Annotated in this window: 50 protein-coding genes (2 of these 50 only partly in view); 22 read left to right on the top strand and 28 right to left on the bottom strand. The window is 67.4% G+C overall.

Features of this window, described 5'->3' with window-relative positions; all coding sequences use genetic code 11:
• The 3 genes in view from C7443_RS00215 to C7443_RS00225 are tightly spaced (at most 10 nt apart) and all read right to left on the bottom strand, a layout consistent with a single transcriptional unit that may run on beyond the window.
• Positions 1–272: the start of an efflux transporter outer membrane subunit gene (locus tag C7443_RS00215; RefSeq protein WP_110016565.1), read on the bottom strand. Its footprint begins 1,207 nt before the window's first position; the window shows 272 of its 1,479 coding nt (coding positions 1–272); the start codon lies at positions 270–272; its stop codon lies off the left edge, out of view.
• Positions 265–3,399 (bottom strand): efflux RND transporter permease subunit, encoded by a 3,135-nt coding sequence (locus C7443_RS00220; protein ID WP_110016566.1) that lies wholly within the window; start codon positions 3,397–3,399, stop codon positions 265–267. The genes C7443_RS00215 and C7443_RS00220 overlap by 8 nt, the downstream gene beginning before the upstream one ends.
• Positions 3,400–3,409: 10 nt before the next feature.
• Positions 3,410–4,603 (bottom strand): efflux RND transporter periplasmic adaptor subunit, encoded by a 1,194-nt coding sequence (locus C7443_RS00225; protein WP_110016567.1) that lies wholly within the window; start codon positions 4,601–4,603, stop codon positions 3,410–3,412.
• A gap of 142 nt (positions 4,604–4,745) precedes the next feature.
• On the opposite strand from C7443_RS00225, the gene C7443_RS00230 reads away from it, so the two are divergent.
• A complete protein-coding gene (locus C7443_RS00230) occupies positions 4,746–5,372 on the top strand; it encodes a TetR family transcriptional regulator (RefSeq protein ID WP_110016568.1) in 627 nt (208 codons plus the stop codon).
• A 17-nt stretch (positions 5,373–5,389) separates the two neighbouring features.
• Here C7443_RS00230 and C7443_RS00235 read toward each other — a convergent pair whose 3' ends face one another.
• Positions 5,390–6,136, bottom strand: a complete 747-nt coding sequence (locus C7443_RS00235; protein WP_110016569.1) for an MlaA family lipoprotein — start codon at positions 6,134–6,136, stop codon at positions 5,390–5,392.
• A complete protein-coding gene (locus C7443_RS00240) occupies positions 6,123–7,427 on the bottom strand; it encodes an alpha/beta fold hydrolase family protein (protein ID WP_110016570.1) in 1,305 nt (434 codons plus the stop codon). The genes C7443_RS00235 and C7443_RS00240 overlap by 14 nt, the downstream gene beginning before the upstream one ends.
• A gap of 238 nt (positions 7,428–7,665) precedes the next feature.
• On the opposite strand from C7443_RS00240, the gene phoU reads away from it, so the two are divergent.
• Positions 7,666–8,433, top strand: a complete 768-nt coding sequence (gene phoU, locus C7443_RS00245; protein WP_110016571.1) for a phosphate signaling complex protein PhoU — start codon at positions 7,666–7,668, stop codon at positions 8,431–8,433.
• Here phoU and C7443_RS00250 read toward each other — a convergent pair.
• Positions 8,430–9,305 carry a LysR substrate-binding domain-containing protein gene (locus tag C7443_RS00250; protein WP_110016572.1) on the bottom strand — a complete coding sequence of 292 codons (876 nt, stop codon included), beginning with the start codon at positions 9,303–9,305 and terminating at the stop codon, positions 8,430–8,432. The genes phoU and C7443_RS00250 overlap by 4 nt on opposite strands.
• A 132-nt stretch (positions 9,306–9,437) precedes the next feature.
• Here C7443_RS00250 and C7443_RS00255 point away from each other — a divergent pair, with 132 nt between their 5' ends.
• The 7 genes from C7443_RS00255 to C7443_RS00285 all read left to right on the top strand — a co-directional run bounded on the left by C7443_RS00255 (position 9,438) and on the right by C7443_RS00285 (position 18,210).
• Positions 9,438–10,598 carry a 2-aminoethylphosphonate--pyruvate transaminase gene (locus tag C7443_RS00255; RefSeq protein WP_110016573.1) on the top strand — a complete coding sequence of 387 codons (1,161 nt, stop codon included), beginning with the start codon at positions 9,438–9,440 and terminating at the stop codon, positions 10,596–10,598.
• A 35-nt stretch (positions 10,599–10,633) separates the two neighbouring features.
• On the top strand, positions 10,634–11,461 hold the full coding sequence (phnX, locus tag C7443_RS00260) for a phosphonoacetaldehyde hydrolase (protein ID WP_110016574.1): 828 nt from the start codon (positions 10,634–10,636) through the stop codon (positions 11,459–11,461).
• Complete coding sequence (gene pbfA / locus C7443_RS00265; RefSeq protein WP_110016575.1) at positions 11,458–12,849, top strand: (R)-1-hydroxy-2-aminoethylphosphonate ammonia-lyase; 1,392 nt, start codon at positions 11,458–11,460, stop codon at positions 12,847–12,849. The genes phnX and pbfA overlap by 4 nt, the downstream gene beginning before the upstream one ends.
• Positions 12,846–14,072, top strand: a complete 1,227-nt coding sequence (locus tag C7443_RS00270; protein ID WP_110016576.1) for an NAD(P)/FAD-dependent oxidoreductase — start codon at positions 12,846–12,848, stop codon at positions 14,070–14,072. Before pbfA ends, C7443_RS00270 begins: the two co-directional genes overlap by 4 nt.
• A gap of 174 nt (positions 14,073–14,246) precedes the next feature.
• Positions 14,247–15,266 carry a putative 2-aminoethylphosphonate ABC transporter substrate-binding protein gene (locus C7443_RS00275; RefSeq protein ID WP_110016577.1) on the top strand — a complete coding sequence of 340 codons (1,020 nt, stop codon included), beginning with the start codon at positions 14,247–14,249 and terminating at the stop codon, positions 15,264–15,266.
• Between the two features lie 83 nt (positions 15,267–15,349).
• Entirely contained in the window at positions 15,350–16,522 is a 1,173-nt protein-coding gene (locus C7443_RS00280) for a putative 2-aminoethylphosphonate ABC transporter ATP-binding protein (RefSeq protein WP_246004480.1), read from the top strand.
• Positions 16,519–18,210, top strand: coding sequence for a putative 2-aminoethylphosphonate ABC transporter permease subunit (locus tag C7443_RS00285; RefSeq protein WP_110016578.1), 1,692 nt, complete (start codon positions 16,519–16,521; stop codon positions 18,208–18,210). Before C7443_RS00280 ends, C7443_RS00285 begins: the two co-directional genes overlap by 4 nt.
• A 2-nt stretch (positions 18,211–18,212) precedes the next feature.
• Here C7443_RS00285 and C7443_RS00290 read toward each other — a convergent pair whose 3' ends face one another.
• The 5 genes from C7443_RS00290 to C7443_RS00310 form a co-directional block, all read right to left on the bottom strand.
• Entirely contained in the window at positions 18,213–18,458 is a 246-nt protein-coding gene (locus C7443_RS00290; protein ID WP_110016579.1) for a hypothetical protein, read from the bottom strand.
• Positions 18,459–18,560: 102 nt separating this feature from the next.
• On the bottom strand, positions 18,561–20,903 hold the full coding sequence (locus tag C7443_RS00295; RefSeq protein ID WP_170123422.1) for a DUF3141 domain-containing protein: 2,343 nt from the start codon (positions 20,901–20,903) through the stop codon (positions 18,561–18,563).
• A gap of 241 nt (positions 20,904–21,144) precedes the next feature.
• The gene (locus C7443_RS00300; RefSeq protein WP_246004481.1) at positions 21,145–22,158 is read right to left on the bottom strand and encodes a dihydroorotate dehydrogenase-like protein; all 1,014 of its coding nucleotides are present in this window, start codon (positions 22,156–22,158) and stop codon (positions 21,145–21,147) included.
• Between the two features lie 5 nt (positions 22,159–22,163).
• Positions 22,164–25,796: a pyruvate:ferredoxin (flavodoxin) oxidoreductase gene (nifJ, locus tag C7443_RS00305; protein WP_110016582.1), complete on the bottom strand. Its 3,633-nt coding sequence runs from the start codon at positions 25,794–25,796 to the stop codon at positions 22,164–22,166.
• A gap of 103 nt (positions 25,797–25,899) precedes the next feature.
• Entirely contained in the window at positions 25,900–26,268 is a 369-nt protein-coding gene (locus C7443_RS00310; RefSeq protein WP_110016583.1) for a winged helix-turn-helix transcriptional regulator, read from the bottom strand.
• Between the two features lie 144 nt (positions 26,269–26,412).
• On the opposite strand from C7443_RS00310, the gene C7443_RS00315 reads away from it, so the two are divergent.
• The gene (locus C7443_RS00315) at positions 26,413–27,507 is read left to right on the top strand and encodes an alkene reductase (protein ID WP_110016584.1); all 1,095 of its coding nucleotides are present in this window, start codon (positions 26,413–26,415) and stop codon (positions 27,505–27,507) included.
• Between the two features lie 32 nt (positions 27,508–27,539).
• Here C7443_RS00315 and C7443_RS00320 read toward each other — a convergent pair whose 3' ends face one another.
• Complete coding sequence (locus C7443_RS00320; protein WP_110016585.1) at positions 27,540–27,845, bottom strand: DUF6156 family protein; 306 nt, start codon at positions 27,843–27,845, stop codon at positions 27,540–27,542.
• Positions 27,846–27,937: 92 nt separating this feature from the next.
• Positions 27,938–28,672: a uracil-DNA glycosylase family protein gene (locus C7443_RS00325; RefSeq protein ID WP_110016586.1), complete on the bottom strand. Its 735-nt coding sequence runs from the start codon at positions 28,670–28,672 to the stop codon at positions 27,938–27,940.
• Between the two features lie 92 nt (positions 28,673–28,764).
• On the opposite strand from C7443_RS00325, the gene C7443_RS00330 reads away from it, so the two are divergent.
• Both C7443_RS00330 and C7443_RS00335 read left to right on the top strand, forming a co-directional pair.
• Entirely contained in the window at positions 28,765–29,379 is a 615-nt protein-coding gene (locus C7443_RS00330; RefSeq protein ID WP_110016587.1) for a class I SAM-dependent methyltransferase, read from the top strand.
• A 103-nt stretch (positions 29,380–29,482) separates the two neighbouring features.
• On the top strand, positions 29,483–29,920 hold the full coding sequence (locus tag C7443_RS00335; RefSeq protein WP_170123423.1) for a YybH family protein: 438 nt from the start codon (positions 29,483–29,485) through the stop codon (positions 29,918–29,920).
• Between the two features lie 5 nt (positions 29,921–29,925).
• Here C7443_RS00335 and C7443_RS00340 read toward each other — a convergent pair whose 3' ends face one another.
• Positions 29,926–30,399, bottom strand: coding sequence for a MaoC family dehydratase (locus tag C7443_RS00340; RefSeq protein WP_110016589.1), 474 nt, complete (start codon positions 30,397–30,399; stop codon positions 29,926–29,928).
• Positions 30,400–30,434: 35 nt separating this feature from the next.
• The gene (locus tag C7443_RS00345) at positions 30,435–31,715 is read right to left on the bottom strand and encodes an MFS transporter (RefSeq protein WP_110016590.1); all 1,281 of its coding nucleotides are present in this window, start codon (positions 31,713–31,715) and stop codon (positions 30,435–30,437) included.
• 134 nt (positions 31,716–31,849) lie between these two features.
• On the opposite strand from C7443_RS00345, the gene C7443_RS00350 reads away from it, so the two are divergent.
• From C7443_RS00350 to C7443_RS00370, 5 genes are all read left to right on the top strand, one after another.
• Positions 31,850–32,470: a TetR/AcrR family transcriptional regulator gene (locus C7443_RS00350; protein WP_110016591.1), complete on the top strand. Its 621-nt coding sequence runs from the start codon at positions 31,850–31,852 to the stop codon at positions 32,468–32,470.
• 500 nt (positions 32,471–32,970) lie between these two features.
• A complete protein-coding gene (locus tag C7443_RS00355; protein ID WP_110016592.1) occupies positions 32,971–33,906 on the top strand; it encodes a ZIP family metal transporter in 936 nt (311 codons plus the stop codon).
• Between the two features lie 135 nt (positions 33,907–34,041).
• Complete coding sequence (locus C7443_RS00360) at positions 34,042–34,431, top strand: thioredoxin family protein (protein ID WP_110016593.1); 390 nt, start codon at positions 34,042–34,044, stop codon at positions 34,429–34,431.
• A gap of 10 nt (positions 34,432–34,441) precedes the next feature.
• Positions 34,442–35,161 carry a cytochrome c biogenesis CcdA family protein gene (locus C7443_RS00365; RefSeq protein ID WP_110016594.1) on the top strand — a complete coding sequence of 240 codons (720 nt, stop codon included), beginning with the start codon at positions 34,442–34,444 and terminating at the stop codon, positions 35,159–35,161.
• Between the two features lie 223 nt (positions 35,162–35,384).
• Complete coding sequence (locus C7443_RS00370; protein WP_146213199.1) at positions 35,385–35,825, top strand: hypothetical protein; 441 nt, start codon at positions 35,385–35,387, stop codon at positions 35,823–35,825.
• A gap of 25 nt (positions 35,826–35,850) precedes the next feature.
• Here the strand turns inward: C7443_RS00370 and C7443_RS00375 are convergent, their stop codons facing one another.
• The 4 genes from C7443_RS00375 to C7443_RS00390 are packed head-to-tail and all read right to left on the bottom strand — an operon-like array spanning position 35,851 to position 38,704.
• Positions 35,851–36,582, bottom strand: coding sequence for an amino acid ABC transporter ATP-binding protein (locus tag C7443_RS00375; protein WP_110016596.1), 732 nt, complete (start codon positions 36,580–36,582; stop codon positions 35,851–35,853).
• Positions 36,563–37,219 carry an amino acid ABC transporter permease gene (locus C7443_RS00380; protein ID WP_110016597.1) on the bottom strand — a complete coding sequence of 219 codons (657 nt, stop codon included), beginning with the start codon at positions 37,217–37,219 and terminating at the stop codon, positions 36,563–36,565. Before C7443_RS00380 ends, C7443_RS00375 begins: the two co-directional genes overlap by 20 nt.
• A gap of 12 nt (positions 37,220–37,231) precedes the next feature.
• The gene (locus C7443_RS00385) at positions 37,232–37,894 is read right to left on the bottom strand and encodes an amino acid ABC transporter permease (RefSeq protein WP_110016598.1); all 663 of its coding nucleotides are present in this window, start codon (positions 37,892–37,894) and stop codon (positions 37,232–37,234) included.
• A 27-nt stretch (positions 37,895–37,921) separates the two neighbouring features.
• On the bottom strand, positions 37,922–38,704 hold the full coding sequence (locus tag C7443_RS00390) for a transporter substrate-binding domain-containing protein (RefSeq protein WP_110016599.1): 783 nt from the start codon (positions 38,702–38,704) through the stop codon (positions 37,922–37,924).
• 312 nt (positions 38,705–39,016) lie between these two features.
• Here C7443_RS00390 and C7443_RS00395 point away from each other — a divergent pair, with 312 nt between their 5' ends.
• Positions 39,017–39,718, top strand: coding sequence for a FadR/GntR family transcriptional regulator (locus tag C7443_RS00395; RefSeq protein WP_110016600.1), 702 nt, complete (start codon positions 39,017–39,019; stop codon positions 39,716–39,718).
• Between the two features lie 5 nt (positions 39,719–39,723).
• Here the strand turns inward: C7443_RS00395 and C7443_RS00400 are convergent, their stop codons facing one another.
• The 6 genes from C7443_RS00400 to C7443_RS00425 all read right to left on the bottom strand — a co-directional run bounded on the left by C7443_RS00400 (position 39,724) and on the right by C7443_RS00425 (position 47,079).
• Positions 39,724–40,353: a class I SAM-dependent methyltransferase gene (locus C7443_RS00400; RefSeq protein ID WP_110016601.1), complete on the bottom strand. Its 630-nt coding sequence runs from the start codon at positions 40,351–40,353 to the stop codon at positions 39,724–39,726.
• 29 nt (positions 40,354–40,382) lie between these two features.
• Positions 40,383–41,654, bottom strand: a complete 1,272-nt coding sequence (locus C7443_RS00405; RefSeq protein ID WP_110016602.1) for an anaerobic sulfatase maturase — start codon at positions 41,652–41,654, stop codon at positions 40,383–40,385.
• A gap of 172 nt (positions 41,655–41,826) precedes the next feature.
• On the bottom strand, positions 41,827–43,113 hold the full coding sequence (locus tag C7443_RS00410) for an OmpP1/FadL family transporter (protein ID WP_110017005.1): 1,287 nt from the start codon (positions 43,111–43,113) through the stop codon (positions 41,827–41,829).
• Between the two features lie 265 nt (positions 43,114–43,378).
• Positions 43,379–44,959: an arylsulfatase gene (locus C7443_RS00415; RefSeq protein ID WP_246004509.1), complete on the bottom strand. Its 1,581-nt coding sequence runs from the start codon at positions 44,957–44,959 to the stop codon at positions 43,379–43,381.
• Between the two features lie 159 nt (positions 44,960–45,118).
• Positions 45,119–46,117: an HAD family hydrolase gene (locus C7443_RS00420; protein WP_110016604.1), complete on the bottom strand. Its 999-nt coding sequence runs from the start codon at positions 46,115–46,117 to the stop codon at positions 45,119–45,121.
• A gap of 212 nt (positions 46,118–46,329) precedes the next feature.
• Positions 46,330–47,079, bottom strand: coding sequence for a hypothetical protein (locus tag C7443_RS00425; RefSeq protein ID WP_110016605.1), 750 nt, complete (start codon positions 47,077–47,079; stop codon positions 46,330–46,332).
• 412 nt (positions 47,080–47,491) lie between these two features.
• Here C7443_RS00425 and C7443_RS00430 point away from each other — a divergent pair, with 412 nt between their 5' ends.
• A complete protein-coding gene (locus C7443_RS00430; protein ID WP_110016606.1) occupies positions 47,492–48,526 on the top strand; it encodes an AraC family transcriptional regulator in 1,035 nt (344 codons plus the stop codon).
• 262 nt (positions 48,527–48,788) lie between these two features.
• Here C7443_RS00430 and C7443_RS00435 read toward each other — a convergent pair whose 3' ends face one another.
• Positions 48,789–49,601 carry a transglutaminase-like domain-containing protein gene (locus tag C7443_RS00435; protein ID WP_110016607.1) on the bottom strand — a complete coding sequence of 271 codons (813 nt, stop codon included), beginning with the start codon at positions 49,599–49,601 and terminating at the stop codon, positions 48,789–48,791.
• Between the two features lie 215 nt (positions 49,602–49,816).
• Between C7443_RS00435 and C7443_RS00440 the strand changes: the two genes are divergently transcribed.
• Positions 49,817–50,674: a transglutaminase family protein gene (locus C7443_RS00440; RefSeq protein WP_110016608.1), complete on the top strand. Its 858-nt coding sequence runs from the start codon at positions 49,817–49,819 to the stop codon at positions 50,672–50,674.
• Positions 50,675–50,681: 7 nt separating this feature from the next.
• Here C7443_RS00440 and C7443_RS00445 read toward each other — a convergent pair whose 3' ends face one another.
• Both C7443_RS00445 and C7443_RS00450 read right to left on the bottom strand, forming a co-directional pair.
• Positions 50,682–51,362, bottom strand: a complete 681-nt coding sequence (locus C7443_RS00445; protein WP_110016609.1) for an SDR family oxidoreductase — start codon at positions 51,360–51,362, stop codon at positions 50,682–50,684.
• 45 nt (positions 51,363–51,407) lie between these two features.
• A complete protein-coding gene (locus C7443_RS00450; protein ID WP_110016610.1) occupies positions 51,408–52,382 on the bottom strand; it encodes a calcium/sodium antiporter in 975 nt (324 codons plus the stop codon).
• Positions 52,383–52,776: 394 nt separating this feature from the next.
• Between C7443_RS00450 and C7443_RS00455 the strand changes: the two genes are divergently transcribed.
• Positions 52,777–54,894 (top strand): hydantoinase/oxoprolinase family protein, encoded by a 2,118-nt coding sequence (locus tag C7443_RS00455; RefSeq protein WP_211346123.1) that lies wholly within the window; start codon positions 52,777–52,779, stop codon positions 54,892–54,894.
• 13 nt (positions 54,895–54,907) lie between these two features.
• Positions 54,908–56,881 carry the 5' portion of a hydantoinase B/oxoprolinase family protein gene (locus C7443_RS00460; RefSeq protein WP_110016612.1) on the top strand. It continues 351 nt past the right edge of the window, so the window shows 1,974 of its 2,325 coding nt (coding positions 1–1,974); the start codon lies at positions 54,908–54,910; its stop codon lies beyond the right edge, outside the window.

Raw genomic sequence — 56,881 nt, forward strand, 5'->3', positions numbered from 1 at the left:
GGCAGCTGATCGGCGCGTGCCGAGCCGACCAGCGCCCGGTATTCGGCGACCCGCGCCGCGGCCTGCACCAGATCGAGGTTGTGGGCGAAGGCCTCCTCGATCAGGTTGTTGAGCACGGCGTCGTTGAAGCCCTGCCACCACTGCGCGCTGACCGGCTGCGCGCCGCTGTTGAGCACCGGCAGGTCGGACTGCGGACGCTGGTAGTCCGGGCCGACGGCACAGCCGGCGAGCGCCACGGCCAGCGCCAGCGCAATGAGACTGCGTTCAGACATTGCTCACCTCCGTACCGGGAGCCGCATGTGGCTTACCGGCTGCCATGTGGCGCACCAGCAGGCGGAAGAACAGGGGAATGAAGAAGGTCGCGACGAAGGTCGCCACCAGCATGCCGCCGATGACGCCGGTGCCGATCGAGTGCCGGCTGGCTGCGCCGGCGCCGGTGGAGATCGCCAGTGGCACCACGCCGAGCACGAAGGCGAGCGAGGTCATGATGATCGGGCGCAGACGCAGCTTCGCACCGGCCACCGCCGCCTCGACGATCGGCATGCCGGCCTGCACTTCGAGGATCGCGAACTCGACGATGAGGATGGCGTTCTTCGCCGCCAGGCCGATCAGCGTGACCAGACCGATCTGGAAGTAGACGTCGTTGGCCAGCCCGCGCACCCACACCGCCAGCAGCGCGCCGAACAGCGCGAACGGCACCGCGAGCACGACGGCGATCGGCAGCGTCCAGCGCTCGTAGAGCGCGGCGAGGATCAGGAACACCATGACCAAGCCGAAGCCGAACACCATCACCGAGGTGCCGCCGGTGCTCTTTTCCTGGTAGGCCGAGCCGGTCCAGGCCAGCGAGAAGTCGTCACCGAGCTCCTTGGCCGCGACCTCCTCCATCGCCGTCAGCGCCTGGCCGGAGCTGTAGCCCGGTGCCGGGCCGCCGACGATCTTCGCCGCCGGGAACACGTTGTAGCGATCGACGATCTCCGGGCCGGTGCTGCGCTCGACCTCGACCAGCGCCGTCAGCGGAATCATCTGGCCGTCGGTGGAACGCACGTAGACGTTCTTCAGATCATCGGGCTTGCTGCGGAACTCCGCCTCCGACTGCAGCTGCACCTTGAACGGCCGGCCCAGCTTGTTGAAGTCGTTGACGTAGAGCGCACCGAAGGTCGCCTGCATCGCATCGAACACCGAATTGACCGGCACGCCGTAGGCGCGGGCCTTCTCGCGGTCGAGGCGGATGTTGATCTGCGGCACGTTGGCGCTGAACACGCTGTTGAGGCCGGTCAGCTCGGGCCGCGCGCGCGCGGCGGTGAGGAACTTGTCGACCTCGGCGGCCAGCGCCTTGGAGCCACCACTGCCGCGGTTCTGCAGGTAGGCCTCGAAACCGCCGGTGGTCGACATGCCGCTGATCGGCGGCGGGTTGAAGGCCAGCACGATGGCGTCACGGATCTGCGCGCCCTGCATGAAGAACTGCTTGACCAGCGACTGCGCGTCCTGCCCCGGCCCCTTGCGCTCGTCCCAGTGCTTGAGCGGGACGAAGGCCGCGCCGTAGAACGGCACCTGCGAGAACGACAGCAGGTCGAGGCCGGACAGCGCGATGACGTTGTCGACCGCCGGGTTGGCCAGCGCGAACTCGGTGATGCGGTCGTTGACGGCGATGGTGCGCTCCAGCGAAGCCGCCGGCGGCAGGATCGCCATCGTCATGATGTAGCCCTGGTCCTCGTCCGGCACCAGCGAGGCCGGTACGCGCTGGAACAGGCCCCAGATCAGCACCAGCATGCCGCCGAACAGCAGCAGGCCGAGCGCGGCGCGCTTGATGAAGAAGCGCACGCCGGTGGTGTAGTGCTCGGTCAGCCAGTCGAAGCCGCGGTTGAAAGCGCGGAAGAAGGCATTCGGCTCGTGGTGCACCGGCTTGAGGATCGTCGCGCACAGCGCCGGCGTCAGCGTCAGCGCGACGAAGCCCGAGAGCACCACCGACACGGCGATGGTGATGGCGAATTGCTTGTACATCTGCCCGGCGAGGCCGCCGGCGAAGCCGACCGGTACGAACACCGCGCACAGCACCAGCACGATGGCGACCACCGGACCGCTGACCTCGCTCATCGCCTTGATCGTTGCTTCGCGTGGCGGCAGTTTTTCGGTGCGCATGATGCGCTCGACGTTTTCCAGCACGACGATGGCGTCGTCGACGACGATACCGATCGCCAGCACCATGCCGAACAGCGTCAGCGTGTTGATCGAGAAGCCGAGCAGGTACATGCCGGCGAAGGTACCGATCAGCGACACCGGCACGGCGAGGAAGGGAATGATCGTCGCCCGCGCGTTCTGCAGGAACACATACACGACGAGGAACACCAGCAGCATGGCCTCGGCCAGCGTCTTCACCACTTCCTGGATCGAGATGCGCACGAACTTGGTGGTGTCATACGGCGCACGCCATTCCAGCCCTTCCGGGAAGCGCTTGGCGAGCTCCTTCATGCGCGTGTCGACCGAGCTGACCACCTGCAGTGCGTTGGCGCCGGGCGCGAGGAAGATACCGATCGCCACCGCCGGATGACCGCTGCGCTTGGCAACCATGTCGTAGCTGGCGGCACCGAGTTCGATACGGGCGACGTCGCGCAGGCGCAGCAGCGTACCGTCGGCATTGGCGCGCAGGATGATCGCGCCGAACTCCTCGGGGTCGGCCAGACGGCCCTTGGTGGTCACCGTGTAGGTGAATTCCTGCGGGTCTTTCATCGGCGCCTGACCGAACTTGCCGGCGGCGAACTGCGAGTTCTGCTCGCGGATCGCGGTGGCGATGTCGGTCGGTGTCAGGCCGAGGGTGGCGAGGCGGTCCGGGCGGATCCACACGCGCATCGAGTAATCACGCGCGCTGAAGATCATCGCGTTGCCGACGCCGGGCAGGCGCTTGAGCTCGTCGACGACGTTGACCAGCGCGTAGTTGCTCATGAACACCGTGTCGAAGCGCTTCGACGGCGAGTCGATCATGATCACCTGCAGCAGGTTGGAGCTGCGCTTGGCGACGTTGACGCCCTGCCGGCGCACTTCTTCTGGCAGCTGCTGCAGGGCCGACTGCACGCGGTTGTTGACGTTGATGGTCGCCTGGTCTGGGTCGGTGCCGATGGCGAAGCTCACCGAGATCGTCAGCGAATTGGCGGCGGCGCTGGAGCGCATGTAGAGCATGTTGTCGACGCCGTTGATCGCCTGCTCCAGCGGCGCGGCGACGGTCTGCGCCACCACCTCGGCGCTGGCGCCGGGATAGGTCGCGGTGACCTGCACTTCCGGCGGGATGATGTCCGGGTACTGCGCGATCGGCAGCGCGCGCATCGCCGCCAGACCGGCGAGCACGATGATGATCGACAGCACGCTGGCGAAGATCGGTCGTTCGATGAAGAAGCGTGAGTTCATCGTGCGCTCCTCAGCCCTGCTTGGCCGGCGCCGCCGCCTGCTGTGCCGGTGGCGGCTCGACCACCTGCACGCCGGGGCGCAGCTTCAGCAGATTGTCGAGGGCGATGCGTTCGCCGCCCTTGAGACCGTCCTCGACGATCCATTCATTACCGATCGCCCGGCCGGTGACGATCGGCCGGAACTCGATCTTGTCGCCTTCGCCGATGACCCAGACGAACTGTCCGTTCGGGCCCTGCATCACCGCGCGCTGCGGCACCAGCAGCGCACCGTGGCGCACCGCGCCCTTCAGGCGCACGCGCACGAACTGCCCCGGCAGCAGCGTGGCGTTCGGGTTCGGTACCGTGGCGCGCACGCCGACGGTGCCGGTGTCGGTGTTGATCAGCGTGTCGGTGAAATCGACCATGCCGAGCTGCGGATGCACGCTGCCGTCGGCGAGCACCACCTCGACGCTGAAGCCGTTGGCCGGCTGGCGCACCGTGCCGGCAGCGATCGCCTTGCGCAGTGCCAGCGCCTCGTTGTCGGCATAGGAAAAGCGCACGTAGACCGGATCGACCTGGTTGATCGTGGTCAGCCGGCCGCTGTCGTCGCCGGGGCGCACCAGACTGCCCTCGGAACGCACTTCACGACTGGTCAGACCACTGATCGGCGCGGTGACGCGGGTATAGCCGAGGTCGATTTCCGCCGTGCGCAGCGCCGCGCGCGCGGCCTTGACCGCCGCGCTCGCCTGATCGCGCTCGGACTGCGCGGCATCGCGGTCCTTCTGGCTGACCGCCTTGTCGGCGAACAGCGGCAGCACGCGCTTGAGCTCGCGCTCGGCCTGCACCAGCCGCGCCTCCTGCTCGGCGAGATCGGCCTTGGCCTTGTCGTAGGCGGCCTGGAACGGCGCCGGGTCGATGATGAACAGCGTGTCGCCGGCCTTGACCGGCTTGCCCTCGGTGTAGGTGCGTTTCTGCAGGATGCCTTCGACGCGGGCGCGCACCTCGATCTGGCGCGAGCCGCTGACCTGTGCCACGTATTCGAGCGGCAGCTCGATGTCGCGCGGCTCGATGCTGGTACGCGCCACCGGCGGTGGCGGCATCGCCGCGGCGCTCCCCGGTGCGTTGGCATTGCTGTCGCAGGCAGAAAGGAACACCGCCAGCAACGCGGCGGCCAGCGCGGGCGAGACCGCGGAACGCCGGGGAAGCGGCGCGGGAATCTGCGGCATGACGGATTACCTCGGCGGTAAACGGCAGGATTTACAATTTGGTCTGGCAATTTACATACATTCATGCATGTATGTAAGAGGTGATCCGTTAGAATCGACGCGCTGCGTTGCGTTTTGTTGACTGACCTGCCCAGGGGTAGCAATGGCCAGAAAGACCAAGGCCGAAGCCGAACAGACCCGGACTCTGATCCTCGATACCGCCGAGAAGCTGTTCCATGAACAGGGCGTCTCGCACACCTCGCTGGCCGACATCGCTCAGGCCGCCGGGCTGACGCGCGGGGCGATCTACTGGCACTTCCAGGACAAGCTCGACCTGTTCAACGCGATGCACGAACGCATCGCCATGCCCTTCAGCGAAACGCTGGAAAAACTCGCCACGCTCGAAGATCCGCTCGGCGCCCTGCGCATCCGCTGCATCGAGGATCTCGAAAATCTGGTCGACGACGAGCACCTGTGCCGCGTGCTCAGCGTCATCCTGCACAAATGCGAGTACGTCGCCGAAATGGGCCAGCTCTGCGAGCGCTTCGACTCGCACGTCTGCAAGGTCATGGAGGCGAAGGAAAAAGTCATGTATCACGCGCATCAGCTCGGCCAGCTGCGGCGCGGCCTCGATCCGCACCTGGCCGCCGTCGCACTGCACAACTTCATGCTCGGCACGATCAGCGACTGGCTGTTCGCCCCCGAGCGCCACTGCTCGCTGCGCCGCGACGCGCGCGTGCTGGTCGACATCTTCTTCCGCGGCATCGCCGCCGCCCCGCTGCCGGACTGAAGTGCGCACGCCGGCGCTCAGCGCCCGATGTCGATCTCGCGCTTTTTCGTGTACAGCAGGCGCAGCAGCTCATATTCGAACGGCGAACCGCTCTGGTAGTAGCGAAAGGCGATCGTGCTGCGCAGGTCGACGGCCTCGAAGCTCGCCATGACCACCGCCTGCCCCCAGTTGCCGAACAGCAGGTCCGGCTGCCAGGCGCTGCGCGCCGCGAAGTCCACACCGCGGCCGACACCGTCACGCAGGGATGACGGGCCGAGCAGCGGCAACACCAGATACGGCCCGCTGCCGACGCCCCAGTAGCCGAGCGTCTGGCCGAAATCCTCCTGCGGCTGCGGCAGGCCGAGACCGTCGGCGACATCGAACGCGCCGAGCAGACCGAAGGTCGAGTTCAGCGTCACCCGCGCCAGCGCATCGAGCGTCTTGCGGCCCTGCAGCTGCAGCGCGGCATTGATCATCGTGTCGATGTCAGCAACGTTGTTAAAGAAATCGTGCACGCGGTTGCGGGCAAATTCCGGCGTCACGGCACGGTAGCCGCGCACCACCGGCAGGAACACCGCCTCGTCGAACCAGGCGTTGAAGCGGTACATGCGCCGGTTGAAGCCCTCCCAGGGATCCTCGATCAGATCGAGCTTGGCCAGCCCGACGCGCTCGGTGCTGGCCTGTGCCGGTGCGGCGATCGGCGGGGCGACCGCGGCGCAGCCGCCGGCCAGACTCAACAGTGCAGCGAGCAGCGCTGCGACCGCGGTGCGTTCAATGCGACGCATGTGCCACCTCCGTGCGCGGAGCGCCGAGCAGCGCGATCACATCGGCGAGGAATTCCGGTCGCGCCAGGTTGCCGCCGTGGCCACCGTGGGCGTGGATGCGGGCGCGGCGGCCGAAGGTCGTGCGCAGCCAGTCCACTTCATCCCGACCGAGGATGATGTCGTCGGCATTGGTGACCACACCGATGTCCGGGCTGCGGCGCAGGAAGCCGCCGACCTGCATCAGGCTGCTCTCGTCGATCAGCCGGTCGAGCGTCAGCGCCGGGCGTTCGCGCTGCACCTGCGGCAACAGGAAGCGGCGCACGTAATCGCGAAAGCTCACGCCGGCGCTGACGCGCAGGTAACCGCTCAGGGAATCGCTGGTCTGCAGCGGGTAGCCGGCCGGCTTGAGGAACCCCGCATCACGCATGACATCGGCGACGAACAGCATGCTCGCCTCCGACAGACGAAACGCCGCGCCGATCAGCGCACCGATCGCATCGCTGGCCTGACGGCCGCGGCCGAGCGTGTGGAAGACGAATTCGGCATCGAAGGTCATGTCCTCACTGCTCGAATACACCGCGGCGAAGCGCTCGAAGATGTCATCGACGAACACGTCGAAGTGCGCGAGCCCGCCGGGGATGTTGTCTTCGAGCAGTGCATCGAGCCGGCTCACCGAATTCCACAGGCTGACCGCCGGGTTGACCAGCACCACGCGGCGCAGCCCGAGCCGGTGCTCCTGCGCATCGCGCGCCGCCAGCAGCCCGGCCTGCGTGCCGCCGAGGCTGAAGCCGACCAGATCGACGGCGCTGATCTGCAGCTGTCCGGCCAGCCGCTCGCGCAGATCCTGCAGCACTGCGTACAGGTCATCGACGTCGCCGAACAGGTAACCGGGCAGCGAGCGCTGCGAGGCGGCGACGATGAAGCTCGCATGCGTCGGCGACGGCACCGTGACTACATGCCAGCCGGCCTGGTACAGCGCCCGGCGCAGCGTGCGCATGCTCGATGAATCGGCATCGGCGCCGGTACCGGCAATGACGAAGGCGAGCGGCGCGGCGCCGGGCTGTGCCGCCACCGTGTAGCGCATCGTGCCGGCGAACCACAGCACGTCCGGCACCGGGCGCCACGGGTAGCGCACGTATTCGTATTCGACGGTCGGCACGTCGTCGGCCGGCAGCAGGCCACCCTCGGCCGCGACGCCGCTGATCGTCGCCAGCAACGGGTCTTCCGGTACCGGTCGGGTGGGCGGCGCGGCGTGGGCAAGCGGCAGCAGCAGGAGCAGACAACAGGCGAGCAGGCGCGGCAATGGCGTCATGGATCGACCTCGGGGATGGGGCGAAAGCGGTAGCGGACACGACAGAGGGCCAGACGCAAAGGACTGACGAAGAACGGATGATGCCCGCATGTCCGTGAACATGGACAGCCTGTGGCGCGTACGGTTTCCGCCGACACGCAACTGTCACTGAACTGTCATGCCCCTGCGCCACGCTGCGCGGCGGCCGCTCCGCCGCACGGCCCGTCGGCGGAGCACGCGCCCCTGACGAGGAATTCCCATGACTTTCGATACCGGCGAGCACATCGTCAGCAGTTATGACGAGAAGATCAGCGAGCTGCGCCGAACGGTGCTGGAAATGGGCACGCTGGCACGTGAGCAGCTCGATGCCGTCAGCATGATCCTCGGTGAATACGAGCGCGCTGCGGCGCTGGCCATGGCGGGTCGCGTGTTTGCCCGTGAGGAGCGCATCGACCAGTGTGACAACGACGCCGAACGGGCGATCGAGCTGCTGCTGGCGCTGCGCGCACCGCTGGCCGGCGATCTGCGCCACGTACTGTCGCTGACCAACGCCGCGCGCGAACTCGAACGCATCGGCGACGAGTGCCGCAAGATCGCCGCCCTCGGCAGCGAGCTCGGTCACCGTGGCACCACGCGCCGTTCGCTGCTCGAAGACAGCGTGCTGCCGCTGCTGCCGCTGGCGACCGCACTGCTCGATGACGCGCTCACCGCGCTGCGCGACCACGACGTCGACTTCGCACAAACGCTGCTGAATCGCGACGACGCACTCGATACGGCGTTTCGCAAAGCGCTCAATCGCCTGTCCACGGTGATGAGCGAGAACCCGGCGATGATCCAGAGCGGCATCGATCTGGTGCAGGTGGCCAAGGCGCTGGAGCGCATCGGTGATCACTGCGAGAACATCGCCGAGCACATCGTGTTCTGCGTGCGCGGCAAAGAAGCGCGCTACGCCGCCTACTACGCCGCCCTGCAGGCGCAGATGACGGGCGCTGCCGCCGCGTCACACAACAGCGGCGACGCCGCCTAATCCGCCGCCAGCGCCGGCAGCAGGCTGAAGAACGCCCGCACCGGACGCATCTCGCGCCGCCGCTCCAGGCAGGCCAGATACTGCGTGTGGTGGATGTCGGCATCCGCAAACCCCAGCGCATGGAAGCGCTCGTCCCGACCGAGCTCCGCCGCGCTGATCACCCCGATCCCGAGTCCGGCAGCGACGGCTTCCTTCATCGCCTCGCGACTGGCGATTTCCAGCATCCGCAGCGGACGCACGCCACGCTCGCGGCAGACCGCCTCGACACTGCGGCGGGTCACCGACTGCGGCTCGCGCATCACCATCGGCACCCCATCGAGCTCGGCGAACGCCAGGCTCGCGCGCCCGGCCAGCGCCCACGGGTGGCTGCGGGCGACGATGGCGACGATCGGATGGCGCTGAAACGCCACCGCATGCAGCGCCGGATCGGCGGCGAGCTCGGCGAGCACCGCCAGATCGCAGCGCTCGGCGAGCAGATGCGCCAGCGTGTCGCGGGCATTGCCCATGGTCAGCGCCAGGCTCACGCCGGGGTAACGCGTGCGAAACGCCGCGAGCAGCGGCATCAGCAGGTGCGGACCGTCGGCAGCGATCTCCAGACGCCCTTCGTGCAGCTCGCGGGTGGCTTCGAGCAGGTCGGCCGCCTCGTCGGCGGCGGCGAACAGGCGACGGCTGATCGTCGCCAGCTGCCGGCCGAGTTCGGTCGGCTCGATGCCGCGGCCGCGCCGCTGGAACAGCGTCACGCCGTAGTAGTTTTCCAGCGCCTTGACGTGCGCCGTCACCGCCGGCTGGCTGACGCTGAGCCGCTCGGCGGCACGGGTGAAGCTGCCGTCACGGGCGACGGCATCGAAGGCGCGCAACTGGATCAGATTCACCGGTTCCCTCCCCTGCGATGAGCAGGTCCAATCCATAATGCAGACTTATTTCAGACATCCAGAATAACGATTGGATGAATGAAATATACGACGCGCAGGCTATCGGCATCGTTGCAGCACGGACTCACCGAGATGACCCAGAGCGCCCTCCCCGCCGACCCCTGGCTGCTCACGCCCGGCCCGCTCAGCACCGCCCGCGCCACCCGCGAGGCGATGTTGCACGACTGGGGTTCATGGGATGCCGAATTCCGCACGTTGACCGCCGGGGTGCGCGGCGCGCTGCTGGCCATCGCTCACGGCGAGGCCAGCCACGTCTGTGTGCCGGTGCAGGGCAGCGGCAGCTTCGCCGTCGAGGCCACGCTCGGCACGCTGATTCCGCGCAGCGCGAAGACGCTGGTGCTGGCCAACGGCGCCTACGGTAAGCGCATCGCCGAGCAGCTGAGCGTGATGGGGCGGGCCTGCGAGGTGCTCGACACCGGCGATTACCTGCCGCCCGAGCCGGCCGAGGTCGAACGCCGGCTGCGCGCCGACCCCGAGCTCGGCTGGGTCTGCGTCGTGCACTGCGAGACCTCCAGCGGCATCCTCAATCCGCTGGCGGCGATCGCCGAAGTGGTCGCACGCTGCGGCCGCGAGCTGATCGTCGACGCGATGAGCAGCTTCGCCGCACTGCCGCTCGACCTGCGCGAGCTGCCGGCGGCGGCGCTGATCGCCTCGGCCAACAAGTGCATCGAAGGCGTGCCCGGCTTCGGCTTCGCGCTGATCCGCCGCGAGCGGCTCGCCGCCAGCGCCGGCCAGGCGCACTCGCTGTGCCTCGACCTGCATGCCCAGTGGCGCTACTTCGAGCGCAGCGGACAGTGGCGCTACACACCACCGACCCACGTCGTCGCCGCCGCCGCCCGGGCGCTCGAACTCTATGCGCAGGAAGGCGGCCAGACCGGGCGCCTGGCCCGCTATACGCGCAACGCCGAACGCCTGGTCGCCGGCATGCAGGCGCTGGGTTTTCGGCCGCTGCTGGCGCCGCGCTGGCGCTCGCCGATCATCGTCAGCTTCCTGGTGCCGGGCTCGGCGCGCTTTGACTTCGAGCGCTTCTACCTGGCGATCAAGGCGCGTGGCTACGTCATCTACCCGGGCAAGCTGACCTCGGTCGACAGCTTCCGCATCGGCGTCATCGGCCAGCTGTTCGATGCGCAGATCGACGGCGTGCTCGCCGCCGTGCGCAGCGCGCTCGATGAACTCGACATTGCCGACGGCGCGCCGGACCCGGCCGTCGTCGCCGCCCAGCCCGCCTTCTGAGCCGGCGCCCGCCGCCAGACACCTGAGCCAAGACCATGACCTACCGTTACCAGCGCCGCTACAGCGGCCCCGTGCGTGCCGTGATCCTCGACTGGGCCGGCACCACCGTCGACTTCGGCTCGCTCGCGCCGGTCACCGCCTTTTGCGAGCTGTTCGCCCGCCACGGCGTGGCGATCAGCAGCGCCGAAGCCCGCGGGCCGATGGGCAGCGAAAAGCGTGAACACATCCGCCAGCTGCTCACCGCGCCGCGCATCGCCAGCGCCTGGCACGCGCGCAACGGCGCCATCGACGCAGCCGGCATCGACGCGCTCTACGCCGAGTTCATCCCGCTGCAGCTCGCCGTGCTCGAAGCCAGCGGCGTGCCGGTGCCCGGTGCGCTGGAAGCCATCGGCGCACTGCGCGAGCGCGGCATCGCCATCGGCGCCAACACCGGCTACAGCCGCGAGATGCTCGACATCGTCGCCCGCGTCGCCGCCCACCACGGCTACCGGCCGGACAGCAACGTCTGCGCCACCGAAGTGCCGCGCGGGCGGCCCTGGCCACACATGAGCCTGAAGAACGCCATCGAGCTCGGCGTCGACTGCGTGCAGGCCTGCGTCAAGGTCGACGACACCGTGCCGGGCATCGAGGAAGGACTCAACGCCGGCATGTGGACGGTCGCTGTCGCCGTCAGCGGCAACGAACTCGGCCTCGACCTGCCGAGCTGGGACGCGCTCGCCGAGGCCGAGCAGCAGCGCCTCGCCGCCGCCGCCCGCAACCGGCTGGCGCGCTGCGGTGCGCATTACGTCATCGATTCGATCGCCGAGCTGCCGGCGGTGGTCGCCGATATCGACGCCCGCCTCGGCCGCGGCGAGCAGCCGTGACAGCCAGGCCCGGCCCGCCGGCGCCGCGCCCCGGCGAGGGTGACACCAATACCGGCTCGCGCCGCGCGCAGTGGCAGGCGGCGCAGCTCGGTCCGCACTCGCGCGCACTGGTCAAGCGCGATGCCGCGGTGTTCCTGCGCCAGTCGGTGTCGACGCCCTGCCTGAGCGCGGTGGTGCGCGCCGAAGGCAGCTGGATCGAGGACGCCGACGGCCGGCGCTATCTGGATTTCCACGGCAACAACGTCCACCACATCGGCTACGCCCATCCGCGCCTGCTGGCGGCGATCCGCGAGCAGCTTGATGCGCTGAGCTTCGCGCCGCGCCGCTTCACCTGCGAGCCGGCGGTGGCGCTGGCCGAGAAGCTCGTCGAGCTGGCGCCGGCCGGCCTCGAACGCGTGCTGTTCGCCACCGGCGGCTCCGATGCCATCGAAATCGCGCTCAAGCTGGCCCGCGCCGCGACCGGACGCTTCAAGACAATCTCTTTCTGGGATGCCTTTCACGGCGCCGGCTTCGGTGCCGCCAGCGTCGGCGGCGAGGCGCTGTTCCGCTCCGGGCCGATCGGTCCGCTACTCAGCGGCTGCGAGCATGTGCCGCCGTTCGCCTGCTACCGCTGCCCGTACGGCCACCGCGGCCGCGACGGCGCGCCGCCCTACCCCGACTGCGGCCTGAGCTGCGCGCAGATGGTGCGCTACGTGCTCGAACGCGAGGGCGACGTCGCCGCGGTGATTGCCGAACCGGCGCGGGTGGTGCCCTATCTGCCACCACCGGGCTTCTGGCAGAGCGTGCGCGAGGCCTGCGATGCGCACGGCACGCTGCTGATCTTCGATGAAATTCCGAGCGGCCTCGGCAAGAGCGGACGGCTGTTCGCCTGCGAACACGAGGGCGTCACCCCGGACATCCTGGTGCTCGGCAAGGCGCTCGGCGGCGGCGTGCTGCCGATCGCCGCCACGCTGTGCCGCGCCGAGCTCGACGTCGGCGCCGACTGGGCCTTCGGCCATTACACGCACGAGAAAAACCCGGTCACCGCGCGCGCGGCACTGGAAACCCTGGCGATCATCGTCGACGAGGGTCTGGTCGAGCATGCGCGCGCACTCGGTGACTACGCCCTCGGCCGCCTGCGTGCCCTGCAGCAGCGCCACGCGCTGATCGGCGACGTGCGCGGCCGCGGCCTGCTGCTCGGCGTCGAGCTGGTGCGCGACCGCGTCAGCCGCGAGCCGGCGAACGCCGAGGCCGAAGCGGTGCTCTACGCTTGCCTGAGCCGTGGACTGTCGTTCAAAACCACGCTCGGCAACGTGCTGACGCTGACGCCCCCGCTGACGCTCAGTCGCATGGAAATGGACCTGGCGCTCGACATCCTCGATGACGCCCTTACCGAGACCGGCACATGAAGCCACTCCCCCCGAACGCAGACCTGATCGTCATTGGCGGCGGTGTCATCGGCCAGTCCGTGGCCTGGCACTACGCGCGCGCCGGCTACGGCCGCGTGCTGTTGCTCGAACGCGGCATGCCGGCGGCGCAAGCCTCCAGCCAGGCCGCGGCGCTGCTGACACGCTTGCGCGAATCGGCCGAACTGATGGCCTTCACCCGCCGCACCGACGCGGCGATCGACGAACTCGAAGCCGAACTCGGCGAACCGCTGGACCGCCGGCGCAGCGGCCAGCTGCACGTCGCCGCCAGCGAGACCGCCGCCGACCGCCTGCAACAGCTGGCCAGCCTCGCCGCACGCACCGGCGAGCCCTGGGAATGGCTCGGCGCCAGCGCCGCTCAGCGCCTGGCACCGTGGCTGGCGGCCGACGCCATCCGTCAGGCACTGCTGCTGCCGGCGGAAAGCTGGATCGATCCCTACCGCCTGGCGATGGCCTACGGCCGCGCCGCCCGCGGCCACGGTGCGCGCCTGCAGCCCGGTGTCGAGGTCACCGCGCTGCAGGTCGAGCGCGAGCGCGTGGTCGGGGTCGAGACCACGCGCGGCGCGGTCGCCGCCGGCTGCGTGGTCGACGCCAGCGGCGTCTGGGCCGGCCTGCTCGCCGGCCCCTACGGCGGCAGCCTGCCCTTCGCCGCCGTGCGCAGCCAGTACTGGATCACCGCCAGCGCGACGCCGAAATTCCCGCTGACGATGCCGGTGGTGCTGCTGCCGGACCTCGGCCTCTACGCCCGCCCCGAACTCGGCGCCCTGCTGTTCGGCGTGCGCGAATCGCGCTCGGCCGTGTTCGACGCCCGCACCCTGCCGCATGACATCGAGGGCTTCGACACCGGCGATGGCTGGCCGGCGCTGGCCGGCATCGCGCCGGCGCTGGCGCGACTGAGCCCGACACTGATCGAGGTCGGCATCCGCCACCACGTCAGCGGACTGTCCACCTACACGCCGGACGGACGTTACGTGCTCGGCGCACTGCCCGGACTCGACGGCCTGCTGGTCGCCAGCGGCTGCTGCGGCAGCGGCGTCGCCGCCTCCGGCGGCATCGGTCAGGCACTCGCCGAGCTGGCCGCCGGACGCACGCCGTTCGTCGACCTCGCGGCGTTTGCGCCGGCTCGCTTCGGCTCGATCGATCGCTTCAGCCCCGACTGGCTTTCACGCTGCGGCGCGGCACGCGCCGGCAAACGCGGCGGCTGAGCCGCCACAAGCCCCGGCCAAGACCACGTCCGGCAGCCGCCGGCGTGGTCCTTGCGGCTGCTCTGAAAAAACTTCAAGCTCATGAATTAAATGAATTTTCTGTCACAACTTTAACGCACCTGCAACATTCGGCGAGGACACTGCGCGGCGTCTGCCAACCCGACGAGGCTCCGCATGTTCCCCTCTCGTATCAAGCTGATCACCGCCCTGCTGCTGGCCGGCTTCGCCGCCGGCGCCCACGCCAAGACCGAGCTGCTGGTCTACACCGCCGTCGAGGCCGACGAGCTGGCGAAATTCAAGGCGGCCTTCGAAGCCGACAATCCCGACATCGAGATCAAATGGGTACGTGACTCGACCGGCATCATCACTGCCAAGCTGCTGGCCGAAAAAGCCGCGCCGCAGGCCGACGTGGTCTGGGGGCTGGCGGCGACCAGCCTGCTGGCGCTGGCCAAGGAAGGTTATTTCCAGCCCTACGCGCCGAAGGGCCTCGATGCGCTGACGCCGGCCTACCGTGACAGCGAAAACCCGCCGCGCTGGATCGGCCAGCGCGCCTGGATCGCCTCGCTGTGCTTCAACACCGCCGAGGCGGCGAAGCTCAACCTGCCCAAGCCGAGCAGCTGGGCCGACCTGACCAAGCCGGTCTACAAGGGCCATGTCGTCATGCCGAACCCGGCGTCTTCGGGCACCGGCTTCCTCGATGTTTCCAGCTGGCTGCAGATGTGGGGCGAAGCCAAGGGCTGGGCCTACATGGATGCGCTGCACGAGAACATCGCCCAGTACACGCACTCCGGCTCCAAGCCCTGCAAGATGGCCGCGGCCGGTGAAACCGTCATCGGCGTCTCCTTCGCCTATCGCGGCGCCAAGGAAAAGACCAAGGGCGCGCCGATCGAGGTGATCGCACCGAGCGAAGGCGTCGGCTGGGATCTCGAATCGTTCGGCATCGTCAAGGGCACCTCGAAGCTCGAAGCGGCCAAGGCGCTGGCTGACTGGTCGGTCAGCCGCAAGGCCAACGAGATGTACAACGAGGAATATGCCGTCGTCGCCATGCCCGGCATCGCCAAGCCGGTGCCGAACTTCCCGGCCGGCATCATCGACAAGATGATCAAGAACGACTTCGCCTGGGCCGCCGAGCATCGCGAGGCGATCCTCGGCGAGTGGTCGAAGCGCTACGACGGCAAGTCCGAAGCCAAGTAACTCCCCCTGCGCGCACGCCCGCTACGGCCGCTGCCGGGCGGGCGTCATGCATTCAGGGCCACTCCTCACGCCGGAAATCGCCGATGCCGATGAGCGCCACCGAACTGCCCCCTCATGCCCCGTCCGACACGCATGACGCGCCTCGCGGCCCGCACCCGCTGCGAGCGCCGGTCGCGGCAGCAACGCCGTATCTGCGGCTGCACAACCTCAGCAAGCGCTTCGGCAGCAGCGTGGCGGTCGATGATGTTTCACTCGACATCGAGCGCGGCGAATTCGTCTGCATCCTCGGCCCGTCCGGCTGCGGCAAGACCACGCTGCTGCGGGCGATCTGCGGCCTCGATCCGCAGAGCTTCGGCCGCATCGAGCAGGACGGCCGCGACATCTCGCAGCTGCCGCCGGCGGCGCGCGATTTCGGCATCGTGTTCCAGTCCTATGCGCTGTTTCCGAACCTGACGGTGGCGCAGAACGTCGCCTTCGGCCTGGAAAACCGCCGCCAGCCGCGCGCCGCGGTGCGCAGCCGCGTCGCCGAGCTGCTGGAGCTGGTCGGCCTGCAGGCGCTGGCCGGCCGCTTCCCCAGCGAGCTGTCGGGCGGCCAGCAGCAGCGCGTGGCGCTGGCGCGTGCGCTGGCGCTGGCACCGGGCCTGCTGCTGCTCGACGAGCCGCTGTCGGCGCTCGACGCGCGGGTGCGCGTGCACCTGCGCCACGAGATCCGCGCGCTGCAGCGGCGCCTCGGCCTGACCACCCTCATGATCACCCACGATCAGGAAGAGGCGATCACCATGGCTGATCGCATCGTGGTGATGAACCGCGGCCGCATCGAGCAGATCGGCACGCCGGAAGCGATCTACTGCGAGCCGGCGACGCCGTTCGTCGCCGGTTTCGTCGGCACGATGAATTTCATCGACGCCGAGGTCGACGCCATCGGCCGCGCGCGCATCGGCGAGGTCGCGCTCGACTGCACCGTCGAGGCCTTTCCCGGCACGCCGGTCCGCCTCGCGGTGCGCCCGGAAGATGTCCTGCTCAGCACCGACGAGGACGCCCTGCACGGCATCGCCGTCGAGGTGCGCGCGCTGGAATTCCTCGGTCCGGTGCTGCGGCTGACGCTCGGTGATGCCGCCCTCGGCGCGCGCGTGCTGTACGCCGATCTGCCGGCGGCGCAGGCGCGGCAGTGGGGGCTGTCGCTCGGCGTGCGCCTGATGGCGACCATCGAGCCGACGGCGATCCGCGTCTTCCCGCACGACGGAGCCGGCGCATGAGCGCGGTGCTCGGGCCGGTGGTGACGCGCGACGCCAACGCCTTCTGGCTGCGCGCCGGGCTGTGGCTGCTGTTGGCTTATCTCGGCGTCACGCTGCTGCTGCCGCTGTATGCGCTGCTGTCGCGCAGCGTCGAGGATGCCGCCGGGCATTTCATCGGCCTGGCCAATTTCGCCGAATACCTGTCGCGGCCGGCGCTGCGCGCCTCGCTCGGCAACAGCCTGCTGGTGGCCGGGCTGACCACGCTGATCGTCACCGCGACGGCCTTCGTCTACGCCTACGCGCTGACGCGCTCGTGCATACCGGCGCGCGGCGCCTTCCGGCTGGTCGCGCTGTCGCCGCTGCTGGCGCCATCGCTGCTGCCGGCGATCGCGCTGGTGTACCTGTTCGGCCGCCAGGGCGTGATCCGCGACTGGCTGTTCGGTGAGCCGATCTACGGGCCGATCGGCATCGTCATCGGCTCCTGTTTCTGGACCTTTCCGCATGCGCTGACCATCCTGCTGATCGCGCTGGCCGGCGCCGACGGCCGTCTCTACGAGGCGGCGACCGCGCTCGGCAGCAGCCACTGGCGCACCTTCCGCACGGTGACGCTGCCGGGCGCCAAATACGGCCTGATCAGCGCCGCGCTGGTCACCTTCACGCTGACACTGACCGACTTCGGTGTGCCCAAGGTCATCGGCGGCGACTACCCGGTGCTGGCCACCGATGTCTACAAGCAGGTGGTCGGCCAGCAGAATTTCCGCATGGGCGCGGTCGTCGCCATCGTGCTGCTGCTGCCGGCGCTGGCGGCCTTCATCCTCGAACGGCGCATCGGCCGTCATCACTCGGCGCTGTCGAGCCGTGCCCAGCCCTATCTGCCGACGCCGCGCCCGGCGCGCGACTGGCCGCTGTTCGCCTGCTGCTCGCTGCTGGCGGTGGCGCTGCTCGGCATCCTCGGCATGGCGGTCTACGCCTCGCTGGTGCGGCTGTGGCCGTATGACCTGACGCTGACGCTGGCCAACTACAACTTCGATCTGCGCGACGGCGGCAGCTGGCTGGCGTATCGCAATTCACTGTGGCTGGCGACGCTGACGGCACTGGCCGGCACCACGCTGGTGTTTCTCGGTGCCTGGCTGTGCGAGAAGGTGCCGGCGCTGCCGTGGCTGCGCGGCCTGATCCACATGCTCGCGCTGCTGCCGATGGCGGTGCCGGGGCTGGTGCTCGGCATCGCCTACATCCTGTTCTTCAACCATCCGGGCAATCCGCTGCACGGCCTTTACGGCACGCTGGCGATCCTGGTGATCGCCACGGTCGCGCACTTCTACACCGTCGGCCACCTCGGCGCGGTGACCGCGCTGCGCCAGCTCGACCCGGAATACGAAGCCGTCGGCGCCTCGCTGCGCACGCCGGCCTGGCGGCTGCTCGGCCGCGTCACGCTGCCGCTGTGCCTGCCGGCGCTGCTCGATCTGGCGATGTATTTCTTCGTCAACGCGCTGACGACGGTTTCGGCGGTGGTGTTCCTGTATTCACCGGACACCGTGCTCGCCGCGGTGGCGATCCTCAACATGGACGATGCCGGCGACGTCGCCGGTGCGGCGGCGATGGCGGTGATGATCTTCCTGACCGCCGCCATGGTGCGGACGCTCTATGCCCAACTGAGCGCCCGCCTGCTGCGCCGCCTGCAACCCTGGCGCGCCGGCAGCCGGGCCTGATCTCAGCTGCCCAGCACCAGCAGCTGCGGCTGCAGCTCGCTGCCGTTCCAGAACTTGCCGCGCAGGGCCTTGACCACGGCCTCGGCCTCGGCGGCGGAAACGTCGAGGCGGAAGCTGGCCGCCGGGGCCGAACCGTCGCCCGGCAGCAGCTGCGCGTCGTGGGCGTCGGCCAGGCCGTGCTCGGCGAGAAAGCCGGTCAGTGCTTCGAGTGTGGTGTCGGCAGGAATACCGTTGAGCAGGATGACCATCGAGTCACTCCTCAGGATCGGACATGGAAAGCGGGAAGGTGCACGTCTGTGCACCTGCAGCATACGACTGCCGCCACCGCCCTGCCCACCGCGACGGCCTCCTCAGCCGGCGGCCGGCCCTGTCGCCTCTGCCTGCGGGTGCACCAGCGGCAGCCGGGCATGCAGGTCATGGATCGCCGCGGCGACATTCGGCCGCTGCACCAGATCGAGCGGCACGATGGCATCGAGCGCCTGCAGCGTGCGCGCCCGTTCGGCCGGGTCGGCGAGCATGCGCGGCAGGGCATCGAGCGCGGCATCGTGAGCGTAGGCAAGCACCGTACTCTGCGCATGCACCAGCTGGCGCAGCGTGTCGCTGTCCATGCCCTCGAACAGGCCGGTGGCGCGGGCGCGCTCCAGCGTGCCGGAAAGCGTCTCGGCGTCGAGCTCCCCGGCGGTGCCGGCCAGCTCCACCAGCATGCGCAGCAGCGCGCCGCGCGCGCCGCCGGCATCGAGATGGGCATCGACGAACTCGGCGACGCGGTCTTCGGTGGCGCGCTGCTCCGCAGCCGCCGGGGCGTGCTGATCGAGGCCGACACCGAGCGCCGCCAGCCAACCGTAAAGACCGTAGAAGGCCAGCTCGCAGGCGTTGTCGCGCAGGTCGCGCCCCCACAGGTTCATCCACGCTTCAAGACCGTGGGCGAAGGCGCGCTCGGCGAGCACGAAGGGGTTGTCGACGGCCGCCGCTTGGCGCTGCGCGCGCGCCGCTTCGGCGAAGGGCTTGATGGCGAGCAGCCAGGGATTGAAGTCCGACAGGCCGTAATGCGCGACACGCAGCGGCAGCGCCTGGCGGCTCAGCTCGGCGCTGAACTCCGAACTGCCGGCCTTGATCAGCGGCGCGGCGAACAGCTCGTAGGCGTGGCGGTTGAACTCGGAGACCGCGCGCACCACCTCGAAGTAGCGCTCCTCGGCGCGGGTGTCGTGATCGAGCGTGAGCAGATCGCCGAGCGAGCGTTCGGCGAAGCTGACGCGGTAGCGCGGATCGCCGCTGGCGTTGCGGCCGTCCTCGCTCAGCAGCATCTCGTAAAGCCCCGGCGGCAGGCGTTCGATCTCGTCGAGCGTGCCGACGATGCGGTCGTATTCCTTACGCGCGATGCCGCCGGAGACGAAAATGCCGAGGTGACCGATGTGCAGGTGGCGCAGGTAGACGATGGTCTGCCCGGCGGCGCGGATGGCGCGGTCGTCGGGGTAGAGATCGGCGATCCAGAACAGCGCCTGCTCCGGCGGCGTGATGTTGTCGCCCTCGGAGCAGAACACCACGATCGGCGAGCGGATGTTGCGCAGGTCGAGCAGGTGACCGTCGGGGCCGCGGATCTGGCGGCTGGCGAGGTGATTGCCGACGAACAGCTCATCGACGATGGCCTCGATCTCGTCGCCGTTGAGCAGCGAATAGCCGCCCCACCATTTCTCGAAGTGCAGGAAGCGCGCCTCCTCCTGCTCGGCGTTCTCGAACAGCGTGTAGTACTTGCCGAAGTAGCTGTTGCCGGGGTTCAGCCGCTCGAAGTTGTCGACCAGCAGGGCACCGTCGAAGCGGCCGTTGCCGAGGTCCGACAGCCAGTGCGCGGCCCAGCTGCCACCGGTGAGGCCGCCGGTGTAGCGCATCGGGTTCTGCCCGCTGCTGCCGGCCCAGTACGACAGCGGCGCACCGTTGATGACGATCGGCCCGACCAGCGAGGGATCGGCCGCTGCCAGCCCCATCACCGCCCAGCCGCCCTGGCAGTTGCCGATGATGCAGGGCTTGGGCGCCGCCTCGTGACGCTGGCGCACCTCGCGCAGAAAGCGCGCCTCGGCGCGGGCGACGTCGGCCAGCCGCTGGCCGGGCACCGGCTCGGGACGGAAGATCACGAAATACACCGGATGGCCGGCGCGCAGCGCCACACCGACCTGGGAGTCGTTCTTGAAACCGCCGATGCCGGCACCGTGGCCGGCACGCGGATCGACGATGACGTAAGGCCGCTTGAGCGGATCGACGCTGATGCCGGCCGGCGGCACGATGCGCACCAGCGCGTAATTGCAGGGGTGCTCCGCGAAGGTGCCGGCATCGAGCAGAACTTCGTAGTCGAAGCTCAGCATCGGCGGGCGCCCGGCCAGCGAATGCTCGATGTATTCGTTGCCGCGCTTGCGCATCACGTCCCAGAAGATCAGCCCGCGCTGCGCGGCATCGCCCAGGTACTCGGCCAAGGCCTGCGCCAGCTGCAGCGGCGAGCCGACGGCACCGAGCGTGGCGTACAGCGCCGCGCTCTGCTCGGCGCCGGCCTTTTGCAGACCCAGCTGCGTATCGCGCAGGCGCCCGGCCTGATCCTGGCCGACGGCGGCGAGGCGCTCCTGCCATTGCGTGAGACGCTCGGCGATCTGCACGAGATGTTCGGCCTTGTCGTCGGCGTCGTTTTGCAAGCGCTCTGTAAACATGGATATTTCCTCCTCAGTGCGAATCGCTCCGTGATTCCCCGCCGGCATCATCGGTCTCACGCGGCAACACGTCGATGCGCCACGGCCGCCAAATCTGTGCGCCGCAGCACGCATCGGCAGTCTGCGAGCCGCAGATGACAGCGGCATGCGTCACCCCCAGACAAACAGCGACCCCCGTCGCCATCTCGGCCACGGGGGTCGTCGGTCTGCAGCGGCACTGTTCAGGAGGCGGCCGGCGGCCTCAGCGCCACACGCCCGGGGCGCTCTCCCAGCTGTGCAGCGTCTCGCGGTAATGCACGCGCTCGTAGCCGCCCGGATCGGAGATGCGCGCCTCGCTCAGGCTGCCGCGCAGCTGCGCCACCGAGTCGTACTCACGCTCTTCCAGCCACTGCTGCATCGCGCTCAGCGTCTCGCGCAGGCGGCTGGCGCCGTGCTGCAGCAGGGTGCTGCACATCTGCACGGCATCGGCACCGACCAGCAGCATGCGCAGCGCCTCGTCGGCACTGTGCACGCCGCCGCTGGCGGCGATCGAGCAGTGCACGCGACCGCGCAGGATGGCGATCCAGTGCAGCGCCAGACGTACGTCCTCGGGGCGCGACAGCGAGGGCTCGTGCACCAGCTTCAGCGTGTCGAGGTCGATGTCGGGCTGGTAGAAGCGGTTGAACAGCACCACGCCGTTGGCGCCCTCGCCTTCGAGCCGGCGCACGAAGTGCGGCAGTGCGCTGAACTGCGGCGAGAGCTTCATCGCGATCGGCAGGTTGACTTCGGCACGCAGCGTCGCCAGCAGGTCGAGGTAGCGCTGCTCGACATCGACGGCTGACTCCGCCGGCGTGCCGGCCAGGTAGTAGACGTTGAGTTCGAGCGCATCGGCGCCGGCTTCTTCGAGCTTGCGGGCGTGGTGCAGCCAGCCCTCGCGGGAGACGCCGTTGAGGCTGGCAATCACCGGGATCGACAGACGCTGCTTGAGCTTGCTCAGCTGTTCGACGTAGCGGTCGAGCGTCGAGCGGTAAGCCGGCGGCTCCGGCAGGAAGCTGTCGGCCTCGCCGTGGCCGAGCGCCGCCTGATCGACGAAGCGCAGCCAGTTCTCTTCCTGCTCGATGATGTCCTCCTCGAACAGCGAGAACATCACCAGCGCCGCGGCGCCGGCATCTTCCAGCTTCAGTGCATGGTCGACGCTGCGCGACAGCGGTGAGGCGCCTGCGATCAGCGGGTTGGCCAGACGCAGTCCGAGATAAGTGGTGCTCAGGTCGCTCATGCGGCTCATTCCTCTGCTTCGTTCTTAGACATGTCCTGGGGAGCCGGCAGTTCGTCCTGAGCGAGTCCGGCCAGTTGTTCGTAGTGGTGGTAACGCGCCAGCACTTCGCGCTGAGCCTCCGCCGTCAGCCGCCCTGCGGTCAACGGGTCGGCGATGCGCAACATCTCGAAGCGGCCTTCGGTACGCGTGAAGTTCGCATACGGGATGCTCGGGCGCGCGCTGTCAAGCTTGAGCGGATTGCTGCCCGCCGCCGCCCGCCGCGGATCGAAGCGGAACAGCGGCCAGTGACCGCTGGCCACCGCCAGCTCCTGCTGGCGCAGATTGTGCGCGAGATCGACACCGTGAGCGATGCAGGGCGAGTACGCAATGATCAGCGACGGTCCGTGCCAGGCTTCCGCTTCGAGGAAGGCCGACAGCGTCTGCTGGTCCTTGGCGCCATAGGCGACGCGGGCGACGTAGACATGGCCGTAGTCCATCGCCAGCAGCGCCAGGTCCTTCTTGGCGACGCGCTTGCCGCCGGCGGAGAACTTGGCGACCGCGCCGCGCGGCGTGGCCTTGGAGGTCTGGCCGCCGGTGTTGGAGTAGACCTCGGTATCGAGCACCAGGATGTTGACGTCGCGACCGCTGGCCAGCACGTGGTCGAGGCCACCGTAGCCGATGTCATAAGCCCAGCCGTCACCGCCGACGATCCACACACTCTTGCGCTGCAGCGCCTCGGCCAGCGTCGCCAGCTCGCGGGCACGCGGATCGTCGATGCCGGCCAGTGCCGTCCGCAGCGCCGCGACGCGCTCGCGCTGGGCACGCAGCGCGGCCTCGTCGTCCTGCTTGGATTCGAGCAGCGCGGCGACCAGTGCCGGATCGAGCCGATCGCGCAGCGCCACCAGCAGCCCCTCGGCCTGCGTGCGCTGCTGGTCGAGCGTCGCACGCATGCCCAGACCGAACTCGGCGTTGTCCTCGAACAGCGAATTGCTCCACGCCGGCCCGCGGCCTTCGGCATTCGCCGCCCACGGCGTGGTCGGCAGGTTGCCGCCGTAGATCGACGAGCAGCCGGTGGCGTTGGCGACCAGCATGCGATCGCCGAACAGCTGGCTGGCGAGCTTCAGGTACGGCGTCTCGCCGCAGCCGGCGCAGGCACCGGAGAACTCGAACAGCGGCTCGAACAGCATCGCCGAGCGGATGATGCTCGGGCGCACCGCCGCCCGGTCGTGCTCCGGCAGCTCGACGAAGAACGCCCAGTTGGCCCGCTCGCTGGTGCGCAGTGCATCGTCGAGCTCGACCATGTTCAGCGCCTTGCGGCGGTTGTCGGACTTGTCGTGGATCGGGCAGACGTCGACGCACAGATTGCAGCCGGTGCAGTCCTCCGGTGCCACCTGATAGCTCAGGCGCAGGCTGCCGTCGTACTCCTTGCCCTTGGCCGCATCGTGCTTGAAGCCGGCCGGCGCGAGCGCCGCGGCATCACTGGTGAAGGCCTTGGAGCGGATCGCCGCATGCGGGCAGACCAGCACGCACTTGCCGCACTGGATGCACAGATCCGGCTCCCACACCGGGATCTGCAGCGCCAGATTGCGCTTTTCGTAGCGAGTGGTACCGACCGGCCAGGTGCCGTCGGCCGGCATCAGCGACACCGGCAGGCGCTCGCCCTGACCGCGGATCAGCGGCAGGGTGACGCGGGCGACGAACTCCGGCACGGCGCTCGGCGCGGCCGTCACGCATTCCTGCTCGCGGTCGCCATCGAGCGGCACCGGCACCGCGGCCAGCCCGGCAACGGTGGCATCGATCGCCGCGAAGTTCTGCTCGACCAGGCGCTGGCCCTTGCGCCCGTAGGTTTTTTCCACGGCGTGCTTGAGGGCGCTGATCGCATCCTGCTGCGGCAGCATGCCGGCGATGGCGAAGAACGCCGTCTGCATGATGGTGTTGATGCGCCGGCCCATGCCCTGCGCCTGCGCCAGCGCGTAGGCGTCGATCGCGTACAGCCGCAGCTCCTTGCGGCGGATGGTGCGCTGCATGGTCGGCGGCAGCGCCGCCCACACCCGCTCCGGCGCCAGCGGCGTGTTGAGCAGGAACACCGCGCCGCTCGCCGCCAGTTCGAGCAGATCGAAGCGACCGACGAAGGCCGGCTGGTGACAGGCGACGAAGCTGGCCTCGCCGGGGCCGATCAGGTAGTGCGAGCGGATCGACTGCGGGCCGAAGCGCAGGTGCGAAACCGTCATCGCACCGGACTTCTTCGAGTCGTAGACGAAATAGCCCTGCGCATGCAGGCCGGTGTGCTCGGCGATGATCTTGATCGCGTTCTTGTTGGCCGAGACAGTGCCGTCCGAGCCGAGGCCGTAGAACACGCAGGCGGTGACGCCGCGACCGGCGCCACTGCGCCAGTCGGGATCGAAGGCCAGGCTGAGGTGAGTGACGTCGTCATGGATGCCGACGGTGAAATGCCGACGCGGTGCCTCCTTGGCCAGATCGTCGAACACCGCCTTGGCCATCGCCGGCGTGAATTCCTTCGAGGCCAGACCGTAGCGGCCGCCGCTGACCCGCGGCAGACGGGCGAAGTGCGCCTCGCCGCATTCGGCCAGCGCCGTCAGCACGTCCTGGTACAGCGGCTCGCCGGCGCTGCCCGGCTCCTTGCAGCGATCGAGCACGGCGATCGCCCGCGTCGTCGGCGGCAGTGCGGCAACGAAGACCTCGCTGGCGAACGGCCGGAACAGCCGCACCTTGAGCACGCCGACGCGTTCGCCACGGGCGCGCAGTGCGGCGACGGCTTCCTCGGCGGTCTCGGCACCGGAGCCCATCAGCACCAGCACCCGCTCGGCACGCGGATCGCCGACGTAGTCGAACAACTGATAGCGACGGCCGCCGAGCGCGGCGAAACGCTCCATCGTCGCCTGCACGATGCCGGGCAGCGCGTCGTAGAACGGATTGACCGCCTCGCGGGCCTGGAAGAACACGTCGGGGTTCTGCGCGGTGCCGCGCACCACCGGGTGTTCCGGGCTCAGCGCGCGGGCGCGGTGGGCATGGACGTCGGCATCGTCGATCAGCCGGTGCAGCTGCGCGGCATCGACCTCCTCGACATCGTCGAGCTCGTGCGAGGTGCGGAAACCGTCGAAGAAATGAATGAACGGCAACCGCCCTTTCAGCGTTGCGGCGTGGGCGATCGCCGCCATGTCCATCGCTTCCTGCACCGAGGCCGAGGCCAGCAGCGCGCAGCCGGTGCCGCGCGCCGCCATCACGTCGGAATGGTCACCGAAGATCGACAGCGCATGCGTGGCCACCGCCCGCGCGGCGACGTGGATCACCGCCGGCGTCAGTTCGCCGGCAATCTTGTAGAGATTGGGGATCATCAGCAGCAGGCCCTGCGAGGCCGTGAAGGTGCTGGCCAGCGCGCCGGTGGTCAGCGCACCGTGGATCGCGCCGGCGGCACCGCCCTCGCTCTGCATTTCGATGACCTGCGGTACCGCGCCCCACAGATTGCGTTTGCCGTGGGCCGCCCACTCATCCGCCCATTCGCCCATGGAGGACGACGGGGTGATCGGGTAGATCGCAACGACCTCGCTGGCCAGATACGCGATGCGGGCGGCGGCTTCATTGCCGTCCAACACGATGCGCGTGCTGCTCTGAGCAATGTCTGCGGTCTCGGTCTGCATGATCCCTACTCCTTCAACAAGCTGGGGGAACCGCAGTGTCGCACCGCACCATTAAGGCAAGCCCTGACCCAGATCAGCTAAGTCCGTATCGTGGAGTTGAGTTTTACATTACGAAATTTTGCGGCATTGCAATATCATCGTCGCGCTGCAGGCAGTGCTGCAAACCCCAGGCGTGCATCGCCTCCAGCAACGGGCGCAGCGAACGGCCGTGCGCGGTCACCGCGTATTCGACGCGCGGCGGCACTTCGGCGTAGACGGTGCGGCTGATCACGCCAGCGGCCTCCAGTTCACGCAGCTGCTGCGTCAGCATCTTCTGCGTAATGCCCGGCAGCAGCCGGCGCAGTTCGCCGAACCGCAGCACGCCACCTTCGAGCAGATGCCAGACCAGTACCGCCTTCCACTTGCCGCCGATGACGTTCAGCGTCGCCTCGACCGGGCAGCGCATGTCAGCGGGATCACAGGATTCACCCATATCGTTCACCCAGGGTCTTTCACGCCGGATTGCTTCGGCGCTTTAGTATCAAAAAGGTGACTACATCACAAAACAGTACGTACTTGTCGAATAGATTCTAGGACCGATAATCGACTGCGTCATTCATCTGCCGGGAGTTTTTCGATGAGCCTCGACAAGCTGTTCACCCCCTGCGCGCTCGGCGCGCTGACACTTCCCAACCGCATCGTCATGGCGCCGATGACCCGCTCGCGGGCGGGCCAGCCCGGCGACGTGCCGACGGCGATGAACGCCACCTACTACGCCCAGCGCGCCAGCGCCGGCCTGATCGTCACTGAAGCCACGCAGGTGATGGACAAAGCCCAGGGCTACGCCTGGACGCCGGGGATTTTCACCGCCGAGCAGATCGCCGGCTGGCGGCTCGTCACCGACGCGGTACACGCCGCCGGCGGACGCATCTTCCTGCAGATATGGCACGTCGGCCGGATCTCGCACCCGGCGCTGCTCGGCGGCGTGGTGCCGATGGCACCGTCGGCGATCGCCGCCGAGGGGGCGACGGCCTTCATCGTCGATGAGCAGGGACCGCGCCACGTACCGACCGCCACACCGCAGGCGCTGGCGCTGACCGAGATCCCAACGATCATCGACGGCTTCGCGCAGGCCGCGCGCAATGCCGTCGCCGTCGGCTTCGACGGCGTCGAGGTGCATGGCGCCAACGGCTATCTGCTCGACCAGTTCCTCGAATCCGGCAGCAACCAGCGCAGCGACGCCTATGGCGGCAGCGTCGAAAAGCGCGCGCGCCTGCTGCTGGAAGTGGTCGATGCGGTGAGTGCGGCGATCGGCGCCGAACGCACCGGCGTGCGCCTGTCACCGCTCGGCCGCTTTAACGGCATGAGCGACGACGATCCGCTGGCAACCTTTGCCTACGCGGCCACCGAGCTCGACCGCCGCGGCCTCGCCTACCTGCATCTCAACGATCAGGGCAGCGGCGAGCCGGCGCAGAAGGATGCGATCTGGGCCGAGATCCGCCGCCGCTATCGCGGCACGCTGATCCTCTGCGGCGGCTATGACGCCGACAGCGCCGAAGCCGCGATCGCCAGCGGCCAGGCCGATCTGATCGCCTTCGGCCGGCCCTACATCGCCAATCCCGACCTGGTCGAGCGCTACCGCCGCGGCGCCGCGCTCAACCCGACCGATGAAGCCAGCATCTACGGCGGCGCCGAGCACGGCTACATCGATTACCCGGCACTGGCCGACTGAGTCCACCTGTCGGCTGCCGGCGTCGCCCGGGTTCAGGCGGCGTCGAGCGGCTGGCCGGCCTCGTCGAAGCAGAGCACGGTCTCTTCCTCGTCGATGTCGACGATACGGGCCTGCGCCAGCTGACCGTTGGCGTGGTAGCTGTAGTGGTGCTCCAGCTCGATGCTGCCGTAGACCATCTTGCGCAGGCCGTTGATGCGCTCGCCGTCGTAGTAGCCGACGAAATAGGTGTTGCGGTTGTCGACCTCGGCGGCGCTCAGCTCGTTGACCAGGCGAAACGGCAGCTTGACGCCGGTGTAGGTAACGAAGGTGCGCGGCGTGCCGGGAATATCGGTGCTCATCGGGAAAATTCCTGCAGGGTCATGGTGAAGCTCGCGGGGGCGAGGCACGGTAGCGACCGCCCCCGAGCATGTCCACACGAAAACTGCAGGAATTATCCGCCCGCCGGCCAGATACCGAGCGCGACCAGCTGGGCGCTCGCTGCCGTGGCCCAGCCGCGGTTCGCCGCCGGGCTGGCCGGGCTCGGATGCAGCACGTCGCCGATGCGCAGCGGCCCGGCCGCGACGGCCCCGGCCAGCGCGCGCTCGGCCTGGGCGCGGGCGTACTTGCCGATGCCGATCACCCACTGCGGCTGCAGCGCCGCCACCACCGCACGCAGGTGCTCATCGCAGGCGGCGAGCAGCGGCGCGGCCTCGCTGGCCGGCAGTTTGTCAGGCGTCAGGTTACGACCGGCCTCGAAAAAGGCCAGCGGGCAGTAATTGCCGACGAAGTGCTCGGCGAAGAACGCCTCGGGCCGGCCGAAACGTTCGGCAAACAAGCCCCACAGGCGCTGGCCGCTGACCTCGGCGCGGCGGCAGGCGAAGCCGTCGACCGGCTTTTTCGGGTTCTCCTGCGCCGGTTTGCCGACCTCCGCGACGATGCCGAGCCAGTCGCGCACCGCCGCGATCTCACCGAACGGCACGCCGGTCTGCACCATGCCGAACGGCCCGGGATTCATCCCGAGGAACAGCACGCGCTTGGGCCCTGCGCCGTAGCGGCGCAGATAAAGCTCATGCGGCGCCCAGGCGTAGTCGAGCGGGTTGTAGACATGACTCGGCGCGGCAAAACGCAGCGGCGCCAGCGCGGCGTTCAGCGCGCGGGCGGCCGCGATCAGTTGAGAGGCACTCATCGAAGGACTCGTCTGGAAAACCGGCGCGCAGGCTAGCGCAGCCGCACGCCGGCGTACCATGCGACTTTCGATGGCAAGCCCGAGGACACGCCATGATCAGCTTCGATGACAAAGCCAGGACCTGGGACGATGATCCGGTGAAAACCGCGCGCGCCGAGGCGATCGCCGCGGCGATCCGTGCCCAGGTGCCGCTGGCACCGGCGCTGCGCGGCTTCGAGTTCGGCTGCGGTACCGGCCTGCTGAGCTTCGCGCTGCGCGAGGCGCTCGGGCCGATCACGCTGTCGGACAATTCCAGCGGCATGCTCGACGTGCTGCGCGCCAAGCTCACCGCCCGCGGCATCACCGACATGCAGGTCCTGCAGCTCGACCTGCTGCACGATCCGCTGCCGGACGCGCAGTTCGACCTCGCCTACTCGGCGATGACGCTGCACCACATCGCCGACACCGACGCCGCGCTCGCGCGCCTGTACACGCTGCTGGCGCCCGGCGCTTACCTGTGCATCGCCGACCTCGACGCCGAGGACGGCTCCTTCCACGGTGCCGGCTTCGATGGCCACAACGGCTTCGAGCGCAGCGAACTCAGCGCCAGAGCGCAGCGCGCGGGCTTCACCGCTGTCGACTTCAGCACCGTGTTCACCCTGAGCAAGGGCGACGGTGCGCAGCGCCGCGACTATCCGGTATTCCTGATGGTGGCGCGCAAGCCCTGAGCGACGGCACGGCATGCCACGGCGCGGTGCGGCTGCAACAGTCACGGAACGCCGGTCAGCGACTATGGTCGGCTACGGGACCGCCCCCGACCGGAGGAACTTCATGCCAGAGCTCGATACCACCGCCCGCGACCTGCTCGAAATCCGCCAGCTCATCGCTGCCTGGGCGCAGGCGCTGCACGCGCGCGACGCCGACGGCCTGAGCGAGCACTACGCCACCGGCGTGCGCGTGTTCGACGTCGGTCCGCCGCTGGAACACCGTGGCCGCAGCGCCTACCGGGCGCTGTGGGCGCAATGCCTGCCGTACTTCGACGGCGACATCAGCCACCAGACCCGCGGCCTGGAAATCCAGGTCAGCGGCGATCTGGCCTTCGCTCACTGCCTGAGCCGGATCACCGATCAGGCGCAGACGCAGCCACTGCCGTGGGTGCGCACCACGCTGTGCCTGCGCCGCGGGGAGTGCGGCTGGGAAGTGGTGCACGAGCACGCCTCGCTGCCGGTCGACTACGCCAGCGGCACGATCGCCAGCAGCGCCCCCTGACACCGTCAGGCCGCCTGCGGGCGTCGCGGCACCACCAGCCGCGACACCAGCCGCTGCAGCACTTCGCCGCGCTGATTCAGCGTCTCGCTGCGCACGGTGACGATGCCGCGCTCGGGTCGGGAACGCGACGGCGTCACCTCCAGCACTTCGCTGCACACGCGCAGCACATCGTCCGGGCGCGTCGGCTGCAGCCAGCTGACTTCGACGCCGGCGCCGATCAGGCCGCCGGCGATCGGCAGACCACTGGTGACCAGCAGGCGCATGGTCAGCGCCGCCGTATGCCAGCCGCTGGCGGCCAGTCCGCCGAAGAAACTGGCACCGGCGGCGGCCTCGTCGAGATGAAACGGCTGCGGATCGAAGCGCTCGGCGAACTCGATGATCTGCTCGATATCGAGCGCGTGCTCGGCGCTTTCGAAGCGATCTCCGGGGCACAGATCGTCGAGATAGCGCAGCGTGTTCCGGGCGGTGGCGGTATTCATCGGGCAGGTCTCCAGGGCAGGCGGAACAAAGTGGCTCAGGCCGCGGCCGGCGCCACGGCGGGACGGTGGATACGCAGTACCAGCAGCGCCGCGACCAGGCACAGCGCACCGGCGATCATCGTCGCCAGCGTGTAGGTACCGAGGGTGTTGCGCAGCACGCCGCCCATCAGCGCGGCGAAGGCGGCGCCGAGCTGGTGGCCGGCGACGATCCAGCCGAAGACGATCGGCGCATCGGCATGACCGAACACGTCCTGCGTCAGGCGCACGGTCGGCGGCACCGTCGCCACCCAGTCGAGGCCGTAGAACAGCGCGAACACCGGCAGGCCGAGGAAGTAGCCGAGGCCGAAGGCCGAGGGCAGATAAAGCAGCGCCAGCCCGCGCAGGCCGTAGTACCAGAACAGCAGCACGCGGTTGTTGTAGCGGTCCGACAGCCAGCCCGACAGCGTCGTGCCGAGCAGGTCGAACAGCCCCATCACCGCCAGCACGCCGGCGCCGCGCACCTCGCTCAGGCCGTAATCGCCACACATGGCGATGAAATGCGTGCCGATATAGCCGTTGGTGGTGGCACCGCAGATGAAGAAGCTGAAGAACAGCAGCCAGAAGTCGCGGCGCGGCATCGCCCGCTGCAGGGCGGCGAAAGCCATCTGCAGCGGATTCTGCTGCGACGGAGCGGTTTCCAGCGGCGCATCGTGCGCGGCGCCGTAGGGGTGCAGACCGAGCGTCGCCGGCCGCTCCGGCAGCAGCAGCAATACCAGCGGAATCACCGCGGCGATCACCACGGCGACGATCAGCACCACCGGCTGCCAGCCATGGCGCTCGACGACGGCGGCAAGCAGCGGCAGGAACACCAGCTGACCGGTCGCCGTGCTCGCCGTCAGCAGGCCCATGGCGAAGCCGCGGCGCTGCGTGAACCAGCGGTTGACGACCACCGCACCGAGCGTCATCGCCGTAGCGCCGGTGGCGGTGCCGACGACGAAGCCCCACAGCAGCCACAGCTGCCAGCTCTCGCGCATCAGCGCCGACAGGCCGACGCCGCCGGCCAGCAGCAGCAGGGCGCAGAGCACGGTGCGGCGCAGGCCGAAATACTGCATCGCCGCGGCGGCGAACGGCCCCATCAGGCCGAACAGCGCCAGGTTGATCGACAGCGCCAGAGAAATGCTGGTGCGGCTCCAGCCGAAGGCTTCTTCCAGCGGCACCATCATCACGCTCGGCGTGGCGCGGGTGCCGGCGGTGATCAGCATGATCAGGAACGTCACGCCGATGACGATCCAGGCGTAATGAAAACGGTGGCCGGCCCAACGGGCGATGGCTTGCATGCAGGGCTACCTCAATGCGTGGCGTCTCGATACGTCGAGTCGGCAAAGTATGCGTGTACCGATCGGTACGCTGGACAAAAAGTACGAACCAAGCGGTACACTGTCAATCAGCACCCGCTTTTCAGGAGCCATGCATGAGCGATGCGAGTGGCCAGCCGGCGCCCTCCGAGCACGACGCGGAACTGCGGCGGCGCATCCTGCGCGCCGCCACCGAACTGTTTTACGGCGAGGGTGCGCGGGCTGTCGGCGTCGAGGCGGTGGTACGCCGCGCCGGCGTCAACAAGATGAGCCTGTACCGCCAGTTCGCCTCCAAGGACGCACTGCTGCTGCACTATCTGGAGCACTGGGAGCGGCGTTTCTGGGGTTTCATCGAGGCCGCCGTGGCGCAGCATCCGCAGGATGCGCGCGCGCGCCTGCGGCAGATCTTCATCGACATCACCGAGCGCGCCCGCCGCCCCGGCTACCGCGGCTGCCCTTTCGTCAACATCGCCGCCGAATTCGCCGACCCCGCGCACCCGACCCGCCAGTTCGTCGCCCGCCACAAGGCCGCACTGCGCGAACGCCTGCAGACGATGGCCAGCGAGGCCGGAGCCCGCGACCCCGCCGCCCTCGCCGCCGCGCTGGCGCTGCTGATGGAAGGCGCCTACACCGCCAGCCAGACCTATGGCCACGAAAGCGCGCTGCTCGACGCGCTGCCGCCGCTGGCCGGCCAGCTGATCGACACCGCCTGCAACACGGAAGCACCAGCGCCGTGAGTGGCAACCCTGCAAGCCTCCCGGCCGCAAGCACGCCGACGCCGCACTGACCCGACAGGCAGACACACGCACCGCACGGCAGCACCAGCGCCGGGAGCGGCGACCCTGCGAGCCTCCCGGCCGCAACACGCCGACGCCGCACTGACCCGACAGGCAGGCACACGCACCGCACGGCAGCACCAGCGCCGGGAGCGGCGACCCTGCGAGCCTCCCGGCCGCAGGCACACTGACACCGCACTGAACAAGACAGGCATTCCGACAGCCCCGTCTGCCGGAATGCCGCTGGCGCCCCGGCGCGGTAAACCGCCGGCGGGCGATGTTCAGCATGGCGCCCCTGCGTGCCGCCTTGCGCATGCAACCCAGCCATCACTCCGAGCACTGCATAACGGTAACGCGGGCCGGCCAAGCGTGGCGGCGCATCGAACCAAGAGCCGATGCGGCGTTAAGCTGCAGGCCGCTGCGCCGCTCGGCGCAGCCGTCGAATCCGCCCGGAGTTGCCCATGGACATTGCCGATACCTCCGCTGCGCCGGCCGTCGACTGGCCGGCCCTGTGGCGACGCCACGCCCGCGCCCACCCGCTGACGGCGATCGGCCTCGCCGCCGCGACGCTGGCGATCGTGCTGCTGCTGGTGCAGAGCCTGCTGCACATCGCCAGCGGCGATGCACCGACCTTTCGCCTGGCGCTGTACGGCGGTGCCGCCGGCTTTGCGGCGACGGCGCTGGGCGCCGCGCCCGGAGTGTTCCTGCGCAGCCTGCCGCAGCGCGTCGAAGACACGCTGCTCGGCTTTGCCGCCGGCATGATGCTCGCGGCCAGTTCGTTCTCGCTGATCCTGCCCGGCCTCGAAGCCGGCACGCAGATCACCGGCCACGCCGCGCTCGGCGCCGGCAGCGTGGTCATCGGCATGGCGCTCGGCGTGCTGCTGATGCTCGGCCTCGACAGTTTCACCCCGCACGCGCACGACAGCAGCGGCCCCTGCGGCGCCGGCTGCGAGCGCCTCGGCCGTGTCTGGCTGTTCGTGCTGGCGATCGCGCTGCACAACCTGCCGGAAGGCATGGCGATCGGCGTGAGCTTCGCGCAGGGCGATCTGCAGGTCGGCCTGCCGCTGACCACGGCGATCGCGCTGCAGGACATTCCCGAGGGGCTGGCGGTGGCGATGGCGCTGCGCAGTGCCGGTCTGGCGGCAGGTTCCGCCGCACTGGTCGCCGGCGCCACCGGGCTGCTGGAGCCGGTCGGCGCGCTGCTCGGCATCGGCCTGTCGAGCGGACTGGCGATCACCTATCCGATCGGACTCGGCCTCGCCGCCGGCGCGATGCTGTTCGTCGTCTCCCATGAAGTCATCCCGGAAACGCATCGCAACGGCCACCAGACGCCGGCGACGCTCGGCCTGATGGCCGGTTTCGCGGTGATGATGACACTCGACACCACGCTCGGCTGAACAGGCCGCGCATTCACCAGCGCGCGGGCTGGTCCGAGCAAGCGGCTGGCGCATCCAGCGACGCCCGGCATGCGTAGACCCGGCAACGACGCCATCACGGCCCGTTGCCCTCTGCCGCCACCTCTGGATGCCGCCATGAAGCTCTGCCGTACGCTGTTTGCCTGTGCCCTGTTCACCACGGCCTTTGCCGCTGCCGCCGGCGAGATTCGCCCGTATACCGAGGCCGACTTCAGCGCCCTGCGCGGTGCCGGCAAGCCGGTGCTGGTCGATGTCCACGCCAGCTGGTGCCCGACCTGCGCCCAGCAGAAACCGATCATCGAAAGCCTGTCGCGCGACCCGGCCTTCGCCGAGCTCACCGTGCTGCAGGTTGACTTCGATGCCCAGAAGCCCGTCGTGCGCGCCCTGCGCGCCAGCAGCCAGAGCACGCTGATCGCCTACCACGGCGAGCGCGAAGTCGCGCGCAGCGTCGGTGACACCTCGCCCGCCGGCATCCGTGCCCTGCTGGCGAAGACCCTGACCCCCTGAGGCCACGGCGATGCTCGCGAACTACGGTCTCGGCTTCACCGCCGGCGTGCTCAGCACGCTGTCACCCTGCGTGCTGCCGCTGCTGCCGATCGTGATCGGCAGCGCGCTGTCGGTGCATCGCCTCGGCGCGCTGGCACTGGCCAGCGGTCTGGCGCTCGCCTTCACCGCCGTCGGCGTGTTCATCGCCGCCGTCGGCTTCTCGCTCGGCCTCGATGCCGGCGTGCTGCGCGAATTCGGCGCGCTGCTGCTGCTCGTCGTCGGCGCGGTGCTGCTCAGCCGTTCGCTGCAGGCGCGCTTTGCCCAGGCCACCGCCGGCCTCGGCGATCTCGGCCAGAACTGGCTGGCACGCCTGCGCTTCGGCGGACTCGGCGGTCAGTTCGCGCTCGGTCTGCTGCTCGGTCTGGTGTGGAGTCCCTGCGTCGGTCCGACGCTCGGCGCGGCGACGCTGCTCGCCAGCCAGTCCGGCCAGCTCGCGCCGGCGGCGCTGCTGATGCTGGTGTTCGGTATCGGCGCCGCGCTGCCGCTGCTGCTGGTCGGCACGCTTTCCCGGCAGTGGCTCGGGCGTGTGCGCGGCGGGCTGCTCAAAGCCGGCAGCGCCGGCAAGCGGGCGCTCGGCGCGATCCTCGTGGTCGGCGGCGTGCTGATCCTCAGCGGCCTCGACCGCGCGCTGGAAAGCACCCTGGTCGCCTGGTCACCGGCCTGGCTGACGACGCTGACCACCCGTTTCTGAAGCGCTTTGCAGCGGCCGGCACTGATCGGCAGAAACGCCATGGCAGCACGCCGCTCCGTCAGGCATCGAGGCGGCAGACAAAGTGGATTTACGAACGATTCCTGCGCATCTTCCGCTGTGCAACAGGCTCCCGGATAATGATTCGCACCACCCACCACGGGGCCTCAGGCTTCTCGTCGTGGCCGTGCCACTTCACTTCGCCCAATGTTCGAGGAGCCTGCCCATGAGGATGCTCAGATCATCCCTGTCCACCGTGCTGGCCGTCAGTCTGCTGGCGAGCTCGCTGCCGCTCAGAGCTGAAGATTCCAACAAGCAGTCGAATTCTGCCGCCACCTCCTGCGAGGATCTGATCGCACAGCAGGTGCGCAAGCAGTGCCCGAAAAACGCGAGCCGACTGTGCGCGGAGGAAGTCCGCCGCTCGATGCAGAAGGTGTGCTCACCGGAGCAGGCCCAGCAGCCCACCAGCCCGAAGCCGGCCGAGGTGACGGAAGCGACCGATACCGCGGCCGGTGCCGGTGCGGCGGCGAGCAGCTCGGTCGTGCCCTTCGCCATTGCCGGCGTGATCGCCGCCGGTCTTGCCATCGCCGCCGGCGCCAATAATGACGACGGCAGCAGTGGCGGCGGCTCGACGCCCACACACGCGGGCGTCGCCAGCAGTCACTGAAAAACGCGGACAGTCCGTCGCCGCCTCAGGCGGCGACGGCGCCGATGAACTGCGCCAGCTCCGGCGTGCGCGGATGCGCCATCAGTTCCTTCGGATCGCCTTCTTCCCAGACCCGGCCAAGGTGCATGAACACCAGCTTGCTGCCGACGTCGCGGGCAAAGCGCATCTCGTGCGTGACCAGAATCAGCGTCATGCCGTCGGCGGCGAGGCGTTCGAGCACCTTCAGCACCTCGCCGACCAGCTCCGGGTCGAGTGCCGAGGTGATCTCGTCACACAGCAGCACCGACGGTTGCATCGCCAGCGAGCGGGCGATGGCGACGCGCTGCTGCTGACCGCCGGAGAGCTGCTCGGGGTAGGCGTCGAATTTGTCCGACAGGCCAACGCGGCCGAGCATCTCGCGGGCGATCTCCTCGGCCTCGCGCGCTGACTGCTTCTTCACCACCGTCGGCGCCAGCATGATGTTGCGTCCGACCGTCAGGTGCGGGAACAGATTGAACTGCTGGAACACCATGCCAACGTGCTGGCGAAAGCGGCGCAGATCGGTCTTCTGCGGATCGAGCGCCTCACCGTCGACGACGACCCGCCCGGAATCGAAGGTTTCCAGTCCGTTGATGCAGCGGAGCAGCGTGCTCTTGCCGGAACCGCTGCGGCCGATCAGCGAGACCACCGCGCCGCGCTCCACGCCGAGCGTCACGCCCTTGAGAACGTGGTTCTGGCCGTACCATTTTTCGATGTGTTCAAGTTCTACGAGCGGCATGGAGCTTGGCCTCCAGGGAATGGGCGTACAGCGACAGCGGGTAACAGAGCGCGAAGTACATCAGCGCGACCAGCGAGAACACGGTGAAGGGCTGGAAGGTGGCGTTGTTGAGCATCGTGCCGGCCTTGGTCAGCTCGACGAAGCCGATGATCGAGGCCAGCGCCGTGCCTTTGACCACCTGCACCGAAAACCCCACCGTCGGCGGAATCGCGATGCGCAGCGCCTGCGGCAGGATCACGTAGCGCATCGCCTCCAGCCACGACAGTCCGAGGCTCGCCGAGGCTTCGCTCTGCCCCTTCGGGATGGCCTCGACGCAGCCGCGCCAGATCTCGGCGAGAAAAGCGCTGCTCCACAGGGTCAGCGCCAGCGATGCCGCCACCCACGGTGAAACCTCGATGCCGATCAGCGACAGGCCGAAGAAGGCCAGGAACAGCTGCATCAGCAGCGGCGTGCCCTGGAACAGCTCGATGTAGCCGCGCATCAGCAGGCGCAGCGCCTTGAACTTCGACACGCGCGCCAGCGTCACCAGCAGACCGACGATGGCGCCGCCGGCGAACGCGATCAGCGACAGCAGCACGGTCCAGCGCGCGGCCAGCAGCAGATTGCGGGTGATGTCCCATAACGTGAATTCAGGCATGACGGGACTCCCTCAGCGCCGCGCGAACAGCTGGCGGCCGAGCAGGCCGAACACCTGACGCAGGCCGAGCGCCAGCGCCAGGTACAGCAGCGTGGTCACGGCGTACACCTCGAAGCTGCGGAAATTGCGCGACTGGATGAAGTTCGCGGCGAAGGTCAGTTCCTCGGCCGAGATCTGCGACACCACCGAGGAGCCGAGCATGACGATCACGCACTGGCTCGACAGCGCCGGCCAGATCTTGCCCAGCGCCGGGCGGATGATGACGTAGCGAAAGATCTGCACACCGCTCATGCCCAGGCTCTGCCCGGCCTCGATCTGCCCTTTCGGGATCGCCTGCAGGCCGGCGCGGATGATCTCGGTGGAATAGGCGCCGAGGTTGACGACCATCGCGATCACCGCCGCTTCACCGGCGCTGAGTTTGACGCCGAGGTTCGGCAGGCCGAAGAAGATGAAGAACAGCTGCACGATGAACGGCGTGTTGCGCACCAGCTCGACGTAGGTACCGACGACGCTGCGCAGCAGCCGTCCGCCGTAGCGCCGCGCCGCCGCGCCGGCGATGCCGAGCGCCAGACCGAGCACGGTCGACACCACCGTCAGCTGCACGGTCAGCCAGACGCCGCGCGCGAACTGGTCGGTATAGGGCAGCAGTTCCTGAAACTGGAACTGATAGCTCATGACGAAGCCTCCCGGGCCGGCGGCGGATCAGGCGCCGAGATCCGGCAGCGGCGCCTTGAACCACTTCTGCGACAGCTGCTCCAGCGCGCCGTCCTTCTTCGCGGCCTCGATCAGCGCGTTGACCTTGGCCTGCAGCGCCGGCTCGCCCTTGTTGAGGCCGATGAAGCACGGCGAGTTCTTGATCTTGAACTGCTCGACCGGCAGCCGCGGCGGGTTCTTGGCAGCGATCGCGGCGATGACGACGTTACCGGTGGCGATCAGACCGACCTGCCCGGACAGGTAGGCCGAGATCGTGGTGTTGTTGTCCTCGAAGCGCTTGAGCTCGGCCGAGGCCGGGGCGATTTTCGACAGTTCGAGGTCTTCGACCGAGCCGCGGGTGATGCCGACGGTCTTGCCGGCCAGATCCTCGGCCTTGCCGACGCCGGCCTCCTGCGGGCCGAACACCGCGAGGAAGAACGGCGCATAGGCGATCGAGAAATCGATGGTCTTCTCGCGCTCGGCGTTCTTGCCGAGGCTGGAGATCACCAGATCGACCTTCTTGGTCTGCAGGTAAGGAATGCGGTTGGCACTGGTCACCGGCACCAGCTCGACCTTGACGCCGAGCCCCTTAGCCAGCAGGCGGGCGACATCGATGTCATAACCCTGCGGCTGCAGATCGAGGCCGACCGAACCGAAAGGCGGAAAATCCTGCGGCACGGCGACCTTGAGAACGCCGGCGGCCTGAATGTCGGCGAGCGCGTCGGCGTGGGCCGCCTGGCTGGAGGCGATGGCGAGGCAGGCGGTGGCGAGCAGGGTCTGCAGCAGCTTCATGATGCGGTTTCTCCAATATCTGAACGGGCGAAGGCGGCGCCGCGCCGCCTCGTCGTCAGCTCCATCGCATCAGCCGTGCCAACCACCAGCCAAACGGCGTGAAGTCAGCAATAGCGCGCAACTGTTCATACCAGTCAGACCAGACAACATGAAAAAAACGTCATGCTTCATGCAAAACGCACCAAAACCGGGCCCTGTGATATTGCATTGGTGCAATCTGGATTATTCGAAAAATCGAATGATTGCAGGCGTATAAACGTACTCGTAAGCTGAACACCAGCGCGTTTTTGCGCCAACGCCCATCTGACCGGTATGAACAGATCACGAGCCGTTTCTGAATTTGCCGCAGAAGCCATCCGCGAGCTGATCCACAGCGGCGCTTATGCGCCGGGTGCCCTGCTGCCCTCGCAGCGCGAGCTGGCCGAGCAGCTCGGCGTCAGCCGCACCTCGCTGCGCGAGGCGCTGTCGGCACTGGCCTCGCGCGGCGAAATCCGCGTGCATGCCGGCAAAGGCGTCTTCGTCGCCGAGCCGCCGGCCGCCGTCGAGACCGGCACCAGCGAGATCGGCTGGAGCTTCGCCGAGCAGGCCAGCCCGGCGGAAATCTTCCAGCTGCGCTACGGCATCGAGGGCTTCGTCGCCGGCCTCGCCGTCGCCCGCACCACGCCCGAGGTGCTCGATGCCCTTGCCGACAACGTCGAGGCGCTGCGCCGTGAACTGCGCGCCGAAGCCTTCGATGCCGCCAACCGCCTCGACTTCGACTTCCACCAGCAGCTGATCGAGCTGAGCGGCAACCGTGCGATCGCCGAGCTGATCGGCCGCTCCGCCGGCATGTTCCTGGAAAGCCAGAAGCTGCCGTTCCTGCGCCGCGAGCGGGTGATGGAAACCCACGCCGAGCACCTGCGCATCCTGCGCGCCCTGCAACGCCAGTCGGCCACCTCGGCGATGCGGGCGATGCAGGAGCACATCCGCCGCGCCGCGGCCCGCATCGGCGTGCAGTTCGCGACGCCTGCCTGAGTGGCTTACTCCGTGCTCACCGCAGCCATCGCAGCACGCCGACGGGCAACGATCGCAAACCGCCCTTTGTCACGGCCCGAGGTCGGTCGATTCATGAACTCAGCGATCAGCGGCTCGAAACCGGACGCATCGAGCAGTTCGAGCACCCGCTGCGGCGGATGCGAGTCGTAGAAGAAGCGCTCGCCGAACATCGTGTCGGTGAACGCCGGATGCTCGGAACCGCCGACGGTGAGCATCAGGCGCCCGCCGGGCTGCAGCCAGCCGGCCATCCGCTCCAGCAAAGAGGCATGCCGGCAGCGTTCGATGTGGAACAGGACATCCCAGCAGAGGATCGCGGCGTAACGCGCCGGTGTGCGGTAGTCCTCGATGCGCGCTTCGATCCACTCACCCTGCGGCAGGCGCTGGCGTGCATACGCCAGCATGGCCGCAGCCTGATCGACGCCGGTCAGCCTGTGGCCACGCCCGAGTACGTATTGCGCCAGCGGCCGCCCGCTGCCGCAGCCGAGATCGAGCACGGCGGCTGGCGGTGACAGGTCGGCGAGCAGCGTGTCGAGGTAGACCTGTTCGCGACCGCAGAACGACTGCCTGGCGCCATCCCAGACTGCGGCGATGCGGTTGTAGGCGAGGCGATTCACCGCCGACGCTCTCGCGTCATATGCAAAATTCAGTGCTTTCCCAGACGCTTGTGCAACTCGGACAGGTCGCCGGTCGCCTTGGCGTAAAAGGCTTTCAGGCCGCGGCAGAGATAATTCAGGCCGGGCTCGCCGTCCGGGGTTTTGACGAAACGGTTCTTCGGGCATTCCCCCCAGCACAGTTGCAGATAGCGGCACTCCCGGCAGTATTGCGGCAGGCTGTTACGTTTGGCGTAGCCGAACTGCTGCTGCTGCTCGGAAAACGCCAGATCGCCCTCGTGGGTTTCACCGATATTGCCCAGCCGATATTCCGGGTAGACGAAGTGGTCGCAGGAATAGAGATCGCCGTTGTGCTCGATGGCCAGCGCTTTGCCGCAGACGGGACTGGTCACGCATTTCTGTGAGCCGTTACCCAGCATCATCGACACGACGTTTTCGAACTGGTCGATGAACACGCGGCCGAAATCGCGCTTGAACCACTCGTCCCAGACCCGACCGAGGAAATAACCCCAGTCGTCCGGGTCGACCGACCAGTCGGCCACCACGGAATCGGGATGCCCCGGACGTGCCTGCGGCGTGCCCACCACCGGCAGCGCATCCCAGTTCCAGTGCCCGGGCGCCACCTGGCGGAAATCGCCCGGTTCGAGTCCGGGGATGAGCTGGATCATCCGCGGGCGCACCTGGTCGCGGATAAAGCGGTACACGTCGATCGGCCGCCGGGCATTGAGGCGGTTGACGACGCACAGCGCGCTGAACTCCACCTGATGCTTGTGCAGCAAAGCCACGGCGTGCATGACCCGCTCATGGGTCGGCTTGTGGCCTTTGCTGTAGCGGTAGTGGTCATGCAGCTCGGCGGGTCCGTCGATCGACAGCCCGACCAGAAAATGCTGTTCGTGCAGGAACGCGCACCATTCGTCATCGAGCAGGATGCCGTTGGTCTGCAGATCGTTTTCGATGCGCTGCCCGGGCTTTTTGTATTGCTGCTGCAGCGCCACCACCCGGCGAAAGAACTCCAGGCCCATCAGGGTCGGTTCGCCACCCTGCCAGCTGAAGATGACCTCGCGGCCGGTCTGCGCGGCGATGTACTGGCGGATATGCGTCTCCAGCCAGTCCTCGTCCATGCGCGGCATTTTCGGCTGCTGCAGCAGATCTTCCTTGTGCAGATAAAAACAGTAGGCGCAGTCCAGATTGCACTGGGCACCGCTGGGTTTGACCATCGTGTGGAAGCGGTACACATCGCCGTTGGCCAGCGCGGGTAAATGCAGCGGCGGATCAGCAAGCGGTTTGATGGGTGGCGTCGTCATATACCGGAGAGAGCAAATGTGTGGGGGCAGCGGCGGCAGGCGATACGCTCGCTCACCACCAGCCGATGCAGTGACTGGGCCATCCAGTGTAGAAGCCGGGTCGGCGTATACGCACCGTCGCGCCGCGAGGCCGCCGGTGCGACGGCGTGTGCCCGCCGGCCCTTCCGCGTGACTAGAAGCGCCAGACAACGCCACCGCCGAGCACGTGCAGCGCGCTGTCTTTATAGGTACCCGACAGCGTCGTGCCGGAGCGGGACTTGGTCTGCTCCACCTCCAGGTCACCCAGCCAGATCAGGGTGTAGCCGAAATGCACGTCGAGCCCTTTGGCCGCGGCGTAGTTGACGCCGGTCGCCAGACGCCAGGTCGCGCCCACCGGGTTGTCGACGGTACGGTCCTTGTCGGCGACGATCGAGCTGTCATAGGCCAGGCCCATGTTCCAGCGCAGCTTAGGATCGACCTGATACTGCGCACCGACCGAGGCGTGCCAGCTGTCTTTATAGCGCTGATCGATCGTGGTGCTGGCGCCGTTGGCATCCGCATCGACGGCCACGCCAACTTTGCCGAACTGGCTCCAGTCCTGCCAGCCGAGGCTGCCGAGCAGCTTCCACTGCGGGTCGAGATCGTAGGTCACGCTCAGCAGCAGCGTCTGCGGCACCTGCATGTCGAGGCTCAGGCTGTTGATGCTCGCGCGGCGCAGAGCGGCGTCCAGCAGGCGGTTGCTGACATTGTCGACGTTCGGCCGGTCCTTGAAGCTCAGGTCGATCTTGCTGGTATAGGCGACGCCGAGCTGGGTGCGCTCGTTGATGCGATACAGCGCACCGAGATTGACGCCGGCGCCGAAGTCGGTGTCCTTGAAATCCAGCTGACCATCCGGGCGGTCGGTCAATCCGAGCAGATTGTTGTTGATGGCCGACTGCGCCCGGAAATAGCCGAACATCAGGCGCGGGCCGAGGCCGACGGAAAGATCGTCGTTGATCTTGTAGGCAACGGTCGGCTGCAGGGAAATACCGATGATGGCGGATTCCTGCGTGAAATAGCGGCCGACCCAGTCATCGTCGTATTTCAGCGCCAGACCGAAATTCCCGTACATGCCGAAGCCCACGGACCAGCGCTCGTCGAGCTGCTGACTGATGAACAGACTGGCACCCGGCAGATACTTCAGCGCATTGCCACCATCACTGCCGCTGAACTGGTTCTGGCCGTCGGGGGAAAAACGCAGGTCTCCCAGAATCAGCTGGCCATTCGCATTCACCTGCGTACCGGCCAGCTGCGAAATACCGGCGGGATTGTTCATCAGGATGCTGGGGTCCGTGGCCAGCGCCGCCGCGCCGGCGTTCGCCAGCCCCATGCCCTCCTGGCCGGCCTCATACACCATGATGCCGCCCGCCCAGCCAGGACTGGACACCAATACAAGCCCCCACAAGTTCAGAGCTGACACCACGCGAAGAGGCTTGATCATGAAGAATTCCTCAAAAAAGCGATCGAAAGCGACCGCAAAATGACGCCGGGCCTGTCCGCCATCCGCGAACGGACGAAGACGCTGCAGCCAACGGATGAGCGGCATCCCGCACCGCTGAACGTTCCGGCGCACTCAATGCATCCGGCAGCAAAAGCTGCCGACGGCTTCAGCCGTCAGCAGCTTGATTGGGAGTCACGTCGCAGGAGCAGCGCAGGCCGATACACCTGCCTGCGCCAGCGCCCCGCATGCGCGTACTGAACCCCGATCAGTTGCCGGTCGGCAGCGGAATGGAAATACCCTCGCTCTTCAGCATGTCGCGGACATACTGGAAACGCTGGTACTGGGTCAGCGTGATCGGCCCGGTATAACCTTCACTCTGCAATTTACGCGGCGGGTATTCGACATAGGTCTTCATCAGATCCTTGATGGCTGCGCTGATGGTCACCAGTGTCCAGGTGTGCTCCGTGTAATTGTTCATGAAGATGTCATAGCGCTCCTGCGGGTCCTGCCAGAGATCGAAGACCTGCGGCACGATCGCCACGTACTTCTCCGGTCCCTTCCAGCCGAGGTTGGTATCCACGGCGAGGCCACCGGTCGCCTGGCCGTTGTCTCCGCGCAGATTGAACACGGCCTTGTAATTGCCGACACGAGCCGCACCCGGGGTCAGCTCATTTTCTGTGAAGTAGAACCAGGCCTTGCGCTCAGACTTGCCGGTACCGAACAGGATCGGCGACATGTCGTAGCTGTCGAAGATGATCGGCTTGCCTTCGCGATCCTTCTCCGGCAGCTTCACGCCCGCCACGGAGGCAAACGTCGCCATCAGATCGAGGCCGCCAACGATGTCGTGATTTCTGGCGCCCGCCGCGATCTTGCCCGGCATCACCGCGATCGCCGGCACGCGGTTGCCGCCTTCACGCACGGTGCCCTTGGTGCCGCGGAACGGCGTATAGCCGGCGTCCGGGTAGACGTCCTGCCAGGCGCCGTTGTCGGTGGTGTAGACGACCAGCGTGTTCTTATCGAGGCCAAGCTCACGCAGCTTGTCCATGATGTGGCCGATGCGCGCATCCAGCTCCACCACCGAGTCGGCGTACTTGGTTTTTGACAGAGACTTGTGCTCGTACTCCGGCGCCGGCATGTTCGGCTGGTGCACCTTCATGAAATTGACGTTGATATAGAAGGGCTTGTCCGGACTCTTGGACGCTTTTTCCAGGAACTCGATAGCGGCTTTCTCGACGTAGCCATCGAAATACGGAATACCGACGACGCCTTTCTCCGGCGTGTTGACGTACTGGCCGTTGATCTTGAAATCTTCCTTCGCCTTCTCACCCGCCTTGGCCGACAGCGACCCGGTGGTCACCTTCTGGAACATCGCGCGCAGCTCCGGATCCATGTCCGGGAACCAGGTCGGATCGGCGTAGGTATACGCATTGAGGTGATAGAGGCCGACGTACTTCATCTCGTCGTAGCCCTGCGCGTTGGGCAGCGCGTAATCGGCCTCGCCGAGATGCCATTTGCCGGTGAAGTAGGTCTGGTAACCCGCCAGCTTGAGCACCGAGCCGAGTGTCCATTCCGCGGCCGGCAGGCCACCGCCCTGGCCCTGGAAGGCGACGGTCGTCATGCCGCTGCGATTCGGAATGCGTCCGGTCTGCATGGCCGCACGGCCCGGCGTGCTGCTCGGCTGTGCATAGAAGGAGAAAAAGGTCATGCCATCGGCCGCCATGCGATCGATGTTCGGCGTCGGCATGCCGCGACCTTCGCCACCACCATACGGACCGAGATCGCCGTAGCCCGTATCATCCGAAACGATGAAAAGGATATTGGGTTTCGAGCTTTCGGCCGACGCCATGCTCGGGATAGCCGGTAACAGCAGCGCGCCCAGTACAGCAGCAGCCAACGGTGCCTTCTTCATATAAACCTCCACCCTGATTCCATAGACAGTCAACCCGGCAATACGCGGCCACGCCTTGGCGATGGCCCGCGAAAGCACATCGACATCCGTGAATGACTACCTCTTTTCGTGCGGGTAAATGACCTTCCAGTCCTGCTTCATGTCCACGACTGTCCAGCCCTGCACCGAGGCTTCATCAAGAGCCTTATCCAACTGACCGACCGACGATTTGCGGTCGTAGGCCCATTCGCGCCTGGCATCGGTGTGATGCACCAGCACACCCAGACGGAGCCCTGCGGCAGCGGTCGTCCACTGCAGCATCTGCAGGTCGCCGTCCGAATTGCCGAACGCAATGATCGGGCGGCGGCCGATGTACTGATTGATGCCGACGGGTTTGCCGGTCTTGTCATCGATGAAGTTCACCTGCGGCAAACGCACGAGCACGGGCTTGCCGTCGCGCATCTGGAATTCGGTCTTGATGCTGCTGCCGACGACCTGCTCGGGGGGAATGCCGTAAACCGCCTGCGTCCACGGACGCATGAACTCGACGCCGCCGCCGGAGACGATGAAGGTCTTGAAGCCGTTGGCGCGCAGATAGGCGAGCACCTCCAGCATCGGCTGGTAGACCATGTCGGTGTACGGCAGATGGCTGAGCGGATGCTTGGCGGTGGCGATCCACTCCTTGACGATCGCAGCGAACTCATCGGTGGTCATGCCCGCGTGAGAGGCCATGACGATCTCAAGAATCGCGTGGTCCCCGCCCGCCAGCGCCCCCTTCACGTCCCCCTTGAGCAGCGAGGCGAACGGCTCCTGGCTGCTCCACTCGGGGTGCTGCGGCGCCAGCGCCTTCAGCCGATCGAGCGCGAACAGGAGCTGGAAGTACATCGGCTGCTCCGCCCACAGCGTGCCGTCATTGTCGAAGGTCGCGATACGCTCGGACACCGGCACGAAGCCGGGGGAGTTTTCCCGGGTGACCTTGCTCACAAAGCCGACGATGGCCTGCTTGGCTGCGCCGTCCGCCCAGGACGGCAGCGGATCGGCGTTCTGCGCCTGAGCATTCAGAACGAGCGTCAGACAGAACGCGAAAAACACGGCTACGACACGGCTGCTCAGCATCGAAATCTCCCTGATGAACCAAAAGCCAAACGACGGCTTTAAACAAGCACTCGCCCGGCGTCATGCTTCGCGCCATTCACAAGAATGCGCAGCACAGTTTTTTTATTAATCAATGTCTCGAATAATTATATTTTTTGACTACGCCACACAGGTCACGACAAACAGTGCCTGGCATCCTGCCGGGCGGCGGGCATCAAAACAGCCTCTGTGGATCAGTGTAGAAACTGCATGTTGAAGCCGGCGAAAATTTGCCAGTCCGGCTGCGCCGGTCCCTTCCAGGCAACTGAATACTGCGGCTCTATGAAAAAATTAAAAACGGTATTGCCTTTTTTGATGACCTGACCGATGCCGAGACCGATCGGGACGCTATAGGCATTGTTTTCGAAGTTGTAGGCCATGATCGGTGCCGAGCGCAGATACAGCCCCTGCCCCAGCTGGAAAAACGCAAACGGCTGCAGCGCAGCGACATTCACGTTATTGCGATCGTGATCACCGGCGAAGCTGGCCTGCCAGGTCAGCAGGTAACCGTACTGAAAGCGCTTGGACTCGGCGTTGAACAGCACATTGGCAAAACCGGCAGACCATTTGCCGCTGCCGAGATCGTCGTCGCTGGCGGTAGGGGCCGTCAGCTGCGGACCGATGCCGAAACTGACTGCCGGATTTCCGGTATCGATCAAATAAGCCGCAAAAACATTCAGATCCCCCACCCCGGTGGTTTTACCGGAGCCGTCGAGCGCCGGATAACTGTTCACCGGCAGCGAGGCGCGCATCAGCCAGTTGCCGCCGAATAAGCGGAAGGGCTCGGCATAACGAAACCAGAACTGGTTTGCATCCTTGTCCGTTTCAGTCAGGCGACCGATGTAATAATTCTGCAAATTGAACGCCGTCATGTTCGCCAGTGGATTATTGGCTTGCGCAGCGGCATCGGCAGAATCGTCAGCGTGCAATGAAAACGGCGCCATGCAGAACAGCAGTCCCGCGCAAACCGCACCTGCCGTGGACATCGATATCGGTTTTGTCTTCATTACGCACAGCCCTGCAGTCGTGAATTGACTTTGGCGGATATGAAGCACGCTCAAACGATGGCTGCGACTCCAAATGGAAACGCCTGGCCGACGGGCAGCGCCTCCGGGTCAAAAGCGACGGTCTGTGCAACGCGCAACCGGCCACCGAATCACTCGCCGGTTACCGCGGACATTCCATTCGCCACCCCGGCCACGCCACACCGCGCCAGAAGCCTAGGTCAAAGATTCGCCGCGCCGTTATGCATTTTCCGCAAAGATGAAAAAAAACACACATTCTGCCGGGAAAGGCTTTTCATATGCGCGCGCACCATCTATTTACATACGTTTACCCCGGCGCGGAGTGCATGGCGTGGCGTGGCAAGCGACCCCTGAAGGCCCGAGCGAACACCCGAACCCGGAGGTGTTGATCGGGCGGATCGATGTCGACGACTTCAGTCTATGGGAGCAAACCACGGCGCCGTGGGAGCTGCTGGCCAAACTGCTGGATACGCACAGCTTTCATAATCACAAGGACTATCTGGTCACGCCGTCGGTCGTGCTCTACCAGGAATCCTATTCATCCTGCCTGCGCGCGCACGGACTCACGCCGGCGCACATGCTGACCCTGTCGGTGCCCCTGCGCACCGGCGCGCGCACCGTCTACTGGAACACAGGGCCACAGGCGAACGGCCTGCCGATCGCGCTGCCTGGCGGGGTCGATGCGGTCGTCGATGCGGGCCAGAGCCATCTGATCCTCCTCGTCTCCCTGCCCTTTCTGCAGCAGCATCTGGCGGGCGAATGCCTGTCCCAGCTGATGCATGCGGCGGCGGTGCGCTTTCTGATCGACGCGCCGGAGCGGCTCGAAAATTTCGGCCGCTGGCTGCAGTGGGTGCTGGAGCAGGCACTGACAAGCCCCGAGGCCTTCCGCCATCGGGCGGTGGTGCACTCGTTCGAGCAGGATCTGCTGCAGCGCTTGTCCCGACTGGGGACGGACTGCGTCCCTGCGGCACCGCGAGCCGACATGGCCCGCAGCCAGCGGGGCCTGCAGCGCGCGCTCGAATATCTGCGCACCAGCAACGCCACCATGGTGACGGTGAGCGAGCTGTGCCGGGTCGCCGGCATCAGCGAACGCAGTCTGCAGTACGCCTTTCATGCCCACGTCGGCCTGTCGCCCCTCAGTTTCATCCGCCACTGGCGCCTGCATGCCGCCCGGCGCGAACTGCTCGCCGTCGACAGCAGTGAGACCCGAGTCGCGGACGTCGCGCATCGCCTGGGCTTCGTCGAGCTCGGCCGCTTCGCCGCCCATTACCGCAGCCTGTTCGGCGAACTGCCCTCGCAAACCATCGCCCGCCCGAAGATACGCGTCGGCCGCCCGCTGATCGCAGCCACCCCATCGGGCGACTGAGGCCAGCGCACGGCCGCTACGCCCTTGCAACACTGACATCCGCTGCTGCGCGGCCGCGGAAAGCATCGTGCAAAACGCTTCAACGAGAGCGAAATCACCGAGCAAACGCAGTAGCGGGCAGTCCGGCAGCAGACATGAAAGTAGCGTGGTCGAGTGCATTCATGCGGAATCACACTGAAATGGGCCAGCGCCCATGCGCCTGCACCACGCTCACCGACCAACCCTCACCGCTGACAGCAGACTTTGCCATCCCGCTATAGCTTCAGACCCCGATGATCTCGTCGGTGAACACACGGAAACTCACCAGCGTGTTCGGACCGAACGTGTTGCTGATCGCCACGTCCGCCGCGTCACGTCCGCGAGCCATCAAGACCCGGCCAATGCGCGGCGTGTTGTTGCGGGCGTCGAAGGTGTACCAGCGATGGCCGAGAAACACTTCGAACCAGGCCGAGAAATCCATCGGCTCATGCGGCGGCGGCACGCCGATGTCACCGAGATAGCCGGTGCAGTAACGCGCCGGAATGTTCAGGCAGCGGCAGAACGCGATCGCAAGATGGGTGTAATCACGGCAGACGCCGACGCGTTCTAGCAGCGCTTCATAGGCCGTGCGGGTCGCCCGCGCGTGCTCGTAGCCGAAGGTGATGTGCCGGTGCACGAAATCACACACCGCCTGCACCCGCGCCCACCCCAGCGGCACATGCCCGAACAGATCCCAGGCAATCTGCGACAGGCGATCGGTTTCGCAGTAACGGCTGCCGAGCAGGAATACCAGCGTTTCCTCGGGCAGCGTTTCAACCGCATGCTGCATCGCGGTGGGCACCACCGGGTCCGGCAGCCCCGAATCACGCACGATGGCAGTACTCGACAGCTGCAGGCGTCCGGGCGGCGCGACGATACGGCTGCAGCCGTTGCCGAAACCGTCGCGATAGGTGCTCACCGGGATCGACGGGCGGGTGATCAGCTGATCGGGAACGATGAGGTCCGGCGCCCGCGAGTGATGGATGCTCAACATCAGGATCATCGGCGTGGGCTGAGGGCAATCGTAAAGCAGTTCGTAGCCAAGCCGGATTTGCATATAGCGTCGAGACTCCTCTGCCCGCCCGTCCGCCGTCTCCGCAGGCACGGAGCAAGAGCGGACAGTACATCAGTCAGCTTGTGCGCCTTCGTGCACCAGTCGCACAAGCAATGGCGTCAGAACGGGACCGCACAGACACAGCCCCCCGTATAGTGACGGACGCCTACCCGCATGCCTGTCACCGGACCGTGCGGGTGCGAACGGAGGATCCTCCCATGCAGCGCCTGCAAATCATCCATCGCACCGAATACCGCTTCCCTGTCGCGGTCCGCCTCGGCCCCCATCGCCTGATGCTGCGCCCGCGCGAGGGACGCGAGATCCACATCGAAGCCGCCCGCCTCGACATCGAACCGCAGCCGCTGCTGCGCTGGTGTCGCGATGCCAACGACAACGCCGTCGCCATCGCCACCTTCAACGAGGCCAGCAGCCAGCTGACGGTGAGCAGCGAGGTGCTCATCACCCATTTCGACGACGCCCCGCTCGACTTTCTGGTCGAGGACTACGCCGTGCAGCACCCCTTCATCTATCCGGCGGAGGAACGCCCCGATCTCGACGCGCTGTGTGCGCCGGTGTTCGCCGACGAACAGCCGCAGGTGCGCGAGTGGCTGCGCGGGCTCGGCCTCGGTCTGGCACCGATGGAGACCTACGTGCTGCTCGACCGCCTCAACCGCGCGATCCGCGACAGCTTCGAGTACGGCGTGCGCGAGGAGCCCGGTGTGCAGTCACCGGCGACGACGCTGGCGCTCGGCGCCGGCAGCTGCCGCGACTACGCCACGCTGTTCATCGAGTCCTGCCGCGCGCTCGGTCTCGCCAGCCGCTTCGTCAGCGGCTATCTGCACACTGCGGAAACCGAGCGCGGCCATGCCTCGACGCATGCCTGGGCCGAGGTCTACCTGCCCGGCCCCGGTTGGAAGGGCTTCGATCAGACCGGCGGCAGCGTCGTCGGCAGCGATCACATCGCCGTGGCCGTCGCCCGTCATCCGCAGGCGGTGCCGCCGATCGCCGGCAGCTTCTTCGGCCCGGCGGAGACCGTGCCGCAGATGCTGGTCGACGTGCGCGTCGCCGCGCTCTGAGCCCGGCTCAGCGTCCGACCCAGCCGCCGCAGACCGGGAACACCTGGCCGACGAAGCAGTTGGCGGCGTCGCTGCACAGGTAGGCGGCGAATTCGGCATCCTCGCGGGCGCTGACCAGCCGGCCGAGCGGCACCTCGCGCTTCAGCCGCTCCTGAAAACGCGGATTGGCCTGCACCTCGGCCGGGAAATAGGTCGGGTTGTCGACGAAATTCTGCGCGATGGCGTTGACCTGGATGTTGTATGCCGCCAGCTCGACGCCGAGCGCCTGCACGTAGGCGAGCTGCGCGCCGCGCGCGGCGCTGTAGGTCGAGGCGCGCTTCATGCCGCGCAGCGCCGAGGCGCTGCCGATCAGCAGGATCTTGCCGTGGCCGCGCGCCTTCATCGCCGGCACCGCCGCGCGGCACAGTCGCGGCAGCGGATCGACCAGCGTGGCGAACACCTCGCGCCATTCGGCCTCGTCGACCTCGGTGGCCGGTGTCGACGGCGCCGGCAGCGCCAGATTGGCGAGCAGGATGTCGAACTCGCCGGCCGCGGCGACCACCCGCGCCGGGGCGTCGACGTCGACCAGCTCGCCGGTATCGGCCACGACATCGGCACCGTGTTCGCTGAACACGCGCCACAGGACCGGCCCCATGAAGGCGTCGGCCTGCAGCAGCAGCACCCGTTTACCCTGCAGCATCATCGACATGACAGCATTCTCCCGGTGCTCGACGACGGCTCGCCCGCGCGCGGCTCATGCCGCCAGCACGCTGCGGCCAAGCCAGCCCATGTATCCGATATAGCAGGCGAGCAGGCCGGCGGCCTCGGCGCGGCTGATGCGCCCCGGCCGGCCGCCGAAGCCGCGGCAGATCAGCAGCAGTGAGACGGTCAGCAGCACCATTACCGGTACGTCGCGCCGGAACAGCTCGGCGCCGACGGCGGCCGGCTCGATCGTCGCGGCGAGACCGACCACCGCCAGCGTGTTGAACAGGTTCGAGCCGATCACATTGCCCAGGGCGATGTCGTGCTCGCCCTTGCGCACGGCGATCAGCGAGGACGCCAGCTCCGGCAGCGAGGTGCCGATGGCCACGACGGTCAGGCCGATGATCAGGTCGCTGACCCCGAAGGCCTGAGCGATGCTCACCGCGCCCCACACCAGCACGCGCGAGGCCAGGATCAGCAGCAGCAGACCGGTCACCAGCCAGAACAGCGCCTGGCGCAGGCTCATGCCCTGCTGCGCCAGTTCGCTGGCGGTTTCATCGGCCAGCGCATCGCCCGTGCCGCGCAGACCTTCGCGCAGCGTCCACGCCATCAGCCCGGCAAACACCGCGAGCAGCAGCAGCGCCTCCGGCCGCGACACCGCGCCGTCCTGCAGCTGCCAGGCGGCGAACAGCGTCACCGCGACGAGGATCGGCAGCTCCTTGCGCAGTACCTGCGAATGCACGGTGATCGGGCTGAACAGCGCGGTCAGCCCGAGGATCAGCGCGATGTTGGTGATGTTCGAGCCGTAGGCATTACCGAGTGCGAGGCCCGGATTGCCCTGCAGCGCCGCCAGCGTCGACACCACCATCTCCGGCGCCGAGGTGCCGAGACCGACGATGACGATGCCGATCAGCAGCGGCGGCAGTCCGCCATGTCGCGCGGCGGCGGCGGCGCCGTCGACGAAACGATCGGCGCTCCACACCAGCAGCGCCAGTCCGCAAAGCAGGGCAAGTATCGGCAGCAGCATCGTCGGTCATCAGCAGTGGCATGCCATCAGCGGCATCGGTTTTCCGATGGTGAAAGCGCCGCAATGTTCCGCGGCATCGCGACCGCGATCGCCGCCAGGGGCGTTCATCGCGTCTGCAGCATGCGTCCGGGCGTCCGGTATCCACCCATGTTGCGGACGCGATGCGTTCGATTTCCGGACGCTCGTCCGTTCACCTCGAACGCCCCTGTCACACATAAAAACCATTATTTATCAATAAATTACATGATTTTTCATGATGTGGCACGCCGCTTGCGATATGGCATTCGGCGGCGACCGGCACACCCGGCGTCGACCGGACGGACCGGGACACCCCGGTTCCAACCACTGATTGAGGAGAAACACCGTGCAAGCAGTGAGAGAAAGAGTCGAGGTCATGGGCATCGACGCCGGCGGTACGATGACGGATACGTTCTTCGTCCGCGCCGATGGCCGCTTTGTCGTCGGCAAGGCGCAGAGCAATCCGGGCGACGAGTCGCTCGCCATCTTCGAGTCCTCACAGGACGCGCTCGGCCACTGGGGTCGCAGCGTCGATGACGTCTACCCGGAGCTGGTGACCTGCGTCTACTCCGGCACCGCGATGCTCAATCGCGTGGTGCAGCGCCGCGGTCTCGAAGTCGGCCTGATCGTCAACAAGGGCTTCGAGCAGGTGCACTCGATGGGCCGCGCGATCCAGAGCTACCTCGGCTACGCGCTGGAAGACCGCATTCACCTCAACACCCACCGCTATGACGAGCCGCTGGTGCCGCTGTCACGCACCCGCGGCGTCACCGAGCGCACCGACGTGCAGGGCCAGGTCGTCATTCCGCTGCGCGAGGACGATGTGCGCCAGGCCACCCGCGAGCTGGTCGCCGCCGGTGCCAAGGCGATTGCGATCTGCCTGCTGCAGTCACACAAGAACAGCACCAGCGAACAGCAGGCGCGCGACATCTGCCGTGCGGAGCTGGCCGCGCTCGGTGCCGACCTGCCGGTATTCGCTTCGGTCGATTACTACCCGCAGCGCAAAGAAAGCCACCGGATGAACACCACCATCCTGGAGGCCTACGCCGCGGAGCCCTCGCGGCAGACGCTGCAGAAGGTCAGCGACCGCTTCAAGAAGCACGGTGCCAAGTTCGACCTGCGCGTGATGGCCACCCACGGCGGCACCATCTCCTGGAAGGCCAAGGAACTCGCCCGCACCATCGTCTCCGGTCCGATCGGTGGCGTCATCGGCTCCAAGCTGCTCGGTGAGGCGCTCGGCTACGAGAACATCGCCTGCTCCGACATCGGCGGCACGTCCTTCGACATGGCGCTGATCACCAAGGGCAGCTTCGCCATCGCTTCCGACCCGGACATGGCCCGCCTGGTGCTGTCGCTGCCGCTGGTGGCGATGGACTCGGTCGGTGCCGGCGCCGGCTCCTTCGTGCGCCTCGACCCCTACAGCGGCTCGATCAAGCTCGGTCCGGACTCCGCCGGCTACCGCGTCGGCACCTGCTGGCCGGACAGCGGGCTCGACACCGTCTCGGTCACCGACTGCCACGTCGTGCTCGGCTACCTCAACCCGGAAAACTTCCTCGGTGGCGCGATCAAGCTCGACGTCGAGCGTGCCCGCCAGCACATCAAGGTGCAGATCGCCGATCCGCTCGGCCTCAGCGTCGAGGATGCCGCGGCCGGCGTCATCGAGCTGCTCGACCTGCAGCTGCGTGAGTACCTGCGCGCCAACATCAGCGCCAAGGGCTACAACCCGACCGACTTCGTCTGCTTCTCCTACGGTGGCGCCGGTCCGGTGCACACCTACGGCTACACCGAAGGACTGGGCTTCAAGGACGTGGTGGTGCCGGCCTGGGCGGCGGGCTTCTCGGCCTTCGGCTGCGCCTGCGCCGACTTCGAGTACCGCTACGACAAGAGCGTCGACATCGCCCTGCCGCAGAGCGCCGCCGAGGCCGATAAGACCACGGCCTGCGCGACCATCCAGGAAGCCTGGTCACAGCTCGCCGCCAAGGTGGTCGAGGAATTCGTCATCAACGGCTTCAAGCCCGAAGACGTGATCCTGCGCCCTGGCTACCGCATGCAGTACATGGGGCAGCTCAACGACCTCGAAATCACCTCACCGATCACCAACGCCAGCAGCGCTGAGGATTGGGACCGCATCGTCGAGGCTTTCGAGGACACCTACTCCCGCGTCTACGCCAGCTCGGCACGCTCGCCGGAACTCGGCTTCAGCGTCACCGGCGCGATCATGCGCGGCCTCGTCGCCACGCAGAAACCAGTCCTGCCCGAGGACCCGGAAGCAGGCCCGACGCCACCGCCGGCGGCCCGCATCGGCAGCCGTCCGTTCTACCGCCACAAGCAGTGGATCGACGCCGTGATCTGGAAGATGGAGCTGCTGCAGCCCGGCAACCAGGTGCGCGGACCGGCGGTCATCGAATCCGACGCGACGACCTTCGTCGTTCCCGACGGCTTCGAAACCACGATCGACAAGCACCGCCTGTTCCACCTGCGCGAAGTGAAGTGAGGAGCCCCGTCCCATGAACATGCCCACCAAGATCGAAGCCATCCGCCCGGACCTGCTCGGCACCGGCGAGACGCTCAAGCAGTTCCGTGACGGCATCCTCGCCCGCACCAAGGCGACCGGCCACTACAACGGCCTGGAGCACCTGGAGCTGCGTGAAGCCGACCCGATCCGCTACGAGAAGATGTTCTCCAAGCTGCGCGGCGGCCTGGTGCATGCCCGTGAAACGGCGAAGAAGATCGCCGCCAGCCCGATCGTCGAGCAGGAAGGCGAGCTGTGCTTCACGCTCTACAACGCCGCCGGCGACTGCGTGCTGACCTCCACCGGCATCATCATCCATGTCGGCACCATGGGCGCCGCGATCAAGTACATGATCGAGAACGACTGGGAGAGCAATCCCGGGATCGAGCCCGGTGACATGTTCACCAACAACGACTGCTCGATCGGCAACGTCCACCCCTGCGATATTGCCACCATCGTGCCGATTTTCGCCGAGGGCAAGCTGGTCGGCTGGGTCGGCGGCGTCACCCACGTCATCGACACCGGCGCGGTGACGCCGGGCTCGATGTCCACCGGCCAGGTGCAGCGCTTCGGCGACGGCTATCAGGTCACCTGCCGCAAGACCGGCGTCAAGGACCAGCCGCTGAAGGACTGGCTGCACGAGTCGCAGCGCTCGGTGCGCACGCCGAAGTACTGGATTCTCGATGAGCGCACCCGCATCGCCGGCTGCCACATGATCCGCGAGCTGATCGAGGAAGTGATCGCCGAGGAAGGGCTCGAAGCCTACGAGAAGTTCGCCTACGAGGTCATCGAGGAAGGCCGCCGCGGCCTGCAGACCCGCCTGAAGGCGATGACGCTGCCCGGCAAATACCGCAAGGTCGCCTTCGTCGACGTGCCTTACAACCACCCGGACGTGCAGACGCCGTCGGCTTTCGCCAAGCTCGACACCATCATGCACTCGCCGGTGGAAATGGAGATCCGCCGCGACGGCTCCTGGCGGTTGGACTTCGACGGCGCGAGCCGCTGGGGCTGGCACAGCTACAACGCCCACCAGGTCGCCTTCACCTCCGGCATCTGGGTGATGATGACGCAGACGCTGGTGCCGACGCAGCGCATCAACGACGGCGCCTACTTCGGCACCGAGTTCCGCCTGCCCAAGGGCGCGTGGATGAACCCGGACGACCGCCGCACCGGCCACGCCTACGCCTGGCACTTCCTGGTCTCCGGCTGGAGCGCGATGTGGCGCGGGCTGTCGCAGGCCTACTTCAGCCGCGGCTATCTGGAAGAGGTCAACTCCGGCAACGCCAATACCTCCAACTGGCTGCAGGGCGGCGGCATCAATCAGGACGGTGAGATTCACGCCGTCAACAGCTTCGAGGCCAGCTCCTGCGGCACCGGCGCCGGCGCGATCAAGGACGGTCTGAACCACGCCGCCGCGATCTGGAACCCCGAAGGCGACACGGGTGACATCGAGATCTGGGAGATGGCGGAACCGCTGCTCTACCTGGGTCGCAACGCCAAGTGCAACTCCGGCGGCTACGGCAAGTACCGTGGCGGTTGCGGCTTCGAGACCCTGCGCATGGTCTGGAAGGCGCAGGACTGGACGATGTTCTTCATGGGCAACGGCTACATGAACTCGGACTGGGGCCTGATGGGCGGTTATCCGTCCGCCACCGGCTACCGCTTCGAGGCGCACCAGACCGGGCTCAAGGAGCGCATCGCCATCGGCGACTCGCTGCCGCTCGGCGCCGACGCCAACCCGGACGCGCCGGACTACGAGCGCCACATCGACGCCACGGCCCGCATCAAGCGCGACCAGCAGTGCATGACCACCGAGGACTGCTACGACAACTACGACCTGTACCTGAACTACCTGCGCGGCGGCCCGGGCTTCGGTGATCCGCTCGATCGCGAGCCGGAAGCCATCACCAAGGACCTCAACAACGCGCTGCTGCTGCCCGAGTACGCGCAGAAGGTCTATGGCGCGGTG

Origin of the sequence: Plasticicumulans acidivorans, from assembly GCF_003182095.1 — a bacterium.
GTDB classification, from domain to species: Bacteria; Pseudomonadota; Gammaproteobacteria; order Competibacterales; family Competibacteraceae; genus Plasticicumulans; species Plasticicumulans acidivorans.

What these genes read in the sequence shown, in the direction of transcription:
- C7443_RS00380 (WP_110016597.1), bottom strand. Translation starts at nt 37,219, where the DNA reads ATGCCTGAATTCACGTTATGGGACATCACCCGCAATCTGCTGCTGGCC.
- phoU (WP_110016571.1), top strand. Translation starts at nt 7,666, where the DNA reads ATGACTTTCGATACCGGCGAGCACATCGTCAGCAGTTATGACGAGAAG.
- C7443_RS00390 (WP_110016599.1), bottom strand. Translation starts at nt 38,704, where the DNA reads ATGAAGCTGCTGCAGACCCTGCTCGCCACCGCCTGCCTCGCCATCGCC.
- C7443_RS00325 (WP_110016586.1), bottom strand. Translation starts at nt 28,672, where the DNA reads ATGAGTGCCTCTCAACTGATCGCGGCCGCCCGCGCGCTGAACGCCGCG.
- C7443_RS00310 (WP_110016583.1), bottom strand. Translation starts at nt 26,268, where the DNA reads ATGGGTGAATCCTGTGATCCCGCTGACATGCGCTGCCCGGTCGAGGCG.
- C7443_RS00330 (WP_110016587.1), top strand. Translation starts at nt 28,765, where the DNA reads ATGATCAGCTTCGATGACAAAGCCAGGACCTGGGACGATGATCCGGTG.
- C7443_RS00240 (WP_110016570.1), bottom strand. Translation starts at nt 7,427, where the DNA reads ATGACGCCATTGCCGCGCCTGCTCGCCTGTTGTCTGCTCCTGCTGCTG.
- C7443_RS00285 (WP_110016578.1), top strand. Translation starts at nt 16,519, where the DNA reads ATGAGCGCGGTGCTCGGGCCGGTGGTGACGCGCGACGCCAACGCCTTC.
- C7443_RS00455 (WP_211346123.1), top strand. Translation starts at nt 52,777, where the DNA reads ATGGGCATCGACGCCGGCGGTACGATGACGGATACGTTCTTCGTCCGC.
- C7443_RS00365 (WP_110016594.1), top strand. Translation starts at nt 34,442, where the DNA reads ATGCTCGCGAACTACGGTCTCGGCTTCACCGCCGGCGTGCTCAGCACG.
- nifJ (WP_110016582.1), bottom strand. Translation starts at nt 25,796, where the DNA reads ATGCAGACCGAGACCGCAGACATTGCTCAGAGCAGCACGCGCATCGTG.
- C7443_RS00220 (WP_110016566.1), bottom strand. Translation starts at nt 3,399, where the DNA reads ATGAACTCACGCTTCTTCATCGAACGACCGATCTTCGCCAGCGTGCTG.
- C7443_RS00280 (WP_246004480.1), top strand. Translation starts at nt 15,350, where the DNA reads ATGCCGATGAGCGCCACCGAACTGCCCCCTCATGCCCCGTCCGACACG.
- C7443_RS00410 (WP_110017005.1), bottom strand. Translation starts at nt 43,113, where the DNA reads ATGATCAAGCCTCTTCGCGTGGTGTCAGCTCTGAACTTGTGGGGGCTT.
- C7443_RS00255 (WP_110016573.1), top strand. Translation starts at nt 9,438, where the DNA reads ATGACCCAGAGCGCCCTCCCCGCCGACCCCTGGCTGCTCACGCCCGGC.
- C7443_RS00290 (WP_110016579.1), bottom strand. Translation starts at nt 18,458, where the DNA reads ATGGTCATCCTGCTCAACGGTATTCCTGCCGACACCACACTCGAAGCA.
- C7443_RS00295 (WP_170123422.1), bottom strand. Translation starts at nt 20,903, where the DNA reads ATGTTTACAGAGCGCTTGCAAAACGACGCCGACGACAAGGCCGAACAT.
- C7443_RS00275 (WP_110016577.1), top strand. Translation starts at nt 14,247, where the DNA reads ATGTTCCCCTCTCGTATCAAGCTGATCACCGCCCTGCTGCTGGCCGGC.
- C7443_RS00395 (WP_110016600.1), top strand. Translation starts at nt 39,017, where the DNA reads ATGAACAGATCACGAGCCGTTTCTGAATTTGCCGCAGAAGCCATCCGC.
- phnX (WP_110016574.1), top strand. Translation starts at nt 10,634, where the DNA reads ATGACCTACCGTTACCAGCGCCGCTACAGCGGCCCCGTGCGTGCCGTG.
- C7443_RS00375 (WP_110016596.1), bottom strand. Translation starts at nt 36,582, where the DNA reads ATGCCGCTCGTAGAACTTGAACACATCGAAAAATGGTACGGCCAGAAC.
- C7443_RS00320 (WP_110016585.1), bottom strand. Translation starts at nt 27,845, where the DNA reads ATGAGCACCGATATTCCCGGCACGCCGCGCACCTTCGTTACCTACACC.
- C7443_RS00335 (WP_170123423.1), top strand. Translation starts at nt 29,483, where the DNA reads ATGCCAGAGCTCGATACCACCGCCCGCGACCTGCTCGAAATCCGCCAG.
- C7443_RS00270 (WP_110016576.1), top strand. Translation starts at nt 12,846, where the DNA reads ATGAAGCCACTCCCCCCGAACGCAGACCTGATCGTCATTGGCGGCGGT.
- C7443_RS00355 (WP_110016592.1), top strand. Translation starts at nt 32,971, where the DNA reads ATGGACATTGCCGATACCTCCGCTGCGCCGGCCGTCGACTGGCCGGCC.
- C7443_RS00415 (WP_246004509.1), bottom strand. Translation starts at nt 44,959, where the DNA reads ATGGCGTCGGCCGAAAGCTCGAAACCCAATATCCTTTTCATCGTTTCG.
- C7443_RS00300 (WP_246004481.1), bottom strand. Translation starts at nt 22,158, where the DNA reads ATGAGCGACCTGAGCACCACTTATCTCGGACTGCGTCTGGCCAACCCG.
- C7443_RS00445 (WP_110016609.1), bottom strand. Translation starts at nt 51,362, where the DNA reads ATGTCGATGATGCTGCAGGGTAAACGGGTGCTGCTGCTGCAGGCCGAC.
- C7443_RS00350 (WP_110016591.1), top strand. Translation starts at nt 31,850, where the DNA reads ATGAGCGATGCGAGTGGCCAGCCGGCGCCCTCCGAGCACGACGCGGAA.
- C7443_RS00360 (WP_110016593.1), top strand. Translation starts at nt 34,042, where the DNA reads ATGAAGCTCTGCCGTACGCTGTTTGCCTGTGCCCTGTTCACCACGGCC.
- C7443_RS00315 (WP_110016584.1), top strand. Translation starts at nt 26,413, where the DNA reads ATGAGCCTCGACAAGCTGTTCACCCCCTGCGCGCTCGGCGCGCTGACA.
- C7443_RS00435 (WP_110016607.1), bottom strand. Translation starts at nt 49,601, where the DNA reads ATGCAAATCCGGCTTGGCTACGAACTGCTTTACGATTGCCCTCAGCCC.
- C7443_RS00345 (WP_110016590.1), bottom strand. Translation starts at nt 31,715, where the DNA reads ATGCAAGCCATCGCCCGTTGGGCCGGCCACCGTTTTCATTACGCCTGG.
- C7443_RS00230 (WP_110016568.1), top strand. Translation starts at nt 4,746, where the DNA reads ATGGCCAGAAAGACCAAGGCCGAAGCCGAACAGACCCGGACTCTGATC.
- C7443_RS00440 (WP_110016608.1), top strand. Translation starts at nt 49,817, where the DNA reads ATGCAGCGCCTGCAAATCATCCATCGCACCGAATACCGCTTCCCTGTC.
- C7443_RS00425 (WP_110016605.1), bottom strand. Translation starts at nt 47,079, where the DNA reads ATGGCGCCGTTTTCATTGCACGCTGACGATTCTGCCGATGCCGCTGCG.
- C7443_RS00420 (WP_110016604.1), bottom strand. Translation starts at nt 46,117, where the DNA reads ATGCTGAGCAGCCGTGTCGTAGCCGTGTTTTTCGCGTTCTGTCTGACG.
- C7443_RS00450 (WP_110016610.1), bottom strand. Translation starts at nt 52,382, where the DNA reads ATGCTGCTGCCGATACTTGCCCTGCTTTGCGGACTGGCGCTGCTGGTG.
- C7443_RS00385 (WP_110016598.1), bottom strand. Translation starts at nt 37,894, where the DNA reads ATGAGCTATCAGTTCCAGTTTCAGGAACTGCTGCCCTATACCGACCAG.
- C7443_RS00225 (WP_110016567.1), bottom strand. Translation starts at nt 4,603, where the DNA reads ATGCCGCAGATTCCCGCGCCGCTTCCCCGGCGTTCCGCGGTCTCGCCC.
- C7443_RS00370 (WP_146213199.1), top strand. Translation starts at nt 35,385, where the DNA reads ATGAGGATGCTCAGATCATCCCTGTCCACCGTGCTGGCCGTCAGTCTG.
- C7443_RS00340 (WP_110016589.1), bottom strand. Translation starts at nt 30,399, where the DNA reads ATGAATACCGCCACCGCCCGGAACACGCTGCGCTATCTCGACGATCTG.
- C7443_RS00405 (WP_110016602.1), bottom strand. Translation starts at nt 41,654, where the DNA reads ATGACGACGCCACCCATCAAACCGCTTGCTGATCCGCCGCTGCATTTA.
- C7443_RS00235 (WP_110016569.1), bottom strand. Translation starts at nt 6,136, where the DNA reads ATGCGTCGCATTGAACGCACCGCGGTCGCAGCGCTGCTCGCTGCACTG.